49 protein-coding genes and 1 pseudogene are annotated in these 56423 nt (G+C 42.3%); 28 read left to right on the forward strand and 22 right to left on the reverse strand.

Translation table 11 applies throughout. From position 1 onward, the window contains the following. The 3 genes from AC4OGX_RS18780 to AC4OGX_RS18790 all read left to right on the forward strand — a co-directional run. Positions 1-907: O-antigen ligase family protein (locus AC4OGX_RS18780; protein WP_493332244.1), on the forward strand; the 907-nt coding region annotated here is incomplete at its 5' end. After that, positions 876-2306 carry a flippase gene (locus AC4OGX_RS18785; RefSeq protein ID WP_493332246.1) on the forward strand — a complete coding sequence of 477 codons (1431 nt, stop codon included), beginning with the start codon at positions 876-878 and terminating at the stop codon, positions 2304-2306. The genes AC4OGX_RS18780 and AC4OGX_RS18785, both read left to right, overlap by 32 nt. Positions 2307-2346: 40 nt before the next feature. Continuing rightward, positions 2347-3402: a TDP-N-acetylfucosamine:lipid II N-acetylfucosaminyltransferase family protein gene (locus AC4OGX_RS18790; protein ID WP_493332247.1), complete on the forward strand. Its 1056-nt coding sequence runs from the start codon at positions 2347-2349 to the stop codon at positions 3400-3402. 224 nt (positions 3403-3626) lie between these two features. On the opposite strand, the pseudogene AC4OGX_RS18795 reads toward AC4OGX_RS18790, so the two are convergent. From AC4OGX_RS18795 to AC4OGX_RS18860, 14 genes and pseudogenes are all read right to left on the reverse strand, one after another. Continuing rightward, a pseudogene (locus AC4OGX_RS18795) lies at positions 3627-3867 on the reverse strand (transposase); the annotation flags it as partial. Between the two features lie 263 nt (positions 3868-4130). Further along, the gene (locus AC4OGX_RS18800) at positions 4131-4949 is read right to left on the reverse strand and encodes a LicD family protein (RefSeq protein ID WP_493332248.1); all 819 of its coding nucleotides are present in this window, start codon (positions 4947-4949) and stop codon (positions 4131-4133) included. A gap of 4 nt (positions 4950-4953) precedes the next feature. Then, on the reverse strand, positions 4954-6414 hold the full coding sequence (locus AC4OGX_RS18805) for a lipopolysaccharide biosynthesis protein (RefSeq protein WP_493332249.1): 1461 nt from the start codon (positions 6412-6414) through the stop codon (positions 4954-4956). After that, a complete protein-coding gene (locus tag AC4OGX_RS18810; RefSeq protein WP_493332306.1) occupies positions 6411-7436 on the reverse strand; it encodes a PfkB family carbohydrate kinase in 1026 nt (341 codons plus the stop codon). The genes AC4OGX_RS18805 and AC4OGX_RS18810 overlap by 4 nt, the downstream gene beginning before the upstream one ends. Before the next feature lie 134 nt (positions 7437-7570). Next, positions 7571-9148 (reverse strand): aldolase catalytic domain-containing protein, encoded by a 1578-nt coding sequence (locus AC4OGX_RS18815; protein ID WP_493332251.1) that lies wholly within the window; start codon positions 9146-9148, stop codon positions 7571-7573. 23 nt (positions 9149-9171) lie between these two features. Then, on the reverse strand, positions 9172-9834 hold the full coding sequence (locus AC4OGX_RS18820; RefSeq protein ID WP_493332253.1) for an acylneuraminate cytidylyltransferase family protein: 663 nt from the start codon (positions 9832-9834) through the stop codon (positions 9172-9174). Then, positions 9831-10538 carry an acyltransferase gene (locus tag AC4OGX_RS18825; RefSeq protein WP_493332255.1) on the reverse strand — a complete coding sequence of 236 codons (708 nt, stop codon included), beginning with the start codon at positions 10536-10538 and terminating at the stop codon, positions 9831-9833. The genes AC4OGX_RS18820 and AC4OGX_RS18825 overlap by 4 nt, the downstream gene beginning before the upstream one ends. A 3-nt stretch (positions 10539-10541) precedes the next feature. Then, complete coding sequence (locus AC4OGX_RS18830) at positions 10542-11606, reverse strand: polysialyltransferase family glycosyltransferase (protein WP_493332257.1); 1065 nt, start codon at positions 11604-11606, stop codon at positions 10542-10544. Further along, positions 11599-12870 (reverse strand): hypothetical protein, encoded by a 1272-nt coding sequence (locus AC4OGX_RS18835; protein WP_493332258.1) that lies wholly within the window; start codon positions 12868-12870, stop codon positions 11599-11601. Before AC4OGX_RS18835 ends, AC4OGX_RS18830 begins: the two co-directional genes overlap by 8 nt. A gap of 190 nt (positions 12871-13060) precedes the next feature. After that, complete coding sequence (locus AC4OGX_RS18840) at positions 13061-14089, reverse strand: glycosyltransferase (RefSeq protein WP_493332259.1); 1029 nt, start codon at positions 14087-14089, stop codon at positions 13061-13063. A 7-nt stretch (positions 14090-14096) separates the two neighbouring features. Beyond that, positions 14097-15272: a radical SAM protein gene (locus AC4OGX_RS18845; protein ID WP_493332261.1), complete on the reverse strand. Its 1176-nt coding sequence runs from the start codon at positions 15270-15272 to the stop codon at positions 14097-14099. A 387-nt stretch (positions 15273-15659) separates the two neighbouring features. Continuing rightward, complete coding sequence (locus AC4OGX_RS18850; protein ID WP_493332262.1) at positions 15660-16868, reverse strand: glycosyltransferase family 4 protein; 1209 nt, start codon at positions 16866-16868, stop codon at positions 15660-15662. A 13-nt stretch (positions 16869-16881) separates the two neighbouring features. Continuing rightward, positions 16882-17085, reverse strand: a complete 204-nt coding sequence (locus tag AC4OGX_RS18855) for a hypothetical protein (RefSeq protein WP_493332263.1) — start codon at positions 17083-17085, stop codon at positions 16882-16884. A 223-nt stretch (positions 17086-17308) separates the two neighbouring features. Then, positions 17309-18430 (reverse strand): glycosyltransferase family 4 protein, encoded by a 1122-nt coding sequence (locus tag AC4OGX_RS18860; protein WP_493332307.1) that lies wholly within the window; start codon positions 18428-18430, stop codon positions 17309-17311. Positions 18431-19489: 1059 nt separating this feature from the next. On the opposite strand from AC4OGX_RS18860, the gene AC4OGX_RS18865 reads away from it, so the two are divergent. After that, a complete protein-coding gene (locus tag AC4OGX_RS18865; protein ID WP_493332265.1) occupies positions 19490-19762 on the forward strand; it encodes a hypothetical protein in 273 nt (90 codons plus the stop codon). A 245-nt stretch (positions 19763-20007) separates the two neighbouring features. Here AC4OGX_RS18865 and rfbC read toward each other — a convergent pair whose 3' ends face one another. From rfbC to rfbA, 4 genes are all read right to left on the reverse strand, one after another. Then, the gene (gene rfbC / locus AC4OGX_RS18870; protein ID WP_493332268.1) at positions 20008-20616 is read right to left on the reverse strand and encodes a dTDP-4-dehydrorhamnose 3,5-epimerase; all 609 of its coding nucleotides are present in this window, start codon (positions 20614-20616) and stop codon (positions 20008-20010) included. A 9-nt stretch (positions 20617-20625) separates the two neighbouring features. Then, on the reverse strand, positions 20626-21513 hold the full coding sequence (rfbD, locus tag AC4OGX_RS18875; protein WP_493332269.1) for a dTDP-4-dehydrorhamnose reductase: 888 nt from the start codon (positions 21511-21513) through the stop codon (positions 20626-20628). 25 nt (positions 21514-21538) lie between these two features. Further along, positions 21539-22558, reverse strand: coding sequence for a dTDP-glucose 4,6-dehydratase (gene rfbB / locus AC4OGX_RS18880; protein WP_493332270.1), 1020 nt, complete (start codon positions 22556-22558; stop codon positions 21539-21541). A 95-nt stretch (positions 22559-22653) separates the two neighbouring features. Beyond that, positions 22654-23550 carry a glucose-1-phosphate thymidylyltransferase RfbA gene (rfbA, locus tag AC4OGX_RS18885; protein ID WP_493332272.1) on the reverse strand — a complete coding sequence of 299 codons (897 nt, stop codon included), beginning with the start codon at positions 23548-23550 and terminating at the stop codon, positions 22654-22656. A 361-nt stretch (positions 23551-23911) separates the two neighbouring features. Between rfbA and AC4OGX_RS18890 the strand changes: the two genes are divergently transcribed. The 10 genes from AC4OGX_RS18890 (at position 23912) to AC4OGX_RS18935 (ending at position 34345) form a co-directional block, all read left to right on the forward strand. After that, complete coding sequence (locus AC4OGX_RS18890) at positions 23912-24634, forward strand: Crp/Fnr family transcriptional regulator (protein ID WP_493332274.1); 723 nt, start codon at positions 23912-23914, stop codon at positions 24632-24634. 26 nt (positions 24635-24660) lie between these two features. Further along, a complete protein-coding gene (locus tag AC4OGX_RS18895; protein ID WP_493332276.1) occupies positions 24661-26157 on the forward strand; it encodes a YjjI family glycine radical enzyme in 1497 nt (498 codons plus the stop codon). Then, on the forward strand, positions 26154-26990 hold the full coding sequence (locus AC4OGX_RS18900) for a YjjW family glycine radical enzyme activase (RefSeq protein ID WP_493332278.1): 837 nt from the start codon (positions 26154-26156) through the stop codon (positions 26988-26990). Before AC4OGX_RS18895 ends, AC4OGX_RS18900 begins: the two co-directional genes overlap by 4 nt. Positions 26991-27078: 88 nt before the next feature. Continuing rightward, positions 27079-28128: a BMP family lipoprotein gene (locus AC4OGX_RS18905; RefSeq protein ID WP_493332280.1), complete on the forward strand. Its 1050-nt coding sequence runs from the start codon at positions 27079-27081 to the stop codon at positions 28126-28128. 47 nt (positions 28129-28175) lie between these two features. After that, positions 28176-29696: an ABC transporter ATP-binding protein gene (locus AC4OGX_RS18910; RefSeq protein WP_493332308.1), complete on the forward strand. Its 1521-nt coding sequence runs from the start codon at positions 28176-28178 to the stop codon at positions 29694-29696. Beyond that, complete coding sequence (locus AC4OGX_RS18915; RefSeq protein WP_493332282.1) at positions 29671-30459, forward strand: ABC transporter permease; 789 nt, start codon at positions 29671-29673, stop codon at positions 30457-30459. Before AC4OGX_RS18910 ends, AC4OGX_RS18915 begins: the two co-directional genes overlap by 26 nt. Continuing rightward, positions 30456-30788: an ABC transporter permease subunit gene (locus AC4OGX_RS18920; protein WP_493332283.1), complete on the forward strand. Its 333-nt coding sequence runs from the start codon at positions 30456-30458 to the stop codon at positions 30786-30788. The genes AC4OGX_RS18915 and AC4OGX_RS18920 overlap by 4 nt, the downstream gene beginning before the upstream one ends. Continuing rightward, positions 30781-31695, forward strand: coding sequence for an ABC transporter permease (locus AC4OGX_RS18925; RefSeq protein ID WP_493332284.1), 915 nt, complete (start codon positions 30781-30783; stop codon positions 31693-31695). Before AC4OGX_RS18920 ends, AC4OGX_RS18925 begins: the two co-directional genes overlap by 8 nt. Positions 31696-31831: 136 nt before the next feature. Further along, complete coding sequence (locus AC4OGX_RS18930) at positions 31832-33160, forward strand: pyrimidine-nucleoside phosphorylase (protein WP_493332310.1); 1329 nt, start codon at positions 31832-31834, stop codon at positions 33158-33160. Continuing rightward, a complete protein-coding gene (locus AC4OGX_RS18935; RefSeq protein ID WP_493332285.1) occupies positions 33161-34345 on the forward strand; it encodes a phosphopentomutase in 1185 nt (394 codons plus the stop codon). A gap of 123 nt (positions 34346-34468) precedes the next feature. Here AC4OGX_RS18935 and AC4OGX_RS18940 read toward each other — a convergent pair whose 3' ends face one another. From AC4OGX_RS18940 to AC4OGX_RS18955, 4 genes are all read right to left on the reverse strand, one after another. Continuing rightward, positions 34469-35647: a MerR family transcriptional regulator gene (locus AC4OGX_RS18940; protein WP_493332287.1), complete on the reverse strand. Its 1179-nt coding sequence runs from the start codon at positions 35645-35647 to the stop codon at positions 34469-34471. Between the two features lie 117 nt (positions 35648-35764). Then, positions 35765-35914: a hypothetical protein gene (locus AC4OGX_RS18945; RefSeq protein ID WP_493332288.1), complete on the reverse strand. Its 150-nt coding sequence runs from the start codon at positions 35912-35914 to the stop codon at positions 35765-35767. A gap of 213 nt (positions 35915-36127) precedes the next feature. Continuing rightward, positions 36128-38653 carry a hypothetical protein gene (locus AC4OGX_RS18950; RefSeq protein WP_493332289.1) on the reverse strand — a complete coding sequence of 842 codons (2526 nt, stop codon included), beginning with the start codon at positions 38651-38653 and terminating at the stop codon, positions 36128-36130. A 69-nt stretch (positions 38654-38722) separates the two neighbouring features. After that, positions 38723-40834: an efflux RND transporter permease subunit gene (locus tag AC4OGX_RS18955; protein WP_493332291.1), complete on the reverse strand. Its 2112-nt coding sequence runs from the start codon at positions 40832-40834 to the stop codon at positions 38723-38725. 211 nt (positions 40835-41045) lie between these two features. Here AC4OGX_RS18955 and AC4OGX_RS18960 point away from each other — a divergent pair, with 211 nt between their 5' ends. From AC4OGX_RS18960 to AC4OGX_RS19025, 14 genes are all read left to right on the forward strand, one after another. Continuing rightward, entirely contained in the window at positions 41046-41651 is a 606-nt protein-coding gene (locus AC4OGX_RS18960) for a TetR/AcrR family transcriptional regulator (protein ID WP_493332292.1), read from the forward strand. Positions 41652-41954: 303 nt separating this feature from the next. Then, positions 41955-42926: a Gfo/Idh/MocA family protein gene (locus tag AC4OGX_RS18965; protein WP_493332293.1), complete on the forward strand. Its 972-nt coding sequence runs from the start codon at positions 41955-41957 to the stop codon at positions 42924-42926. 203 nt (positions 42927-43129) lie between these two features. Beyond that, entirely contained in the window at positions 43130-43951 is an 822-nt protein-coding gene (locus AC4OGX_RS18970) for a transketolase (protein ID WP_493332295.1), read from the forward strand. Continuing rightward, on the forward strand, positions 43951-44886 hold the full coding sequence (locus AC4OGX_RS18975; RefSeq protein ID WP_493332296.1) for a transketolase family protein: 936 nt from the start codon (positions 43951-43953) through the stop codon (positions 44884-44886). The genes AC4OGX_RS18970 and AC4OGX_RS18975 overlap by 1 nt, the downstream gene beginning before the upstream one ends. Before the next feature lie 29 nt (positions 44887-44915). Next, the gene (locus tag AC4OGX_RS18980) at positions 44916-45779 is read left to right on the forward strand and encodes a phosphogluconate dehydrogenase C-terminal domain-containing protein (RefSeq protein WP_493332297.1); all 864 of its coding nucleotides are present in this window, start codon (positions 44916-44918) and stop codon (positions 45777-45779) included. Between the two features lie 13 nt (positions 45780-45792). Continuing rightward, positions 45793-46773, forward strand: coding sequence for a D-2-hydroxyacid dehydrogenase (locus AC4OGX_RS18985; RefSeq protein ID WP_493332298.1), 981 nt, complete (start codon positions 45793-45795; stop codon positions 46771-46773). A gap of 18 nt (positions 46774-46791) precedes the next feature. After that, positions 46792-49440, forward strand: coding sequence for a family 78 glycoside hydrolase catalytic domain (locus AC4OGX_RS18990; protein ID WP_493332299.1), 2649 nt, complete (start codon positions 46792-46794; stop codon positions 49438-49440). Between the two features lie 85 nt (positions 49441-49525). Continuing rightward, the gene (locus tag AC4OGX_RS18995; RefSeq protein ID WP_493332300.1) at positions 49526-50836 is read left to right on the forward strand and encodes an ABC transporter substrate-binding protein; all 1311 of its coding nucleotides are present in this window, start codon (positions 49526-49528) and stop codon (positions 50834-50836) included. Positions 50837-50899: 63 nt separating this feature from the next. After that, positions 50900-51757 carry a carbohydrate ABC transporter permease gene (locus tag AC4OGX_RS19000; protein WP_493332301.1) on the forward strand — a complete coding sequence of 286 codons (858 nt, stop codon included), beginning with the start codon at positions 50900-50902 and terminating at the stop codon, positions 51755-51757. A gap of 3 nt (positions 51758-51760) precedes the next feature. After that, complete coding sequence (locus AC4OGX_RS19005) at positions 51761-52591, forward strand: carbohydrate ABC transporter permease (RefSeq protein WP_493332302.1); 831 nt, start codon at positions 51761-51763, stop codon at positions 52589-52591. 124 nt (positions 52592-52715) lie between these two features. Next, entirely contained in the window at positions 52716-54497 is a 1782-nt protein-coding gene (locus tag AC4OGX_RS19010) for a sensor histidine kinase (RefSeq protein WP_493332303.1), read from the forward strand. Next, the gene (locus tag AC4OGX_RS19015) at positions 54490-55977 is read left to right on the forward strand and encodes a response regulator transcription factor (protein ID WP_493332305.1); all 1488 of its coding nucleotides are present in this window, start codon (positions 54490-54492) and stop codon (positions 55975-55977) included. Before AC4OGX_RS19010 ends, AC4OGX_RS19015 begins: the two co-directional genes overlap by 8 nt. A gap of 177 nt (positions 55978-56154) precedes the next feature. Then, the gene (gene rpmG / locus AC4OGX_RS19020; protein WP_109732732.1) at positions 56155-56304 is read left to right on the forward strand and encodes a 50S ribosomal protein L33; all 150 of its coding nucleotides are present in this window, start codon (positions 56155-56157) and stop codon (positions 56302-56304) included. A 22-nt stretch (positions 56305-56326) separates the two neighbouring features. Further along, positions 56327-56423: preprotein translocase subunit SecE (locus AC4OGX_RS19025; RefSeq protein ID WP_493332312.1), on the forward strand; the 97-nt coding region annotated here is incomplete at its 3' end.

Raw genomic sequence — 56423 nt, forward strand, 5'->3', positions numbered from 1 at the left:
CCTTTTGGATGAAGGAGGGCTTTTTTGTACAAGTATTTTTTCAATAGTTTTAGATACTCTTATACTTTTAAATTTTTTAACCATACTTCTCTATCCCGATGGTTTATATACTACAGTTAGTAATCAATTGTATAAGAACTGGTTTTTGGGCTTGGCAAATCTACATGTGCAATTAATACTTGCTGCATGTTTTTTTTCAATGGCTTCGTCTATTTTAAAATATGGAAAGTTTAAAATTTCAGTACATAATTTATTTATTTTTTTGTTCGGAATAATATCTGTTCTTTTGACAGGAAAGGCAACACCCTTTATTGTGCTTTCTGTTATTATGATTTATTTTATATTTTCACGTCAACTGGAAATAAGTCGTTTTATGAATGGATATACTGTAATTGTAACAAATTTGGTGTTATTCATTGGCATCGCGGTATTGAATATACAAGAACGTTTTGCCAATCTCATAATATCTGTATTACATAGGGATTTAACCTTTACCGGAAGGACACCATTATGGAATTTAGCTCTTGTGGCAATTAATGATAGACCCAGAATTGGACACGGTATTGAACGCTTATCTATATTTGCTCAAAAGTTTAATTTAAATACATGTCATAATAATTATTTATGGGTCATGTATCGTACAGGGATAATAGGATTTATATTATTACTCATAATTCTATTTAATGTTGCATTAAAACTATCAAAAGAAAAAAATCGTGTTTTTACAACGTTTTGCAGTATAATTTTACTCTGCATTATGCTGATTTGGCAAAGTGAATCAATGAATGGCGTTATTTTCTTTGCCATATATGCAATTATGTACCACTGTGAACGTTTGCAAATAAATTCCAACAGACATATTGCGGAGATAAAAAATGAAAAATATCGCGTCAAATTTCATCTATAATACACTTTATAAAATACTTGTTATTATTCTTCCTCTTATTACCGCTCCCTATGTTACAAGGGTTCTCGGGACAGAATATACAGGGATTTATACATATAATTTTTCAGTAGCAAAGTATTTTGTAATTTTAGGTTATCTTGGTTTTGAAAACTATGGAAATCGCTGTATTGCCAGAGTAAGGGATGACTCTAATAAGGTGGAGAAAACATTTTCTGAAATATATTCTGTACAATTAGTAACCACAATCTGTGCCGGATTACTCTATCTACTTTATGTTTTATTTGTTGCAACATCGTATAAAATCAATGCCGCTATCGAAAGCCTTTATGTAATCTCATCTTTTTTTACGGTAGGATGGTACTTTTTTGGGCTTGAAAGATTTAAACTGACTGCATTACGAAGTATAGCTATACGTCTGCTGAGTTTTGTGGCAATATTTGTTTTTGTAAAATCTCCATCTGATCTTGGTATTTATACGGCAATTTTAGCAGGAAGTGTACTACTCAGCGAAATGATCCTCTGGCTGACAATAAGGAAAGAGTTACATTTCAAACTATCGATATGTACTGGCTTTAAAAAGCATTTTAAAGGAGTCATCATACTTTTTTTCCCAGTACTAATTATTAATATTTATAACACCATGGACAAACTTATGTTGGGGCAGATTTCTACGATGTCTCAATTAGGGCTTTATGAATATTCCGACAAAATTGTAGAAATCCCCTATAGTCTTATAGCATCGCTCGGAGTTGTCATGCTTCCGAGGATGACATACTTACTGAATAATGGTCAGAATAAACAAGGAAAAATCATTCTAGAGAAATCTCTAAAATATATGATGTGTCTTGCATGTGCAATGGCTTTTGGACTTATGGCGATTGCAAAGACATTTGCACCAGTATACTTTGGTAAAGGGTTTACCGCATGTGGCCCACTTGTTATGTTAATGGCACCGATGATTATTGTTCGTGCATTTGCTAATGTCATTAGGACTCAGTACTTAATCCCAACACAAAAAGATAAAGAGTATATTATATCATTAGTTATAGGTATGGTAATTAATTTGGTACTGAATATTTGGTTGATTCCTATATATGGAGCATTGGGGGCTGCAACAGGAACTTTAATAGCAGAGATTTCAGTTGCCGTTACTCAGATAATTTCCTCCAGACAAGATTTAGACCTAAAGCGATATCTTGGTAATTCTATTCCTTTTTTTATAATTGGGATGATTATGTTTGTAATAGTATATATCACAGGAGAAAACATGCCGTGTACGGCGGTTTATTTAGTATTTGAAATTATTTTAGGAATTCTATTGTATAGTATACCTACAATTGTATATTTTTACTTTACAGATAAATCAACATTAAATATTTTTAAAAATAAAAAAAGATGAGGTAATGTAAGATATGATACTACATATTTTCCCGGTAGGGATGTTTACGAAAGATTATATTAGTTTTATCAAAGAAAATTTTGATACTAATGAACATTGTTTTGTAAAACCTTTAAATGCGAATAAGGCAATGGGAGACATTTATCATTTAGATTTATTTGATAGTTATGCTAATTGTGTCAATATATTGTCTTTTGATTTTTTAAGTAAGTTGAAAAAATGTAATGGGATTTTGGTACATGGTATGTTTGGTTTAAAACAGCCTCTGCTCTTTAACATTCTTCCCGGACTTTGTAAAAAAGCCAATTGGCTTATTTGGGGTGGAGATCTATATGGAAGCCAGGAACAGCGTAAAGGATTTAAAAAGAAATTCGGCGAGTTGCTGAAGAGACATGCTGTAAAGAAATTTCAATTCATTACTACACTTAATAAACGTGATTATAAATATGCTAAACAATGGTATCATGTCAAAGGGGAAAATCTACTGGCCACTTACCCTGTTAGTTCGATGCTTGAATTAGAGAAAATAAATTTAATTCCTAAAAGGCCAGATGAACCATTAAAAATAATCATTGGCAATAGTGCTACTAGCACTAATCAGCATGAAGAGGCACTATCTATATTATCAAAATTTAAAGAAGAAAACATAGAAATATATTTACCACTTTCATATGGCTTTGGGGATTTTCATGCTTATGGGGAAAAAATAGTAACATATGCAACAAAGATCTTTGGGGATAAAGTGCGTCCAATCTATAAATGCATAGATGCCGGAGAGTATACCAATCTTCTTCAACATATGGATATCGGTATATACAACAATAATCGTCAACAAGCAATGGGGAATATCCAGCAAATGGTTTGGTTTGGCAAGAAAGTGTATATGCGTACTGACACAAGCATGTGGGAAAATTGTAGGGATGACCGAGAATTCATTTTAAACGATATTAGTATGATACCAAATCAGTCATTTGATGATTTCAAATACTATAATCCTCAAATACAAAAAATAAATATGCAAAATGCTCGTAAGTATCATAGCTTAGAGCGATATTTAAAAGTTTGGGGAAATATCTTTGAAAAAATGTCACAATAAAGAAAGTTATTTAAATTAAATGATGTTGATTTGTAATTAAAACTGAACCAGGATTTACGAAAGAAAATTGATTTCTGCCGTTTTTTTTTGGGCAAAGAGCGAGGCCGCCGCTCCATGACCGATCAATCAGTCATTTTGCAATGCCCCCTGATATTAGCCCTCCAAAGGGCTATCATTACTGCTCGCCCAAAAGGGCGGCATTGCAAGCCTTGTTACTGGTCCGCTTACAAAGCGGTACCTCTTGAATCTTCTTTGGGAGATTCTTCTGCTTGCTCCTTTATGTATTTCTGTACTACTTCATCGGTAATATTACCAATTGTCTCTATGTAATATCCTCTTGCCCAAAATGCTTTAACCCATTTGCTCTGCAATTCTGGATGTCTATCATAAATCATTAATGTACTTACATAATGTGTTTATGATTTCCCTAACATCGTCTTTAATTTTCCCGTATAGTACTTTTTGTTACTGTTCATTCGTCGACTTGATATAGGAAAACCGATGGTGTAGACGCATCTTAGTCGAAACCATCGGTTTTCTTTATCTAAATATCTGGGATATCTGCTCAAATACATTTGTTTCTTCTTGGCGTATCTTAACAAGCATGCTCATGCATTGACAGAGATAATCGAGATTTCCCTGAATTTCCCATCTGCTGATTTTGTGAACGGACAGTTTTCTGAAAGACCGGCACGAGTATAGTTAGTACCGGGTTACTTTTTACTCATTTATAGCTTATCGGCATAGTGCTCTAAATTAAGCGCCTGTATGTTGTGTGTGATTTGATGTTCAATAGAAGGCAAAGTCATATAATCCCCATAAGCAACTGTCAAAAATTCATCATATCTTCGGGGTATTTTATATTGTTCACCTTCAAAGTTGATATCAATGAAATCATCAAATATATCTCGCAAAAAAAACCAATAACTATAGCATGATCCAGCATGAACACAAACTCTTTTTGTTTCGGAATGCTTATTAATTAGCTTGTCAATCCATTTATGCATCGTTTTTTTACTCAATAACAAACCTAAAAGATCCGATGGTAAAAACTTAATTCTTTTTAATCTACTCTCTCCTTTCCAAACCTTGACCCCTGATTTTGACATCAAAGCCTGGGATAAAATAGCTATAAATCCGCCTTCTATTTTTCTTACAAATTCATTATCTGAAATGTAATAATATGGGAAAACATCGACAAAAACTTCATTATGCAAAAGATTAGGGTTACCCTTTTCTTCAATGTATAATGAGTTTTTCAATCTGATTTTTGTAAAAACAAGAGCATTTTCTTTATTTGTTATGTAATTGTCTACAAAAAAGTCATTTTTTAATTCTGTCTGTGCATAGTATAGGAAAGTTTCATAATCTTTTTTTAGCATCCCTATATCCATGTCATCATCCCATGGTATAAATCCCTTATGCCTTACAGCACCTAGCATAGATCCAGCATCTATAAAATATTGGATTCCATGCAGACTGCATATACGAACAATCTCATTCGTTATATATATCTGTGCTTTTCTCAGAAGTTCTCTATCATTCATGTTCTTACCTCTCTGATCTATTTCGAATTTCTGCTAGCTTTGAGAAAACATAACGTCTTTTTTTAATGACCACGATTACAATGACTGTAATTACTGTGTATCGAATTATTTTATTTATATAACTGACCAACATCAAGACCATTATGATAAGCATTCCAACCGAAAGTGCTAACACAAATCGCATATTATAAGTCGGCTCCATATCCTTTTCTCTTGATACTATTCTTCTATACGCAAAATAGTGTGCAAATGAAAAAACTATATAACAAAATAGTGTAGTATATCCCGCAGCTATATAGCCGTACAATCTAATACAAATATAATTTAAAGCAATATTTAGCAATGCTCCTGAACAAGATGCAACCATAATTATTTTTGTCTTTTCAAAATAAAACTCCACGTTTGCAAATAGAGGATATAAAAACATAAAAAATACGGACGCTGCAACTGGTGGCATAATCCAAATTGCTGCATAATACTCTTCTGTCGCAAAGATACTAATTAATTCCGGACCAAAAGCCATCGCACCAATACACCCCATAGCCACTAACAGCAACAAGAAATTTGCATTTTTACTAATGTCACTATAGCGTTTTGCCTTAATATTCTGGTAAGTATATGGTATAAAAGAACTATTTATTGCCCCAGTAATAATAGTCATCATCATAGCCAATGTGTAAGCGATTCCATATATAGCTGCTTCCGAAGCACCACACATTTTATCAATCATGATTCTGTCCGATTGATTTAACAGTGTCATTGATAAATAATGCGGCATAAGCGGAATATTAAACTTTAATGCATACTTCCAAAAGAAGTTATCATAGAACTTCTTCCCTACAATAAAACTTCTAATATAGAAAATCAAACCCAGGATCACCTGTACAAAAACAAAAGATAACACTCTAGCTTCTGCCTTGTAATTAGTAGCCATTACCGAAATAATGCCTAAAAAGGGAGACCCTAAGGCTATTATCATAGTTGTAACTATGAGTGCCTTATATTGATATCTATATCTCTGTTCTGCTGCCCAAAAAAGATACGCGGGCTCTAATAATAATTGAGCAAACATTACCAATACAAACAACGTCGACAATCCTAGCTTTTCATTCCAAAAATCAGGTTGAAAAATATAAATAACAAATAATAATGCTGTCACTGTCGTTGACAATCCTTGTAGAGATGCAACCAATTCGTTCTTTTTCTCAGGATATTTTGTTAGACCATTGTTAAATACTCCTGCCGAGAGATTTAACGTAGCAAAAATAGCCAGAATTTGATACCATGATTGATAGACTGTATAAACGCCGTATTGCTGAGTAGTTAATATTCGTGTAAAAATCGGAGTTGATATCAAAGCAATTCCCTTTTGGATAATATTACATATAGTAAACCATAGAGATGCTTTAGCCGGAGCCGGCATATTCTCATATTTATCCAAAAGCATCTTAAATCCTGCCTTCATCGCTGTACCCTTCCATTACCTCCATTTTTAAGTAATATCTCAACATCAGCAACTGTTGTTCTATTATAATCGCCCTCGATGGTATGCTTCAAGCAACTAGCTGCAACGGCGAACTCAATAGCTTCTTGTTCTCCTTTTCCGGTAATCAGACTATAAACAATTCCTGCAGTAAAGCTATCTCCACCACCAACGCGATCTACAATTTGAATATTGTACTTGGTAGAATAAAATGCCTTATCTTTTTCAATAGAATAAAGCATTGCACTCCACCCATTCACACTAGCATTATAGCTTTCACGTAACGTAATAGCAACATACTTGCATCCGTATTTCTTACAAATTTCTCTTGCAACAAATTCATATCCTGCTTTGTTAAGTTTACCAGCCTCAACACAGTTATTCTTTGGTTTAATATCAAGAACTTTATCTGCATCCTCTTCGTTGGCTATACAAACATCAACATATGGCATAAGAGATGTCATTACCGATCTAGCCTTTTCAGGTGTCCATAATTTTCCTCTATAGTTAAGATCACAAGATATAGTAATATCTTTTTCTTTTGCTGCTTTCAATGCATCTCTTGTAATCTCTACTAATTCATCAGATAAAGCCGGATTGATGCCAGTCCAATGAAACCAATCAATGCCTTCAAAAATATTATCCCAATCAAAATCTTCACGTTTTGCCAAAGCTATCGCAGAATAAGCTCTATCATAGATAACTTTACTTGGTCTTTGCGATGCCCCCTTTTCGAGATAATACAAACCCATGCGGCCATCGCCATAAACGATCTTGCTTGTATCAACTCCAAAATATCTCATGGAATTAACAGCGGCTTTACCAACATCACTATCAGGAAGTTTGGTCAGGAAGGAGGACTCAAGGCCGAATATCGATAAAGATACAGCAACATTGGCCTCTCCACCACAGAATGTAGCATCTAAACAATCTTTTTGAAACAGCTTAGTGTAGCCAGGTGCCGCTAATCTTAATAATATCTCTCCAAATAATAATACTTTCATTTTTCCACCATACCTTACTCTATATAATTTTTCCGCCCCCAATAATACTCTAGTCGTTCTGCTCTTTCTATCCTCCATAATCAGACCACTTTCTTACTATCGCTTTCATGCATTCGACTTTATACTCCATTGAATTACAAACTAATATGTTTTGGACTAGTTAAAAATTCAATTTCAATCTTTTTACTATACTGTTCTAATACTTCAGTCATTCCTATATTCATTGCATCAAGAACTGCATTTCTTGTAATGAATGCCAACTGGCTATCAGCATAGTTCTCTTTGGAATCATGTGAATAGCCATCAAATCCAGCTAGAAATACTTTCTTAACGCCATGTTGCATTAAAAGATTAATCGCCATCAATCCAGCATTATCCTTGACAGCATTAACGCCATTCACTAAGTCACTATATTTAACCTGCAAATATGTGTCACTTGAAGGAATATTAGATGTAACTATGCACTTTGACTTCTTGTCATCAGATAATTCCTTATAACGTCTTAAATTACTAAGGAAAATAAAATCTGTATCCGCAATTGAATATTCAGAGTTCACGCCAATAGTGATAATACTATCATCTTCCATTGCCTCAGTAATCTTCTCAACCTCCTCGATACTGCTCTTACCTGGCGCGATTAAAAGCACTGTTTTTCCATATAACTTCTGCTCAAGTTTTGCAAGATGTTCTTCTTGAACTTTGCCCATAGACATATAAGAGGAATATAGTTCTTCAGCATAGTTTTTATCATAAGAAACCTTTTTAACAGAATCCATCATATCGAAGATTTCGTTCATATCTTCAACCGTAAGAGTTTTCTTATCATCAAGATAGACTGCATAATTCGGGTGAGCGCCATGTGCAGCAGAGAGATAATTCGGTAAAGAATATCCCCAATAGTTTCTCTGATAGAATCCATTTAAAATTTCATCGATAATGGTGAGAAGCGGTTTTAATTCATACTCACCATGGGCATTATCATTAAGGTACTCAACTAATAATTCAGTATTTAAATTGCCAGCACCTCTTCCCATACCATAAATAGACGAATCAATAATCAAATCTCTCTTGGTGTGGAAATCAACCAAGCTCTGTGCGTTTGAATAAGCCAGCTGCATATTGTTGTGGGAATGGAAACCAATCTTTATTGTATCTTTCAAATTGTGGTCAACAATATAAAGGAGGCGGATCAAATCTTTCTTCTTCATCTGTCCAAAACTATCAACAATATAGAATGCATAAGGTTCCAATTCATTGATTTTATGAATCAGGTCAATATACTCTTCGTCGGTATATCTCAAAGAAACCATTCCCTGAATAAATACTTTATAACCTTTATTTTTAACTTTTCTGCAGGTTTCGATTGCGTTCATACGGTCTTTTTTATGAAAAGCAATGCGAATACCATCTAATGCTGTTCCGTCACAATCAGGTAATGTATCAACATCGTACTTGCCATAATCCATAAGAGCAACAAACAGCTTACCCTTACGATTCTTGGGAATAACAGCACTAAACTGTTCCATCTTTGTGAAACGAGTTACATCCGTATTGAATTCATACTGATTAGTCAAAAATCCGCATTCTACGATATCAATATTAGCTTCCATTAATCCTGCAACAATCCGCTTAATGTTGTTGTATTCAAAATGACAGTCGTTACAATATCCACCATCACGCAGAGTACAATCTAATATCTGAATTTTGTTCATTTCCTATATTCTCCTTGCTACCACTAATCTTTTTTATTAAGGAATAAGTGATTAAAAATTGCATCGGCAATCATAAAGTCTTCAGTTTCATCAATATCAACACTTTCAATTTCTCCAACCTCTACAATAAAAGGCTTCTTACCAATTCTTCTGTGCAGTTCAGACATCACTTCTTTTTTATAAATATAAAATCCGCTTGTCTCTTCATACAGTGCAGGAAGATCCTGTGTACGTGGAATATTATCGAGAGCATAATTAAAAGGCATTCCATCCTTCCACAAAAAGTCTTGAAGCTTCTTTGCAGCAAAGGAAGAATCATACTCTCCTGAGTTAACAGCAGCCAATCCTTTTTCAATCGACTCTTTTGTCATAAACGGAGCCGTGGTATGTGTCATAACATAAATATCTGCCGGAACTTCCTGAGTAAAACAAGTCAACACCTCAGTCATACTTGTAGTATCTTGATCTAAAGACTTAGAGCGATTCAGATACTGTACTCCTTCTGGGATAAACTTCTGAATATCAGGATTACTGCAATATACATAAACTTCGTCAATTCCTTCTACTGATAAAAGAGTAGAGAGAATGTAATAGCATAAAGGTTTGCCATTAGTGAAGGACTTAGTGTTCTTCTGTGGTAATCGCTTATTATTTAATTTCATTGGTACTATAGCTATAGTTTTCATTTTGCCGTTTCCTTCCAACTTTTTATCATATCTTCGAATGATTCATATTTTCTATATCCGCTCATATCTATCGAATTAACATTATCATTATCAAGACCACAAAAACGGTGAGTTTTAATATAATTTTTTACAATACTATTATCACTAAACAACGCCTGATATATTATCATGTCATTACTTGTAATGTCAGATTGTTTCCTTTGCTTGTTTTTGTAATAAATCTTTGCGCTTTCTTCAAATCTGGCACGTGATTTGATTAAATATTCCTCTAATGTACAGATTTTCTTAGCTGGGTTTCCAGCATATACCGCATTAGACTCTAATATCCCATGAACAACGCTTCCAGCGCCGATTATAGTATTATCACCTACTACTGCTCCCCCAAGAATAGTTGAATTCATACCTATAAACACGTTCTCGCCGATAACTGTTTCCCTCTGCACTCTTGGTAATTCCCAAAATACATTTCCTAGTACAGAATAGCTATAATCATGCGCTAAGATAGTCACGCCCGCCGTTATCTGAGTATTCTTACCAATCGTTATATACTCCAACGAAGTTTCGTCAATGCAAGTATTTCTTGCATTATATATAGTTACATTATCCCCAATCACTGTACCATTCTTCTTTAGCCATTGAATGTAAGTGTCTCCATCAGTATGATGCTTATAGATTATTCTTTTCAAAAAATGCACAAATGACATAAATCAAATCTCCTCTGAAACTCGCGTTGGAAACAACGAGCACAGCTTCAAAATAACCTCTTTAGTATACTTAATACGTGCATTATCTTCTGGCATTTCACTAACCTTGAAGATCATCTTTGCATTTGAATTAAGCAACAAAAATGTGCTAATCAGAGCTGTTGACGTCATTGTCACCAGAATCTTTTCATCTAAATTCTCCAAATTCATAGCAATCAGTTCCCACGGCACGCTTGAATCGTGACTTGTAACAAAACCAACTTGTGCAAAACGATTTTCTTTATTTCTTGGATGCCGTTTCACAAATATTGCTTCTTGTCCATATTTTACCGCTAACTGATTTACAATTGAAATATCATCCACATCAATCCCATCATTATAGTATGACTCTTCAAAAAAGATTACACGCTGATGATAATCGTCAACAAGGGCATCATACTCAAAAACATAATTCAGTACACGCCTAATTTCATCTATGTACTCTTGTAATGCTGGTATTTTTTTGTAACTTGACTTATCTCCCCATAAAACCAATTCAGGAGTAAAATAGTAAAAGCATGAATACAATTTTAAAGCATGAGGGAAAAATTTATAAAAAATTCTTTTATGAAAACTACTATTACATTTTCTTCGTTGTATTGCTTCCTCATAAATACGGGAATATGATGAGGCCCCTTCCTCATACATTTCAATTTTTAATTTGGGATTATATTTCAACAACCATTGTCCGAATGAATTTGAAAATCCCCCCAACCCTGCGAATAGATATGTATCATAATAATAATTATCTAAAGGTGTATTCTTAAGAATCTTTTTCATTTCCAGATTTCTGAAAAAAGGCACATTATAGATTCCTTTATTCCAGTCAACAGTTTCGTTGTCAATTAGAAATAATTCATTAAAAAACTTTGTCTCTGATAATCTTTGTATTATTCTTATCGAATTAGGCACTGATTTTGACATAACTAATGTAACTGAGTTGTTTTTAAATAACCCAATTCTTAAACAACATGCCACAAACAATTGGTATACAGTACAGCAGTGTATGCAAATTTTTTCATTAGTCACTAATATACCTCCTTAATATACCGCTATTTTCCATTTCGAGAGAGATAGACAAAGGCACGGCTAAATTAATCATTTGTGTAATAAAATACGTTGATGTATTATCTGTTAAATACAAAATAAAACCATAAATTGTTATCAACAAACTGCATTCTGCAACGGTATTACCGAATTTGTGTTTTAGTATTTTCGTTCGTGAAACAAATAAATAATAAACCCACCAAACAAACACAAAGAATCCTAATTCTATATAGTTTACAATAACATCGCTATGCACCGATGCTGCTATACCATAGTTATCAATTCTGAAATGAGACAAGTACAATTCTGACCATAATCGAGAAAAATATGTGTATCCTAGACCCCAAAAGCCCGGATTTATTTCAAAATATTCAGCAGCATATCTATAATAACCAAGCCTATTTTTAGGATCCATACCAAGTTCTAATGTCAGTATTTCAAGCATACCTGTTTTTATTAAATACAAGTAGATTATGGAACCCGCTGAAAATACAACGAAGAACAAAAAAGCTCTATATTGTATATTTTTCCCTCTTCTCATCAAAACAATATACATGGCAATTGCAATGATAAGTGCAAGTATCTCGATTTTTTTTAAACCGAATACTATCATAAAAAATGTAATTATAATTTTAGTTTTATGATTTTTTCTTTTCTTATCCTCGAAGAAAGAATAAAAAAGAAAGAGCATTCCCATTGCAAACGTAAGGTCGTGTACTTCCATATAATAAGAACCAGCCATCTCATTTCCCAGCAAACTACCAAAAAAATACTGAATCACATATGTTGGACCATATACCAAACCAAGAGGTATGATAGATCCTAAAATATACGATGTAACCATTGCCCAAAAACAATAATCAATTACTTTTCTCCCAAACAGATAATATCCACATGAAACAAACCCCCATGCCAAGATTAGATAAAGAACCGTACTAAATAGACGAGTATAATTTCGAAATATTACATCAGTTCTAAAAAACCATATGATAATCGAGTATCCGATAAAAACTAAAAATGGTATTAATACACATTTGACGTTTTTGATTATTGCTACTCGTCTTTCGGTTTTTAACGTATTTGCTTTGCTTTTATAATTTAGATAAAAAACAGCTAGCATATATAAAGACCATATACCTGCTATTAGATATTTTATATTGTTGTTAACATTTATCCCCCAAAAACGCGTTGTGGATACTATTGAACAACTAATAAAAAACATCACTCCTTTTAGGCTGATTTTCAAACCAACACCCCCTTACGTCAAGCTCTCATTTTCAGATACAGGCAGTATCCAACTGGTGACAGAAGTAACACAATTGCTCTTTTCCTCTGCCTAATAATATTTTTGGCGAATCAGATGTATACGCATATGTACATATCCCTATTAAAGGTTAACGTAAACTCAGTAATTCTTACCGCTGTATTCGTATCCTTCATTTTTTTCTCCCCATCATATCAACCATCCACGGCCATTTATAAAAAAGGCTCATAAATAAAAGGCGCTTTTTTATATTTAAGCTGTTCAACCTTATCTCAGAAAAAATTTTTCTATATACAACACTATTTGAAATTTCTAAATACTTAGCTTTCTTATTTTTATACGAAACAGCTCTATTTGCTTCTTGCTTAACACAAACAATGGAATTTATTAAAAAACTATATCTTGCTCGTGTTTTTGCTTTTTCGCCTAAGTTGTACTTATCAATTATCTTATTTTGTTCTTCATAGAACTTGATTGATTTTTCAAATCTATCTTCTCTATAGCTATGGGATAATGAATTTTCGTTCGAAAAATAATAGTAATAATTCCCATTAGAAAAACATACAACATTCGTATGTACAAGTAATTTAGAGGTAAATATGTAATCTTCACTAAGGACTTTTCTTTCAGAACTAAATCGCAGTTTATTGTCTTCAATTACTGATCGTCTAAAAAAGGCACAACAAACGGATCCAACCCCATATTCATCGCCTTTTTTTTCAATTGAAGCACCGAAAGAAAGTGGTAATAATTTTTCGTAAATATCAGTTTTGAAAAAGCAAGACTCTGGATATTTTTGCTGTCCAGTTGTTATTATCCCATTAACATCATAATTGCAACCAAAATAAACTGCATCTGCATCACACGTGGTAATTCTGTCAACTAACTCCTCGTATGCATTAGTTTTTATATAATCGTCTGAATCTATAAAAGATACATATGTTCCAGTGGCAATATCTAACCCACTATTTCTTGCATAACCTAATCCACCATTTTTTTTATGAATAACTTTAATCCGTGAATCCTTTTTCGCCCAATAATCACACTTCACTCCTGATGAATCAATGGAACCATCATCCACCAAAATGATTTCTAAATTCGAATATGTCTGTGACACAATGCTTGTTACACATCGGTCAATGTATTTTTCAACATTATAAACCGGTACAATCACAGATACTAAATTGTTTGTGTACATCATGCAACTCTTACCTCTTTATCTGCTCAGCAATATCAGCGTCAACGATTTCCTCGCCGGTCTTACCAACCAACTGTGCCTTACTTGCTTCGCTCAATCCATTGTTTACTGTTGCACACATATCACATGTGCTACACTTATCTAATTCTTCTTTTGTAACTTTACCATCTCTAAAATCACGTACCACCTTGAGTTCATACATGGAATATGGCTTCTTCATGAACAATGCTTTCAGTTTGTGACATATCACCCAAAAACCAGGTTTCCAGATGTACTTGTGCATAGCAGGACTCACACTACCAATCATCCAGCAGTCTCGGTCACAGCAGCGCACTTTCTTACGGACTGCTTCGGCTTCTGGACTACTCCACAATTCATCCCAATTCTGATTATTTAGGTTGCCCATAACTTCCTTGTCCTTGGTACCGTTGCAAGGCATAACATCACCATAAGGGTCAATAAAGAATGTATCAAAAGACATATCACACGGAAGAAGTCTCTTCTGACCATAGATGTAATTAATAAGACCGTGATTAAAGTATGCACGCATCCATTTCTTAGGGCTGTTACTCTTGAGCAGTTCATTGACTAGATTCTCGAAATTCTGTGCCACCATCGGACGGTCATGAATAATATTCTTAGCTTCAACAAAATAAAAGCTGTTATGTAAAGATGCCGTTGCAAATTCCATACCCATTTCATTAGAAATTTTGTAAAGTGGCACGAGATCAGGAGCATTTTTGTCCTGGACAGTCATACCGAAACCAACGTCCTTCATCCCCATTTCACGTAGCTTCTTCAATGTACTGTATCCGCGTTGGTAACCATTATCCAATCCCCGGATTTCATTATTTGTCTGCTCCAATCCCTCAATAGAAATACGGATACCGATATTCGGAAATTCTTTGCAGAGTGCCACAATACGGTCTGTGAAAAAGCCGTTTGTGGAAATCACGATACGGTCAGATTTCTTGTACAACTCCCGGACAATCTCCGGCAGGTCAGTACGAATAAACGGCTCACCACCGGTAATGTTTGTGAAGTACATCTTTGGCAACTTCTTGATAGTTTCAATTCTAATCTCTTCTTCTGGTTTGGACGGTGCCTTATACCTATTGCACATAGAGCAACGAGCGTTGCAACGGTATGTAACAATCACGGTTCCGTTTAATTTTTTTTCAGGCATTATTTTTATCTCCTCAAATTAATCTATTTGCTTTTTTTATACGATTAAGCAGAATCTCTCACCCCTTGTATATCTTCATCAACTTCTCACAGAACTGGTGTGCAATACATTTGGCTTTCCATAACAGAGAAGGGCAGTTTTCGTACCACTCCGATGGATAAATCCTGAATCCAGCTTTACAAATCAGTTGCTCTAGTTCCTTCCCTGTCTAAAATCCAAAGTTTTTATATTTGAGATTCCATTAATGGTTCTTCCCATGGTCCGGTACTAGTAAAGATAAAGTTTATCTCTAGCAGTTCATTACAGACCTTAGCAGAGTTCCAATTCCTTTCTCGTCAGAAAATCTGCCGAAATAGAGAGTATAATCGTACTTGATTGGTACCGCTATCATGATATCCCCCCATAAATTTGGGATATCTTACCGTAATATTCAGATAGGGTATCACGTTTGATATTCAAGCAGTTTTTTGCAAAGTTCTGTGTCTTTTCACGATCACTCCAAAGTTCTTTAATAACCTCTGCAAGTTCCTTGCAATCCTGGCTCTCAAACAATCTGCCATCTTCCTTATCGACAATAAGTTCTGGTATCCCTCCAATATTTGCACCAATAACAGGCGTTCCACGCTGCTGGCTTTCCATCACGGCAAATGGACAGTTTTCAAACACTTCTGATGGGCAAATAGAAAATCTTGCTTCCCTTATCAGTCGATCCAAATCTTTTCCTTTTTGAAAACCTACATTCTTTACATTTGGAAGACAATTTATCTCAGTTTCTAATGGCCCAGTTCCAGCAAAGACAAATTGGATATCTGGAAGCAGTTTGCATACTTCAGCCAAAGTATGAATTCCCTTCTCAGCAGAAAATCGCCCGAAATAGAGAACATATTCCTGCTTCTCTACTTGTTCATCAGGAATAGAATCGATGAAGTTGTGCATTGCAACTGTTTTCTCTTGGAATAACGGATTCGTATCCATCTTCTTTTTCATGAACTCAGAACAGCATATAATTTTATCTATATATTTATAGACACCTTTCCACTTCCAAAAATACGCCTCCAATGTACCAATCATACTTTTAGCAGTAGAACCATGGATACATTTACCTTTGGTACAGTTCATAAAATGACCACCTAAGCATTTTTCACAATTCTGATGTGTATTTGGATTATGGAGCTGGTGGTTCGGGCAAAGAAGTTGGTAATCATGTGCCGTAAACACAATCTTACAGTCATGCTTTGCTTCCTTGCGCCATTTAACAATTTCCAATATTATGGATGGGGTAAGCTGATAATTAAAATTATTAAGGTGAACCACATCCGGCTGGAAATCATCCAGAACCTTTCTAATCTGTACTCTTGCTTCCTTTGAATAAATTGTCTTAATGGGATAAGTAAGCTTTGCCAGCTTGCCACCACCATGGAAGTCCATGTCAGATGTATACGCATCGACCCGATTCCCTACGCAACGTCCTTCATGCTCCATACCAAAATACTGAACTTCATGTTCCTGACTTTGTAAATATTCACCTAGTTTAAAAATGTATGTCTCTGATCCACCATTGGGATACAGGAACTTATTAACCATTAAGACCTTCATTTGATTTCTCCTCTTATTTCACCTTGATGAACTTTCCTGGGTAGAGGAAGAACTCAAGTACTCTTGTTTTTTTCATTATTTCTGCCGCAATAATTGGTCCTGTAAAATTTATGGTAAGGCCGCCAATGACATGAATCACGCTACTACAAACACCAAGCTTTAAAAACAGTGCTTGAAGCGGAGCTATAAGCAAAGTATGTACCACAAAAATTGGCATCGAATATTTCCCAAGCTATACAAAAACTCCATTCTGTTTACCGTTCATATCTGCTTTTAGTACAAGCAAAGTTTACTGATATGCAAGTGAAAATTCCTAGTAGGAACGAATCTACGCTATTATTAATTCCATGCTTATGAAGCAAGAAACTCAGTGTCAAAAACAGACCTTCAAATGTCAATCCCCATCGTCAACTCAGAGTTCTCTTTTCTACACCCACCTATCATTTTCTATACAACTCAACCGTCTTCCTTACCACATCATCCCAGTTATACTTCTTGCATATAAACTCCGTTGCCCCATTTTTATACTTCTGCACTGTTGTCTCATCATCACAAAGCATCTGTAATTTTTCTTTCAGATCAACCACATTACCCTTTTTAAATGTTACTGCATTTTCTTCCACAACCTCTGTACATTCCAGAATATCTGAAATTATGCAACAATTTCCGTAACTCATTGCCTCCAATAGACTCAGCGGCATTCCCTCTAGGTCACTCGGTAGTGTATAGATGTAAGCATTACTATATAACTCATCCAGCATCTGCCCCTGCACAAAACCTGTAAAAAGAATTCTTTCATCTTCTTTTGCCAGTTCTTTCAATTCTGCTATAAAACTATCTGTATCAGACGCTCCTCCAGCAATAACTAATTTCTTATCTGTTTTAACTTTCTTAAATGCTTGAATCAAATAACGCAAACCCTTCTCTGGTACCAATCTACCCAGAAAAAGAATATAACCATCTTTCCCTAGTCCGAACTTTTCTTTTATTAGCTCCGCTTTTCTTATCACTGGTTGATTTACCCCATTTGGTATAAACACACTGTCGCGTCCATATACCTTTTTAAAGTAATTCTGGACGCCTTCGCTCAATACAATAATCTCATCAGCATATTTAACGGCACATTTTTCGCCCAGCATAATATAGGTACTGGCAAATTTTCCCCACTTTGCCCGCTGGTGGTCCAGCCCATGTATAGTGGCAATGCATCTTTTTCCCCCAAATTTCGGCAGCCACAACATAGTACACGGTCCTTCTGCATGGTAATGAACCACATCATATAAGCCGAACATGGCTCTAATGCTGGCAAAGACAGAGGATGTCATTGCAGCCAAACCTTTCTTATCTATAGTAAAGACCTCTTTAATCTCCACACCTTTATATTCTTTCATTTTTCCGGTAGTGCCTTTTGCCCCACTATCAAACTCCTTACCACTGACATGATGTCCTTTACGGTTAAAACAGACCACAGAATGCCCAAGTTTCACCATCCGTGTAGACAACTCTTCTACCACAATCTCAATACCACCCTCACGGGAAGGCATCCTCTTGTGACCGAGCATTGCAATTCTAAGCGGTTTGTTTTCCTTGTCTGTCAGAGTTTTATTCTTTTTAAGCTGGCTGTAGTTATCATTCTGCTTTTTCATTCTCCAAGCCACCTCCAACGTATTCTCAAGTCCTCTCAGCCCATTTTCCCCTCCCAAAAGTGTCTATATTATCACCACAACACCATCTGTATCAATCAAACTTTCCAGTCCCTGGTAGCACTATCAACACCCTTTCTTACCGATTTTGGGGTGTAGGTGATATTTTTTGGGGAGGTGATCATGATATTTCTATGGCTTTCTGGGTTGCAATTATGCTTATTCCAGGTTGTGAGTGCCCCTGTGACAATGATTTTCCACGTCATTTTCCTCACTAATTTTGTGACATAGTCATTTTGAGTAAACTGTCATGATAATTTATCATTCTTTCTGCAAATCAAACGTATAAGAAAAGGGTGGCTCTAACCGCATATTTCAAGTTATAACCACACTACAAGTTCCAACTATTGTTTTTATAGAAAGCCCTTTTCTATTTGGAATTATTCTTAAGTTCTTGGTAGAACCTGCTTTTTCCATAAACTATGCACTGTGCGAATCTCCAAATAATTGTTATTATTAGCACTTTCCCCCCCTCCCCATATTTTATATTTAACCTAACCCACCAATTAATCCTGCATTAAAAGCGAGGCGCATAGCAGTGGAAAAAACATTTCTAAATATTCCAGATTTTATATGGTCCAACATCACTACGGTGATCAGTACCTTGATCTGTGGATTGATTGTTGCATTTTTTACTTCAACATTTCTTAAAAAGAAGGAAGAACGCACAAGGATTGCGGGGGGGATATCGTAGAAAAGCGTATTAATAGTGAGCAGGATGTGCTTCATTTTCTCGAAAAGGAACTTTTTAAAGAAGAGATTAAGATAAAAAACAGCAGTAAATACGATACTGAAATTTCGGATTTGCTAAAGACGTATGGCTTACCTGAACCTCATAACGGGCATATACAATATGCACGTATATTTCTTTCACAGGATAATTTCAGGGCGTTTTTCCATCAATTTGAGGATAAGATCATGACTCATAAGCTTTGGCTTGATACAAAGGTAAAAACACATCTGATTTTTATGCAGCTGTATTTCGGCGTTTTTAATATCATTCCGCTTATGGTAAAAAGGATTCCATTGCCAAAAGGGCAGGAGTTAACAGAAGAGGAGTTCAAAACAGTTTCGAATAAGGTCCTGTTTTTGCTAGGTATCAGCTGTGGCGGCGAGATCAATGAGTTTATGTCAGAATTGAATGAATTGATTTATCGAAGATGGATCATGGCAAGTATGAAGAGTTCCTAAGGTCATCTGATTCGAAAATGTATCAGGAAATGCAAGACGAGTTTCAGTCATTTAAAAACACAATAGAAAGAGCGGTGCAGGAGAGTGGTGGGAGAGTGGCAAAAGAGTAAGTAGCAAGTAATAACTTCTATAAGAAATAAAACAGGCCATGCTGTAATTACTTCCACAGCATGGCCCGTCTTTCATCTGAATCTCTTGACAGACTCATTTCTTTTAACCTACGAAACTTTCATATTCCAAACAACCTAGAACTTAAACGTCCCCCGGATCCCTTCCCATCCCTGATCCTTCTCGCTCAAGTTCAACTTCGTCCCATCCTCCAGCTGATAGCCTTTAGCTGAAGCATTTCCCTGGTATTCCCCAACGACCTGAGGCCACTTTACCCCGATCTCCGGGTCATTCCAAGCCAATCCGCCTTCATCGCCCGGATGATAGAAGTCCGTGCACTTATAGCAGAACTCAGCAATATCAGAGAGTACAAGGAAGCCATGCGCAAAGCCTTCCGGGATGTAGAACTGCTTCTTATTTTCTTCGGTCAGTTCCACTCCGAACCATTTCCCATAAGTCTCAGACTCACTTCTCAGATCTACGGCAACATCAAACACATGCCCTTTAATGACCCGAACAAGCTTCCCCTGTGGGAATTCCTTCTGGAAATGGAGCCCGCGCAGCACACCCTTGGTGGAGCAGGACTGGTTATCCTGCACAAACTGCATCGTAAGCCCCGCCTCTTCCATATCCTTCTGGTTATATGTTTCCATAAAATATCCTCTGGAATCACCGTGGACAGCCGGCTCGATAATGCAGAGTCCTTCGATGCCGCCAACGTTTTTCTCAACCTTAATCTGTCCCATCGTTACCTCCTAGAAATCAATTTCTTTTAAATATCTGTCAAGTGCATCCTGCCATGTAGGAAGCAGTGTAAATCCGTTCTCGGTCAGCTTACTTTTATCCAGTCTGCTGTTGAATGGACGTTTTGCTTTAGAAGCGCCGTATTCCTCAGTAGTGACCGGAATCACATGAAGACGATCCGTAGAATATTCCGGGCGTCCCATGTCAGCAGCCTGGCGGAAGATCTCCACCGTAAAATCATACCAGCTGATATACCCGCCCTCGTTTGTAGCGTGGTAATATCCATATTTTTCTGTTTCGATCATATCTACAAGCAGCTTTGCCAGATCATAAGTATAGGTAGGAGTACCGATCTGGTCGCTCACAACCTTGATCGTATCGTGAGTCTTTCCAAGATTCAGCATGGTCTTGATGAAATTCTTGCCGTTCTTTCCAAATACCCATGCGATACGCACGATAAAATATTTTTCCAGATGATCTGCCACAGCCAGCTCCCCGGCAAGCTTTGTCTCGCCATACACGCTGAGCGGTTTATAATCCTTACAGTCTGGCTGCCAGGGCTCTTCACCCTGTCCGTCAAACACATAATCTGTAGAAAGATACAGCATTTTGCAGTCCAGCTCCTTGCAGACCTTTGCGATATTTTCTGTTCCAACAGCATTAACCAGACGAACCTTTTCACGGTTTTCGTCATCCTCGGCAGCATCTACTGCAGTCCAGGCAGCACAGTGGATGACCGCATCCGGTGCAGTCTCGCAAAGGACTTTATTTACAGAGACAGCGTCCGTGATATCCATTTCCTCAATATCAACTCCGACAGCCTCATGCCCGCGTTTTGCCAGTTCATTCATACAGTCATATCCAAGCTGTCCTTTTACACCCGTTACTAATACTTTCATATACTCACTCCATTTCTAAAAGAGGCTAGCGGTTTCCATACATTTTTTCATAGTAATTCTGGTATTCGCCGGAAATGATGTTTTCCCACCATTCCTTATTCTCCAGATACCATTTGATCGTTTTCTTAATACCATCCGCAAACTTCGTTTCCGGCAGCCAGCCCAGCTCATTGTGGATCTTGGTCGGGTCGATCGCGTAACGCATATCGTGCCCCTTTCTGTCTGTCACATAAGTGATCAGGCTTTCCGGTTTGCCCAGTTCCTTACAGATGATCTTCACAATATCGATATTTTTCATCTCGTTATGTCCGCCGATGTTGTAGACCTCTCCAACACGTCCTTTGTGGATGATCAGATCAATGGCTTTACAGTGGTCCTCAACATACAGCCAGTCGCGGACGTTTTCCCCTTTGCCGTAAACCGGGAGCGGCTTATCATTCAGAGCATTGGCGATCATCAGCGGGATCAGTTTCTCCGGGAAATGATATGGGCCATAGTTGTTGGAGCAGCGGCTGATCGTCACAGGCAGACCATAAGTACGGTGGTAAGCCATAACAAGCAGGTCAGCACCTGCCTTGGATGAGCTGTACGGAGAACTGGTGTGGATCGGAGTCTCTTCTGTAAAGAATAAGTCCGGCCGGTCCAGAGGAAGATCTCCGTAGACCTCATCGGTAGATACCTGGTGGTAACGGGTGATCCCGTACTTTCTGCAGGCATCCATCAGCACAGCGGTTCCTTTAATATTGGTATCTAAGAATACCTCCGGGTCCTCGATGGAACGGTCTACGTGGCTTTCTGCCGCGAAATTGACTACGATGTCCGGGTGCTCTTCCTCAAATAATCTGTAAACAGCCTCACGGTCTGTAATGCTTTCCTTTACAAAACGAAAATTCGGATTGTCCATGACCGGTGCGAGAGTAGTCAGGTTTCCCGCATATGTCAGGCAGTCCAGACAGATGATCCGGTAATCCGGGTATTTGTCTAACATATGAAAAATAAAGTTGCTTCCGATAAATCCGGCACCGCCGGTTACGATAATGTTCATAGATCTAATCTCCTTAATGTATATTCTTTCCTGTTCTCATTTCATGATACAAATATTTCTGCTTCCATCACAAAATGGTTCTTCTTAAAAGCTTCCTAGTGCAGGACATCCAGATACTTTCCGTCCAGAACATCCTTCAAGTACTGTCCATACTGGTTTTTCTTGAGCACTTCATATACCTTTAATACATCTTCCTTTGTGATCCAGCCGTTCAGATAAGCGATCTCCTCCAGGCAGGCGATCTTACGGTGCTGATGGGATTCTACGGTCTTCACGAAATTCGTAGCTTCCACAAGGCTCTCATGTGTACCGGTATCCAGCCAGGTGAATCCTTGTCCGAGCAGCTCTACATTCAGGTGGCCTTTTTCCAGATAAATGCGGTTCAGATCGGTGATCTCCAACTCCCCGCGGGCGCTTGGCTCTAAGTTTCTGGCGTAATCTACTACCTTGTTGTCGTAGAAATATAACCCTGTGACACAGTAGTTGCTCTTTGGCTGTGCAGGCTTTTCTTCTATAGAAATAGCTTTTCCTTCCTCGTTGAATTCCACGATACCAAAACGCTCAGGATCATCGACATAATATCCAAAGACTGTCGCGCCTCTGCCTGATTCTGCATTTTGTACAGCGGCTTTCAGACGTTTGGTAAGACCGTGGCCTGCGAAAATATTATCGCCCAGTACCATGGCTACCGTATCATTGCCGATGAATTCCTCTCCGATAATAAATGCCTGTGCAAGACCGTCCGGACTCGGCTGAACTGCATAAGTAAGCTCCACACCGAATTGATGGCCGTCACCTAATAATTCCTTGAAACGCGGAGTATCCTGTGGTGTTGAGATAATTAAAATGTCGCGGATGCCTGCATTCATCAGAACGGACATCGGATAATAGATCATTGGTTTATCATAGATCGGCAGTAATTGTTTGGATGTTACCATTGTCAGAGGATAAAGGCGTGTGCCGGAACCTCCTGCTAAAATAATTCCCTTCATGTAAACTCTCCTTTGTTCATTGTGTACTGCATTTCTCGTCTGTACCTTGTGCAGCACAAGTTGCTTAGGCCATAACTGCATTATAAAAGATTACCTTAGGTCACCTTCAAGCCTTTTTATGAAAATTTTAGAAAGATTAGTTTTTTTTACAGCTATAGCTTTCTTCTGTCTTATATAGTTTGTACAAAATTCATGAAGGATATCTGTATATAATGCCTAAAATTGAGGGATTTGTCCGAAAACGGACATGTGTCCTTTTTTAAAATTGGAGAAATGTATATAATAACATTATCAAAAGAAAGAAAAACGAAATTTTAGAAAACAAACGAAAGAAAACGAAGATAAGAATGGAGCGATGGTTATGAGTCAGACGATCAAAGAGCAGATCAGGGAGACTCCCGGTGCTACTTTAAAATATGTAGAAGAGCTGTTTGGCGAGGAGATGGACAGGATCCTGAACCTGGCCCGGCTGATGAAGGTAAAAGAAGGAAAACGATTTATTACCCAGAACGACGAGATCAAGGCCATTTATATTTTGATCGCGGGAAAAGTAAATGTATTAGAGGAGTACCGGACAGGCGATGTGTATATTTTCCAGGAAAATACAGTGCCCAGTATATTTGGGGAGATGGAAATTATCGCAGATATGGAGGTGTTTCTGGCTTCCCTGCTTGCCAAGACAGACTGCCTGATGGTGGTAGTCCCCAAAAGTGTCTACCTGGATTTTATCAGGCGGCATCCACAGATCTTGTACCAGAGAGCACAGTTCAACCTAAAAGACCTATTGACGAGCGGACAGGATAACCGACTCTACCTGCAGCTTAAGAGTGAGGACCGAATGAAATTATATCTGATCAAAAAATACAAAAGAAAGGATTCGGAAGAACACTGCGTCATCACTAAGACGAAGCAGGAGATCGCCGATGAGATCGGATATTCGCAGAAAACAGTTCTGCGCGCCTTAAAAGAGCTTGATAAAGAGGGGTACCTGTCCGTATCGGGCCATAAGATATTGATCAAAGAAGAGCAGTATCGGAAAATGGTCGACAGTATTGAGCAGATCACATGTGATTCCTATAAATAATAAAATGAAAGAAAGAAGGAGTGATTATGAGTCAGATATTGGATATTGTAACATCAAGATCTATGACTTACGAACAAAAGCTGGTGTCACTGGCACATGCGGCAGAGGATACACTGGATGTATTGGAGATGCCGGAAAGAACAAAATACTTTTTGGAGAAGGGGGCGATCAATGACTTATTTGAGGGGCATGCGCCATACCGGCCAAGATATGTGATGCCGGATTATGGAAAGTATGTCAAAAACGGAAGTGAGTTTTTAGGGGTAGAACCTCCAAAGGATCTGGATGAACTGCTTACCAGCCTGCAGATCATTTACCATCACGTACCGTCTATCACAAGCTTCCCGGTATACCTGGGAGACTTGGACAAGTTGATCGAGCCGTTTATCTCTGAGCTGAGTGATGAGGAGGTAAAGCATAAACTGCGGCTGTTCTTAAACTTCCTGGACCGCACGATTACGGACAGCTTCTGTCACGCGAATCTGGGACCGGAAGAGACGAGGGCGGGCAGACTGATCCTGGAATTGGAAAAAGAATTGTCCAACGCGGTACCGAACTTCACACTGAAATATGACCCGGAACTGACCAGCGATTCCTTTGCGGAGCAGGCACTCTATACCAGCCTTTTCTGTGCAAATCCGGCGATCTGCAATCACAGGGTACATAAGGCTACTTATCCCGGAGAATATGGGATCTCAAGCTGCTACAATATCCTTCCGGTGGGGGGAGGTTCCTATACGCTGACCAGGATCACACTCTCGGAGTTAGCGCCTCTTGCAAAGGATGTCACAGATTTTCTGGATAACCTTCTTCCGGAATGCCTGGCAGCAATGGGAGCGTATATGAATGAGAGGGTACGTTTCCTGGTAGAAGAATCCGGATTTTTTGAAAGCTCTTTTCTCTCCCGTGAGGGATTGATCGATCCGGACAGATTCGTAGGAATGTTTGGCGTAACCGGAATGGCAGAATGTATCAACACGCTTTTAAAGTCACAGGGAAAACGCTATGGACATGACAAAGAGGCTGATGATCTGGCAGAACAGATCATGAAGCAGATATCGGCCTTCGCAGCAGAGTTCCCGGCAAGATACTCCAAGGTTGCAGGAGGACATTTTATGCTGCACGCCCAGGTCGGACTGGAAAGTGATCTGGGGATCACCTCAGGGGTTCGCATCCCGGTGGGAGATGAGCCGGATAGTTTTTATGACCATCTGCGGCACAGCGCAAGATTCCACCGTGAGATCACGACAGGCTGCGGGGACATTTTTTCCATGGAGACTACGGCAAGGAACAATCCGGCGGCAATGCTGGATGTGGTAAAGGGGGCATTCAAGGAAGGGGTCAAGTACATGAGCTTCTATGAGAAGAACAGCGACCTGGTAAGGATCACCGGATTTTTAGTGAAAAGATCTGAGATGGAAAAATACAGGAAAGGGGATACCGTGCTTCAGAATACAACCCAGCTTGGAGCACCGAATTACGACCACAACCGTCTCGCAGAAAGAAAAGTGAGGATGGTATGAAAAAAGCACCGGTAAATAAGATCATCCCGTTCAGCGTGGTGGATGGGATCGGGAACAGGACGTCCATTTTCCTGCAGGGCTGCAACATTCATTGCGGCTACTGCCATAACCCGGAGACACAGAATCTGTGTATTAGCTGCGGCCGGTGTGTAGAAGGATGTCCTGCGGGAGCACTGAGAATGGAAGCAGGAGAGGTCTGCTGGGATGCAGAAAAATGTGTCCAGTGTGACCGCTGCATTACAGTATGTCCTCACTTTGCATCCCCAAAGATCCGTTACATGGATGCAGCAGAGGTTTTTAAGCTGGTGGAGAAAGGGATTCCCTTTATTCGCGGCATCACAGTTTCCGGCGGGGAGTGTATGCTGTATCCCGAATTTCTGACAGAACTGTTTCAAACTGCTAAAGGTCATGGACTGACCTGCCTTGCAGACAGCAATGGAATGGTGGACTTTTCTAAGTATCCAAAACTGCTTGAGGTATGTGACGGTGTTATGCTGGATGTGAAGTCCTGGCAGGAGGAAGTGCATCAAAGACTGACGGGAAGCACGAATGAGACTGTGAAGAAAAATCTAAAGCTGCTGGCAGAGCTTGGAAAACTGGAAGAGCTGCGCATCGTCTGCCTGCCGGGCCAGGTCGATGCCGGAGCGGCGGTTGAAGGGATCTGTAAGACGATCCCGGGATATGTAAAGGAAGTTAAATTAAAGCTGATCATGTTCCGAAATTTTGGTGTGAAGGGGGCATTTGCCGAACTGGAATCTCCTTCGATGGCATATATGGAAGAATTGAAGAAACATGCACAGGCAGCAGGCTTTCGAAAAATAATGATTACCTAAAAAGAAATTGAGAAAAAGGAAATAATAAAAAGTAAATAAGAAAAAGAGGAAGAAAGGATGGTCCCCCGGGACCAGGAAGGAAAAAACAATGAAAAAGATGGCATTACTTATGACACTCGTGATGGCAGTTTCTTTAGCAGGCTGCGGCGGTAACAGTAAGAAGACAGAGGGTAAGGACACAGATGGAAAAGGAGCAAAGACGGAGTTTTCGGCATCTATGGTATGTGATACAGGCGGAATCAATGACCAGAGCTTTAACCAGTCCTCCTGGGAAGGACTGCAGGAATTTGCGGAAAGTGAAGGTGCAAAGGTCAATTATCTGGAATCTACACAGGCATCTGACTTTGCAACAAACTTTGACAAGCTTTCCGATGAAGACCTGAACCTTATCTGGGGAATCGGATACAATGTTGCAGATGCTTTGAAAAACTCAGCCGAGATGAACCCGGATAAAACCTATGCGATCGTGGATTATGATTTTGGGGAGGAGACCCCGGATAATGTGGTTTGCACTACCTTCAATGTGCAGGATTCCTCTTTCTTAGTAGGATACATCGCAGGGCTTATGACAGAAACCGATCATATCGGTTACATCGGGGGAATGAAGAGCCCGACTATGGATCTGTTCGAGTATGGATACCGCGCAGGTGCCGGCTATGCAGCGAAGGAATTGAACAAAGAGATCACAGTGGACGTACAGTATGCGGAAAGCTTTACGGACTCTGCAAAAGGAAAAGCAATGGCAAAATCCATGTACAGTTCAGGCTGTGACATTCTGTTCCATGCAGCCGGAGGAGTCGGAGTCGGCGCGATCGAGGAAGCAGCAGAAGAGGGAAAATGGATCATCGGAGTGGATCGTGACCAGTCCTACCTTGCACCGGAAAATATTTTGACTTCTGCGCTTAAGGTTACAGGTGTCGCAACAAAAGAGATCTCCAAGAAGATAAAAGACGGGGAAGATATTGCAGGGCAGTCCTTTGCCTATGGATTAAAGGAAGGCGCTGTCGGTATCCCGAGTGAGAATCCAAACCTGGCAGACGGTGTTTATGATAAGACAATGGAAGTACAGAAGCTGATTGAAGCAGGAGAGATCACACCTCCATCCACAGAGGAAGAATTCAACCAGTTTGGAAAATAGTAGAGGGGGAAATACCTTTGAATAACGGGAAAGAATACGCGGTACAAATGCATGGGATCACCAAACGGTTCGGCTCATTTACGGCTCTGGACGGCATGGACCTGGATGTGAAAAAGGGAAGCATTCATTCCATTCTCGGTGAGAACGGAGCAGGGAAGAGTACGCTGATGAATGTGTTATATGGCTTATACCAGCCGGAAGAGGGCGAGATATTCATTGATGGTGAGGAAGTCCGCATGAAGAGTCCCAATGTTGCCTTGGAGCATGGGATCGGCATGGTACATCAGCATTTTAAACTGGTGGGCTGTTTTACGGTGACACAGAATATTGTACTGGGCCTGGAGCCGGTCCGCGGTATGGGCGTATTAGATATGAAGGAAGCAAGGAAGCGGGTCATCGATATCACACAGAAATATGGACTGGATGTGGACCCGGATGCGCTGGTGGATAATATTTCGGTTGGAATGCAGCAGCGCGTGGAAATCTTAAAAGCGCTGTACCGGGAGGCTTCGATCCTGATCCTGGACGAGCCGACAGCCGTGCTGACTCCGCAGGAGATCGACGAACTCATCCATATCATGCACAAGCTGGCCGACAGTGGAAAGACGATCATTGTGATCACACATAAGCTGAAAGAGATCAAAAAGTCAGCAGAGTACTGTACCATCATCCGAAAAGGGACGTATGTCAAGACGGTGGATGTTTCTAAAGTAACGGAAGAGGAACTGGCGGCAGACATGGTGGGGCATGCGGTCAAGCTGAAGGTGGAGAAAGAAAAGGCCGTACCGGGAGACGTGGTATTTGAGATCGACCGCCTGACTGTGAAAAACGAGAAGGGACTGGATGCAGTGAAAGACCTGTCCCTTCAGGTAAGAAGCCATGAGATCGTAGGGATTGCCGGGATTGACGGAAACGGGCAGAAGGAGCTGGTGGAGGCAATTGCAGGCCTGGTGAAGGCCCAGAGCGGACGGATCGTGATCGAGGGCAGAGAAGTACAGAATACCTCTCCGAAAAATGTGATCGACCACAGGATCAGTATTATCCATGAGGACCGCCACAAGAAAGGCCTGGTATTAGATTTCGAAGTCTCTGAAAATGCGGTTTTGGAGACCTATAATAGTAAGAAGTTTTCAAAAAAAGGATTCTTAAACAGGACGGCGATCTCAGAATTTACCAGAGAATTGATCCGGGATTACGATGTACGTCCAAGTGACTGTGAGCACAGCAAGGCCGTGGGCCTGTCCGGCGGAAATCAGCAGAAGATCATTATAGGCCGGGAGATCGCCAATGATCCGTCCCTGTTGATCGCAGTGCAGCCCACCAGGGGGCTGGATGTGGGTGCCATTGAATATGTGCACAAGATGCTGGTGCGGGAGCGGGATAAAGGGAAAGCGATCCTTTTGATCTCACTGGAATTGGATGAGGTAATGAGCGTGGCAGATACGATCGCGGTGATCTATGACGGCAGTATCGTAAAAACCTTCCGTCAGGGAGACGCAGATGAACAGACGCTGGGATTGTATATGGCAGGAGGAAGTGCAAATGGAACGATTATCGAAGATATGTAAAAAGCAGATCACGGTCACAGTACTTGCGGTCCTGTGCGGATTCTTAGTGGCGGCGTTGATCCTGGCCTGTACAGGCTACAGCCCGGCGGACGCATTTGCTATCTTGGGAGAAGGGATTTTCTCAAAGCCAAAGTATATCGTCAATGTGATCGTGAAGGCGACTCCCATCATATTGACTGGCCTGAGCGTTGTATTCGCATTTAAAGTGGGACTGTTCAATATTGGGGCGGAAGGTGAATATATTGTCGGGACGATCGTGGCAGTGATCATTGGGATCACCTGTGATTTCCCGCCTGTGATCCAGTTTCTCCTGATCCTGGCCGGAGGAATGCTGGCCGGTGCACTGTATGGGGCTGTGATCGGATTTCTGAAAGCAAAGTTCGGGATCCATGAGGTGATCACCGGAATCATGCTGAACTGGATCGCATTTTATGCGGCTAATTATGTGGTCACACTGGAGCGTTTTCATCAGCCGGACTCCTCCAGCACCTATGAGATCAATGAATCCGGGATGGATCTGATCTACAGATTTAAAATGTCAGAGAGCGGGCGGGAAGCAGTTAAAAATTCACCGCTGCTTTTGGAGACAGTAGGAAAAACAGATCTGAACATCGGGATTGTGATTGCGGTGGCCGCGGCAGTGCTGGTCTGGGTTATTTTAAGGAAGACGACGAAGGGATTTGCTCTTAGGACCGTGGGCTTTAACAAAGAGGCAGCCCAGTGCGCAGGGATCAATGTGAAGAAAAAGTCATTCATGCTATGATGATTTCCGGGGCACTGGCAGGACTTTCCGGGGCATTGATGATTACGGGCGTTTCTCACAAGATCATGACCCTTGCGGCAACCGAAAATTACGGGTTTAACGGGCTGTCCGTGGCCATGCTGGCAGGAAACTCACCGATCGGTGCGATCTTTGCCGGATTACTATTCGCAGGGCTGTTTTATGGGGGCGGCTCCATCCAGTCTTCCATCGGCGCCCCTTCGGAGATCATCAACATTATGGTCGGCACGATCGTATTTTTTGTGGCAATTGCGGGGCTGTTCCCAATGATCGTGGAAAAGCTTGGAAGGAAGGTGGCAAAGCGTGGGTAATAATATACTGTTATTGTTAAGCATTACAGTGATGTATGCGACCCCTTTGATATTCGGAGCCATGGGCGGCCTTGTCAGTGAGAAAAGCGGCGTGACAAATATCGGGATCGAGGGGATGATGAGTCTGGGTGCCTCCACGGCAGTGTGTGTGACGTATGCGACAGGGCACCCGTGGGCAGGCTTTTTAGCGGCAGGTGCGGCGGCAGGGGTGCTTGCACTTCTGCATGCAGCAGCCTCCGTTTCTTTACGGGCGGACCAGACTGTATCCGGCATTGCGATCAACCTGATCGGGCCGGGGATCTCATTGTTTATGACCAGGCAGATGTTTGGCGTGACCAATACCCCTGCCGTTCCCGCCAAGCTGCCTAAGATTTTCGGAAATAAAGCAGGTGAAGGCGCACTTAGTTATTTTAACTTTGATATCACGGTCATCCTTGCGCTGGTGCTTACTGTTTTGGCCTGGTTTATTTTCTACAAGACCAAGTGGGGGCTTCGGGTCCGTGCAGTAGGGGAGCATCCGCAGGTGGCAGACACCCTGGGGATCAGTGTTTATAAGATCCGCTATATCTGTGTCATCCTGTCTGGGATCCTCTCCGGATTCGGCGGTGCAGCTATGACGCTGGCTATCATCTCCAACTTTACACCGACAGCCATCAGCGGTCATGGATTTATCGCTCTGGCTGCAGTGATCTTTGGAAAATGGAAACCTTTTGGAGTCTATGGGGCATGTATGCTGTTCGGTCTCGCACAGGCACTGGCGATCCTATTGGGAGGAGCAGACCTGATACCGTCACAGATCCTGGCGATGCTGCCGTATATACTGACCATTGCGGTACTGGTCTTATTTGTAAGAAATGTATCTGCACCGAAAGCCAGCGGTGTACCATTTGAAAAAGGACAGAGATAAGGAAGATATGAGATCATAGAGGGCGGCTTTGAAGCAGAACCGGCAGTAAGGTGAAACAGCGAGAGCAGTTTTGTTTACAAGGCCGCGCAGCATCAATAGATGGAAAGCAGGAACGAGAGGAAGGAAGATTTACATGATAAGAATGTATGACTGTATAATGAAGAAAAAGAAGGGGGAGAAGTTAAGCAATCACGAGATCAGAGAGATGATCTCCGGTTATGTTAAGGGTGAGATCCCGGATTATCAGATGTCCGCCATGCTGATGGCAGTCTGTTTCCGGGGGATGGACAAAGAAGAGATCACGGAACTGACGATGGCCATGGCACAGTCCGGGGATATGGTGGATTTATCTTCCATCCCGGGCGTAAAGGTCGATAAGCACAGTACCGGAGGAGTCGGGGATAAGACCACACTGATACTGGGACCCATCGTTGCCGCTTGCGGTGTGAAGGTGGCAAAAATGTCAGGCAGAGGCTTAGGCCATACCGGAGGCACCATCGACAAATTGGAATCCATCCCGGGATTTCGTACCTCCCTGGATCAGAAGGAATTCTTCTCTATCATAGATCAGGTAGGATTCAGTGTGGCAGGACAGACGGGAAACCTGGCTCCGGCGGACAAGAAGCTGTATGCGCTGCGTGATGTCACGGGAACCGTAGACAGTATCCCCTTGATCGCGGCGTCTATCATGAGCAAAAAGCTGGCATCAGGCAGTGACTGCATCCTGCTGGATGTGAAGGCCGGCAGCGGGGCATTTATGAAGACCGTTGAGGAGGCTGTGGAGCTTGCCAAGTGTATGGTCTCGATTGGAGAACAGTGTAACAGAAGGACCATTGCTATGATCACGGATATGGATATCCCGCTTGGATGTGCCATCGGGAATTCTATGGAAGTGGCAGAAGCCGTGGAGACACTCCGGGGAGAGGGACCAAAGGATCTATATGAAGTCTGTATCGAACTTGCCGGAAATATGCTGTATCTCGCAGGAAAAGGGACACTCAGTGAATGCTGTAAAATGGCAGAAGAGGCGGTGTTAGACGGCCGTGCACTGTCCAAATTGAAAGAGATGGTGGAAGCCCAAAGTGGAAATGTACTTGTGATAGAAGATCCGGCAAATTTTGAAAAGGCACCGTATTCTTATGAGGTGAAGGCTTCACAGGACGGATATGTGGCACACATGGATACCGAAAAATGTGGGATCGCATCCGTTGCCCTGGGGGCAGGAAGAGCAACAAAGGAGAGCAGTATCGATTATTCTGCCGGGATCATGCTTCATAAAAAGACAGGCGATCCTATAAAACAAGGCGAGGTACTGGCAACACTTTACGCCTCCTCAGAAGCGCTGTTCAAGGAAGCGGCAGAACTTTTGACAGAAGCCTGTCAGATAGAGGAAGTCTGTCCTAAAAAAGAGCCGCTGATCTACGCGAAGGTGACGGATGAGGGCGTTGAATGGAGGCAGCAGTAAGTGAAAAGAGTGTTTTTGATCGTATTGGACAGCTTTGGGATCGGATATGAACCGGATGCGGATCAGTTTGGTGATGTTGGAGCAAATACGCTGCGCAGTGTCAGCATGTCAAAAGATTTCTGTATCCCTAATATGGAGCGAATGGGACTGCTGCGGATTCAGGGTGCAGAAGTGAACAGCGGGACAGAAGCATACGCGGGAGAACCGGCAGCGGCTTATGGAAGACTGCGGGAGAGATCCGCCGGGAAAGATACCACAGTTGGACATTGGGAGATAGCAGGACTGATATCAGACAATCCGTTCCCCGTCTACCCGAATGGATTCCCGGAGGAGATCATCCGGGCTTTGGAAGAAAAAACGGGAAGAAAGGTCTTATGCAACCGTCCCGCTTCCGGTACAGAGGTGATCCGGGAATACGGAGAAGAACAGATGGAAACAGGGGGGCTGATCGTATATACGTCCGCGGACAGTGTATTCCAGATAGCGGCCCACGAAGGGATCGTACCCCTGGAGGAGCTTTACCGTGACTGCCAGATTGCCAGAGCGCTCCTTACGGGGCGTCATGGAGTGGCACGTGTGATCGCACGGCCGTTTGAGGGAGAGCCGGGGGATTTCAGGAGGACTGCGAACCGGCATGATTTTTCCCTGGAGCCGCCGGCCGATACCATGCTGGATTATCTGAAACGGGAAGGCCTGGATACGATCGGAGTCGGAAAGATCTCCGATATTTTCGCCGGAAAGGGGATATCCAGAAGGATACCGACAAGGAGCAATACAGATGGCATGGAGCAGACCCTAAAGATACAGAAGGAAGATTTCGGGGGGCTTTGTTTTGTGAATCTTGTAGATTTTGACATGGTATACGGGCATAGAAATGATGTGGATGGATATGCGGAAGCATTGTCGGAATTTGATGCATGGCTTTCTGATTTCGAAAAAGGCATGAGGGAAGAGGATGTACTGCTGATTACAGCAGATCACGGATGTGATCCGGGCTTTCCGGGAACAGATCACACCCGGGAGTATATCCCGCTCCTGGCATATGGGAGACCAGTCAGAAAAGGTGTGGATCTGGGATCCAGAGAGACATTTGCAGATATCGCAAAGACAGTGCTGGATTATCTTGGAATCCCGAATTCATTAGATGGAGAGTCCATGGCAGCCGATATGCTGTCCATCGGATAAGAATAAAAAAGTGTGCAGTTTAAGGAAGAAAGACTGTTTTTGGTGGATAGACATAAAAACGGGCTCTTCTTTAAACCGCACACTTTGTTCTTTCTATTGGTAATAGAGATCGATCTAAATCCGCTAGGAGCAGATGAACACTCCCGCCTCCTTGGTAATATGGAATCCGCCTGCCGTTTTTTTCTTCACATAGGAACGGAATTCTTTATAGTGCTCCAGAATGTATTGATTCTGGTTGCCGTGGCAGGAGAGGATATAAGAGATCAGTGGTTCCGGCTCCGGGATCAGGAGGGAATCCTCATAGAGTTTCCAAGTCACTTTCTTAAAATAGGGGGACAGGATCTCGGTACCGTTCTCCCGTCCAAATTTATTATAAAGTTTATCCGCTGACAGAACGATCCGTTCATCGAATTCTTCTACCAGGTGACTGACTTCTTCCATATGGTGCCGGCTGTAGGCACTGCATAAGAAATATCCGCCGGGTTTGAGAACTCTCTGTACTTCCTGGCACACGCGGTCGATATCTTCGCAGTAGAAGAGGACATGGTTGGCGATGACCAGATCTACACTGTGATCTTCATAAGGAATCTGGGAACAGTCAAAAACCCGGCAGGAAAAGCGGGAGTCATCCGGTCCCACTGCCCGCCGTGCGTCACGCAGCATACCTTCTGAAATGTCAGAAAGTGTGATATGCACCTGTGCGGGAATCAGTGCCAGATTTTCCTTCCAGAGCGTACCGTCTCCGCAGCCGATTTCAAGAATTTCCATACCATTCTCGATTCTGCTCTGTTCATAGATCCATGGGAACCATCCCTGGGGATTCTGGGAATACAGACTGTGGAGATTGATCCGTGCGGAAATATTGGAGGCATTCTGATATTGATTTTTCAGACTGTTTTCCATGCCTGTCAGATGGATCAGGTTCAGCATCTGGCTCCAGTCTATATGGCGCTCCTTCTGGATGGCGGCGGCGGTATCCTGGATCGCCTTTTCTACCAGCTGCATCTGTTCGATGCGGTCCCGGACCAGTTTGAGCTGGATATTCAGCGAGTTCAGCATAAAGTGGTAATCTGAATCGTCGATCGTCATCTCCCGGATATCATCCAGGGAAAACCCCAGATATTTCAGCAGAAGGATCTGCTGAAGCCGCGCAAAGTCTTCATCTGTGTAAAACCGCGCCCCGGCTTCAGTGACATAGGAGGGCTTCAAAATATCCTGTTTATCATAATAGCGGATCGTGCGCAGGGTCACATGCGCCATACGCGCGAATTCGCCGGAAGAATAGTATCCTGCTTTTTTCATGGCTCATTTCCTTCTTTCTTAGATAAGGATATTATAAAGGGAAAAGCCGGAAGTGGCAATGGACAATATGCAAGGATTCCACATCTGTATGTTCTGGATCGGCGGTCTGTATTTCCATCAGTAATTCCTATAATGCCGCAGAAATGCTTCCTGCATCTGATCGTCGATCTGTCGGTCATATGGTGTAGAGCAGTGTAAAATGGCAAATAAGACAAAGGTGATCAGGCAGAACAAGGCAATGCCGGTCAAAAAGATAAAATAAATCATAAAGCCCCTCCTTATGATATTTGGGTATTCTATATTATATGCAGAGAAAGAGGTAAAAATCCGGGGAGATATATTTTTCTTGGAGTTTAGAGAATGTGTAAATCAAAGAAAGAAGGCGAAAATGAATAGTATGGGATGAAGAAAGTAATGTGCCCCGGCTGCTTCATACAGCCGGGGCGCATTGTCTTAACATAGATTTTGCAAAACCGTACCTTATTTATTGGTAACAAATATGAACTTTACTTCCCCATCCATTTCATCGGAGATTCCTGAGAAGTTCTTATAATTCTTGGAGGCATCCACCATCGTATTCAGCTTATCCAGCATTCCTTCGATATCTCCGTCAAATGCACTGACGAGCTTCTGAATTCCTTCCTCGTTGAACCGGATCATACCGTCATTCAGTGTCTTTGCACCGTCATCCAGCTGTTTGACTCCGTCGATCAGGGCATCGGAGCCGGTCTGTAATGTCTGGATCCCGTCTGCCAGTGTTCCGGCTCCGGTGTTTAACTCACCGGCACCTGAGGATAACCGGGAGGCACCGTCAGATACATTCTTAGCACCCTTGTCAGCGTCTGCCATCTTCTCATTCAGCGTGGCGGCCCCGGAGTTTACACTGGAAGCGCCTGTGGAAAGCTGGTTCAATCCATCTGTAAGACCGTTCTTGCCGTCGATTCCGCTAAGAAGCTGTGAAGTTCCGGCTTTCAGCTGGGAGACTCCTGCATTTACCAGGGCGCCAAGTCCCTCCTTACCGTTCACACCCTCGTTGAGAGAACCGATGCCGGCCCTGATGCTGGGGACACCGTTTGCAGGATCACCGCTATTGAGTGCTGCATCGAGTGACTGGGCACCGAGACGGATACTTGGCACACCGGTAGAGGCGTCGCCGTCATTCAGGGCTGAACTGATGGCCTGGGACGCACTTCGGATACTCGGTGTTTGGGTGGAAGGATCGCCTGTATTCATCGCCGCATCTAAACGGGCTGCCCCGGCAGCTAAATCACCGGAAGCAAGGGAATCATATAGTGCAGAAGCTCCATCTGCAATGGTCTGTGCCATGCCGGCAGGAGTCTGTACATCAGCCGCAGCCTCTGCATTCTGGGCAGATATTCCATTGCGCTGTTCCTGTTCCCAGGAGAGTGAGTCGATTACAGAATTTAATGTACCAAGGGTTTCCTCGGAGACATTGGCATTCTCATCGCTGGCCAAAGAATCCCGTAAAGCCTGCAGCTGGGCTATCTCATCGTAACTGTCCGTGGTGTCGGCGCTGTATGTGACAGCACTGTTTCCCGACAGAGCAGCACTCAGTGCACCGGCAGCGTCACTTAATTGTTTTGCAGATGCAGCAGCACTCTGAACACCTGCATCCAGCGCAGCAGCACCGTCAGCCGCCTGCTGTATTCCGCTGTTTAATGCGGCAGCGCCGTCAGCTGTCTTCTGGATCCCGGCATCTAAAGCAGCAGCACCGTCAGCGGCCTGTGTAATTCCGGCATTTAAGTCGGAAACACCCTGGCACAGGACAGGAAGCTTTTCACCCAGAGATTTTTGCATTTCCAGGACTCCGGCATCCAAAGTCTTCACCCCTGGCAGCAGTTCGCCAGAGACTTTCTTGGAAACCAGGCCCAGGCCGGCATTTAACTTTTGTGTACCAGAGCTTAAGATTCCCGCTCCTTCTGCCAGTTGTCCGGTTCCGTCTGCCAAAAGGGAGCTGCCGTCTGCCAGATCCCTGCTTCCATCCAGCAGTGTACCGGTTCCGGTCTTCAAGGTCTTACTTCCGTCAGCCAGCTGTCCGATCCCGTCCTTAAGCGTTTTGGAGGAGGATAATAAGGTATCCAGCCCTTTCCTAAGCTCTCCGGATCCGTCAACCAGCTGATCTGCGCTGTCCTGCAGTTTTTTCATAGAGCTCTTTAAGTCGGACAGGTCATCCAGTTTATCTGTCTCCAGCTCGTTGAATATTTCATTCGTAGCAATGGTGATTCCCTCGACAGTCTCATAATCTGTTACATCAGCTTCCATTTCGAAATAGTCCGGGATATTCAGGTCCTTAACACCAAGAGTTGATTTCATTTCCGGCAGCCCCATTCCCAGTACCATATCGCGGTCTCCGTCAGAAACCAGTTTGCCGTTTGTAACCTTTACATTTGTGAACTTATCGGTATCCAGGATCAGACCTGTGACCATCAAAAATGGTGTATATTCTTTCCCGGATTTTGCTGTCGCATTTTCATACTGATAACGCATAACAAGATGGCCGCTCTTCCCGTCCAGCTGGTCTGCGCTGATATCTTTTCCGTCCAGCTTATAGGTGATCTTTACTCCTACGGGGAGTGTTTGATCCGTTGTTCCCTGATAACAGATGTCCTTGCTGTCTCCGCTCCAGGTAAGAGTGCTGCTGTTCTGGGAAAATGCTTCGTCACCCTTGACATTCTCGATATTCTCCAGGGTGGATACATCCTTGATCCTGCTGATGTCAGTTACATTTTTCAACTGGTCAGACACGGTGACAGAAGTAACGGTACCGCTTCCATCTATTTTGGCATAGACAGTCTCGTCCTTAAGAGTCTTTACATCAGAAGAGGACTTCTTGTCGGACTTTGTATCAGTCTTATCAGCAGATGACTCAGTTTTTACATGATTCTCCTTTGCATATACTACGGTAGAAGCAGAAGATAATGTTCCGGCGACCATAGTCATTGCGAGTACAATTGCAACCAGTGTTTTATATTCTCTGTTTTTCATTTCAATAAACCTCCTGTGAAATCAATCCTCTATTTGCAGATAAAATAAAGCAGTTATATAACGGTAAGCTTAAGCATTCGCGCAGGCCTCATCCGTCTCATCATCTTTTTTCTTAATGCAGACACGCATATCCTTTGTTGTTACACAGATGACCTTGTCAAATACCATCAGCATAGACGGCAGAATGAAGATGACTGTGAACATACTGACGATCGCGCCTCGTGCCATCAGGGTACAGAGTGCGGAAATCATATCGATATCGGAGTAAAGACCGACACCAAAGGTCGCCGCAAAGAATCCCAGTGCAGAGACGATGACGGAGCTGACAGAGGCAGAAAGTGCGATCCGTATGGATTCCTTTTTTGACTTTCCTTTACAGCGTTCCTTTTTATATCTGGTCGTCATCAGGATCGCATAATCCACGGTTGCTCCCAGCTGGATGGTTCCGATGACAATGGATGCGATAAACGGCATCTTGGTTCCCGTGAAGTAAGGGATTCCCAGGTTGATGAAGATTGCAAACTCAATGACGGATACAAGAATGACCGGCAGTGAGATGGATTTAAATACAATCGCTATAATAATGAAGATCGCGATAATGGAAATCGCACTTACTACCTTGAAATCCTTGTCTGTAATGGTGATCAGGTCCTTAGTACATGGTGCCTCCCCGATCAGCATGGCAGAAGGATCGTATTTCTTAATGATGTTATTAAGCGTAGTACACTGTTTGTTGACCTCATTGGTGGCAACCTTATACTCCGACTGTACCAGGATCAGCTGCCAGTCTCCCTCCTTGAGTGTCTCTGTCAATTCAGAAGGGATCACATCCCGCGGGACTGCAGAGCCTAACAGGCTGTCAAGCCCAAGTGCGAATTTCACTCCCTTCACGTCAGACATGTCATTTAGCATGGCTTTTGCATCTTTAGGCGGCAGATCCGCGTTTGCAAGTACCATATGCGTGGCGTTCATGTCAAATTCATCAGCCAGCTTTTCATTGGCTTTGATGCTTTCCAGATATTTTGGAAGTGTGGCATCCAGGTTATAGTAGACCTCTGCTTTGCTGTAGCCCCATAGAGCAGGGACGAGCAGTACGATAAATACCAGTACGAAAGCTTTAAAATGTTTGGTAATGAACTTTGCCGGCCGTTCCATGCTTGGTATGAGAGAGCGGTGTGTTGTCTTCTGGATCAGCTTATCAAAGATCAGGATAAAGGATGGCAGGATCGTAATACAGCTGATCACACCGAATATCACTCCCTTAGCCATCACGATCCCCAAGTCTTTTCCAAGTGTAAAGCTCATGAAGCACAGTGCGATGAATCCGGCAACTGTGGTAACAGAGCTTCCGACAACGGAGGAAAATGTATTAGAGATCGCATGTGCCATTGCCCGTTCTTTATCTCCCGGAAATCTCTGCTGGTTCTCCTGATAGCTGTGCCACAGGAAAATAGAGTAGTCCATCGTAACACCCAGCTGCAGTACTGCACTCAGCGCTTTTGTTATATAGGAGATCTCTCCCAGGAAGTAGTTGCTTCCCATATTATATAGGATCGCCATTCCGATACTCAGCATGAAGAATACGGGAAGGATCCAGCAGTCCATAAATACGGAGAGCACGATACAGCTGAGAATGACTGCGATCAATACATAGATCGGTGTCTCCTTCTCGGACAGCATCTTGATATCGGTCACGACGGCAGACATGCTGCTTAAGTAACATTGCTTATTGGTCACACTGCGGATCTCAGTGATTGCATCCATGGTACTGTCTGCCGAAGTCGTGTCATCGAAGAAGATCGCCATCAAGGTCGCATCGTCTGTCTTAAACACATCCTTCAACTTATCGGGAAGAACATCGATGGGCATGGAAAGGTCTGCGATAGAGTCGTACCAGATGACATCTGCAACTCCGTCAACATTTTCGATCTTTTCCTTGACAGCAGCAACGTCTTTGTTGTTCATCCCCTCGACAACCTCCATTGCAAAGGCGCCCTTGCCGAAATCCTTCATCAGGATATCCTGCCCCTTCATCGTATCAATATGATCGGGCAGATAATAAAGTATGTCGTAATTCACTCTGGTCTTAAGAAATCCCAAAGCCGATGGTATCAGAAGTAAAATGCCGAGTATCAGGATCACGACCCGATACTTCACTATTTTCTTACCTGCTTTAACCATGTGTAATGCCTCCCTTTTCCATTTTTGTTATTGAAGCCGTAATAATGTAAAAATCACGTCTTTTAATATTTATGACCTTTAGTCAGTTTTAAGACTAAATGTAATATACAGCAAAAATGACCATAAGTCAATAATTTTTGAGAAAAAAGTTGACTTTGGGTCATTTTGAAATTATAATAAAGAAAATTAAGTCGAGAGAGTGAGGAAAACGATGGGAAAAGTTGATGATAATAAGCAGCAGAAATTAGAGTCACTGTTCAAAAGTGCATATGACTTGTTCCTGACGCAGGGAATTTCCAAGACATCAATCCATGACATCGTACAAAAAGCAGGAGTAGCGAAGGGAACCTTCTATCTATATTTCAAGGATAAGTATGAGATACGGGACAGGCTCATAGCCAAGACCGCAGGTCGGCTGTTCATGTCAGCCCATGATGCATTGGAGAAAGCACAGATTCCTGAGTTTGAGGACAAGATCATCTTTATCGTGGATTATGTGCTGGATGAGATGGGGAAGAACAAGCAGATACTTAAGTTTATCTCCAAGAACTTAAGCTGGGGGATCTTCCGCCAGGCGATCACGAAGAATGAGGCGGATGCAGACGTAGATGTGATGGGATATTTCTATAGATTAGTCAAGGATAATCCGGATGTAAAATTAAAGGCACCGGAGACAATGCTGTTTTTGATCATAGAGCTGGCAAGCTCCACTTCATACAGCACTATTTTGGAAAATGATCCGATCAGCTACGAGGAACTAAAGCCTTACCTGAACGAAAGTATTCGGGCAATCATTAGAAATCATGTAGTCACATAGGAATAGAGGCATAATATAACGAGATGCCCGACAATGGACCAGGGACGTAAGCCCAAAAGGCTTACGTCCCTGATTTCTAACTGATCAAGAATTCCCGGATGGATCGGCTATTTATAGTCCGCGAATACAATATATAGGATGATGTCTTCCTTCTATAACATTATTTTATCAAAACGGATGACAGCAGTGACACCGCCGTCAACGGGCTCTTTTCATTTACAAATAGGATACTGGCCGTTATAATAATTGGAAAGACAATGCAGAATGTTTTTGATATTCTAACAGACTAATCGGAGGTGCAAAATGGAAAACAAACGTGTAAAATGGGGTGTCCTTGGAACGGCCGGTATCGCATGGGAGCAGACCATACCGGGGATGAAAAAGGCATATAACTGTGAATTATACGCCATTGCAGGCAGAAACCCGGAAAAAGTGAAGAAATTCCAGGAGGAATTTGGTTTTGAGAAAGCCTATGATTCCTACGAGGCCCTTCTTGAAGACGAGCAGGTGGAGGCAGTATATATTCCCCTTCCGAACCAGCTTCATAAGGAATGGGCAGTGAAGGCAGCAAGAAAGAAGAAACATATCCTGTGCGAAAAGCCTCTGGCACCGACTGCGGCAGAAGTGAAGGAATTGGTGCAGATATGTGAACAGGAGGGGGGACTTTTGATGGAAGCCTTTGCCTATCTGCACAGTGATGCGACAAAGGAGATCCTGGACAAGGTACATAATAAGGTGATAGGCGAGCCCTTATTCATGGAGTCCTGCTTTTTTACTCCGAGCTATGGACAGGAGAATATACGGATGCGTAAAGAGACCTTTGGCGGGGGAACGTATGATCTCGGATGCTATAATATTAGTCTGATTTTAAGTGTATTTAAGGAAATGCCGTGCCAGGTCAGGGCAGCAGGCGGATTTATGGAGAATGGTGTGGATGATTTTTCATCGGCATATCTGGTGTTCCCGTCCGGTGCAAAGGCCAGTGCAAGACAGGGGCTGTGTTCCCCGCAGCGGGCAGACCGGTATTTTATATATGGTACAGACGGCACGCTTGAGGCGCCGATCCGGTTCAACCAAGAGGGGGAATGCACTTATTATATCCACAAAGATGGAAACACGGAGACCTTCTCTTTATCTGTGAAGAGCAATTATCAATTGGAAACAGAACAGTTTGGGCGCTGCATCATGGAGGGGGAGAAGCCCTGGGTGTCAAATGAGTTTTCGATTCAGACTGCTGAGACGTTGGATCAGGTGCTTAAAGAGATCGGGTATTAGAGATACATGCAGAATCAAAAGAAGTTCAGTGAAATGAGGATGTCCTCTCACTGGACTTCTTTTGTTTTGTAAAAAATATTTATAATTGGATAATCCATGTTTTTGCTTTGATATTCTATCCAAACGAAAACATATATATGATATCGTAAGTGTATCGAAAGGAACATAAGGACATATTCAAGGCTTCATCAAGGAGGGTAATTATGAATGCAGAGGAACTTAGAGAGATCGCGGACCGTTTGAGAATGACGGCAGTCGATATGGTATACAGGGGAAAAGACGGTCATCCCGGACCAGCGCTGTCTATTGCAGACATTGTAGCGGTTCTGTATTTTGATAAAATGAAAATCGATCCTAATGATCCTGATTGGGAGGAGAGAGACAGATTCATACTTTCAAAGGGACATGCCTGTCCGATCTATTATGCAGCACTTTCGGAAAAGGGGTACTTTGGTGATAAAATAGAGGACTTCCATTTAAGGGAATTAGGAAGCAGATTTCAGGGACATCCAGTCATGAATAAGACGAAAGGTGTTGATATGACATCAGGGTCTTTGGGAAATGGGATTTCAATAGGCAGCGGCATGGCGCTGGCCGGAAAGTATAGAAAGAAAGACTACGATGTGTATGTGATTACCGGGGACGGAGAATTGCAGGAGGGAGTTTGCTGGGAAGGAATCAATACAGCGGCAGCTCACAAATTGGATAACCTGATAGTTTTTGTTGATAAAAATGGCTGGCAGAGCGGCGGCACAGTGGAGGGGACAATTGGTTCCAATAACATCAAGGAAAGATTTGAAGCATTTCAATGGCATGCCCAGGAGATAGACGGTCACAGCATCGAGGAAATTCAGCAGGCAGTCGAGAAAGCAAAAGCGGCAAAGGGCAGGCCAAGTGTTATCGTCTGTGATTGTATCAAGGGCAGAGGAGTTTCTTTTATGGAAAACAACAATGCGTGGCATAAAGGGGTTCCGACAGAGGAGGAATATAAAATTGCGGCAGAAGCTTTGGGAGGTGTGAAATAATGGCAGAGTTTAAAGGAACAAGGGAAGCATTTGCACAGGCAGTCATGGAACTTGCCAAACAGGACGACAGGGTCATGTTTGTTTCACCAGACTCTTTAAAAGCAATGCGTGCGGTAAAATTTGCAGAGTGCTTTCCGGATGAATATGTAGAAGTCGGAATATCGGAGCAAAATGCAGTTGATGTGGCAGCAGGCCTTGCGGCTTCCGGTCTGGTTCCGTTTGTAGCAACATATGGTGGATTCCTGACAATGAGAGCATGTGAGCAGATGAGGACCTTTGTTGCATATCCTAATTTGAATGTCAAGTTTGTTGGAATTAACTCCGGTCTTTTAGGTGGAGAGCGCGAAGGAGTGACCCATCAGTTTTATGAAGATATAGGGATTCTTTCTAATATCCCTAACTTTACAATCTTAACGCCGGCGGATGGGAATCAGGCATATCATGCAGTGAAGATGGCTTACGAGATCAGCGGACCGGTCTATGTGAGAGCTGGAAGCGGAAGGGAGAAGGATGTATATCCTGAAAGTGCTCCGTTTAGCAGAGAGGGAATCACGGTTTTAAAAAGGTATGGAAATGATGCATTACTTCTATCAAACGGATTTGTTTTAGACAGGGTTCTTGAGGCTGCCGAGGTACTAAAGGAGCAGGGGATTTTTGTCACAGTGGGGGATGTCAATATCCTTTATGGAAAGAATCCGGAGGCTGTCATCAGGAAAATCTCAGCGAGTGAAAGGATTGTCACGGTTGAGGACCATAATATCAACGGAGGCATGGGTTCATACATCAGTAAACTTTCTGTGGAGAATGCTCCGAAAAGAATTGTGAGGCTGGGGTTGAATACATTCGGAGAATCTGGGCCTGCCAAGGAGCTTGCAGACGCTTATGGGTTATCTGTAGATAATATTGTAGAAACAGTAAAATATATGGAGAAATAAAATAAAGGCGGAAGAAAGGAATAAGAAAGATGGGGAAAATAGTAGTAAGTGTGATAGGTGCAGGGGGAAAGATGGGAACAAGAACAAGCAATAACCTGGCTCAAAAGCCGGAAAATTTTGAATTGCTGATGGTGGAAGCTTCCCCGGAGGGAATCCTGAGTATCAAAGAAAGAGGCTTTGAGCCAGTCAGTGCTGAGGAAGCACTGGAAAAATCAGATGTTGTTGTCTTTGCAGTGCCTGATACCTTGATCGGGAAGCTGTCAAAAGTCTATGTACCGCAACTGAAACCGGGCAGCGGGTTTATCATCTTGGATCCGGCTGCAGCAGTAGCAAAGGAACTGACACTGCGTGAGGACTGTACCTTTGCTGTGGCACATCCCTGTCATCCATCCTATTTCTTAGATCAGGATACATATGAAGCACGTCAGGACCGGTTCGGCGGACTGGGAGGAAAGCAGGATATTGTTATGTCAAAGATTCTGGGAGATGACGAGCGCTTCGTACAGTGCATAGAGGTTGCAAAACAGATGTATGCCCCGGTGGAGCATGCCTATGTGATGACATCAGAACAGATAGCGTTTTTGGAGCCGACTTTAGTTGAACTGCTGGGAGCAACCTGTCTGTATGCTATGGCTGAGACTGTAGATGAGGCAGAGAAGAGAGGCATTAAAAGAGAAGCGGCAGTATCTTTCCTGACAGGCCATATTTATAATCTGTCTGCGAATTTCCTGGGCTATATTCCAGGTAATCCTCCGGTTTCAGATGCGTGTAAGGTGGCAATCGGCCTGGGGAACAGATTAGTCATGAGAGAAGATTGGAAACAGATTTGGGAGAATGAGGTCCTTGATAAAGTGATCGCAACAATGCTGCATCCGGAAGACCCGCAGATCTGACAGGAGGGGAAGAATGAAAATTGTAGTATTAGATGGATATACATTGAATCCAGGAGATTTGAGCTGGGCACCTCTGGAGAAGCTTGGAGAATGTACAGTTTATGACAGAACTCCTTTGAATGATACCCATGAAATCATTCGAAGGATCGGGGATGCTGATATTGTTTTTACGAATAAAACACCGTTGTCTGCCGAGGTTTTTGAAGCATGTCCGGGTATTTGCTATGTGGGAGTACTGGCAACCGGTTATAACGTAGTGGATATTGAGGAGGCAGGGAGAAGGGAAATACCAGTCGTTAATATACCATCCTATGGGTCAGCGGCAGTGGGGCAGTTTGCAATTGCACTATTATTGGAAATCTGTCATCATATCGGACATCATAATCAAGCAGTGCAGGAAGGAAGATGGGAACAGAACCCAGACTGGTGTTTCTGGGATTATCCACTGATTGAGCTGGATCATAAGACAATGGGAATCATAGGATACGGCCGGATCGGCCAGATGACAGGCCGGATTGCACAGGCGCTGGGGATGGAGGTACTGGCATGTGATTCGTTTCAAGATCCCGGGCTGGAAAATGAACACTGCCGTTATGCCGAACTGGAGGAAGTGTTGGAAAAGTCCGATGTAATAGCACTGCACTGTCCCTTATTTCCTGAGACAGAAGGTTTGATCAACCGGGAATCTATCCGGAGGATGAAGGATGGAGTTATCATCCTGAACAACTCCAGAGGCCCGTTGATTGTGGAAAAAGATCTTGCGGAAGCTCTTGTCTGTGGAAAAGTAGCAGCAGCCGGACTGGACGTTGTTTCAAGTGAACCGATAAAGGCAGATAATCCACTCCTAAAAGCCCCGAATTGTATTATAACGCCCCATATTTCCTGGGCACCGCGGGAAGCCAGAGAACGGCTGCTTCACATAGCTGCAGAGAATCTTCAGAGTTATATGGATGGGAAGCCTGTGAATGTCGTAAACCTGCAGACAGCTTCCTAGAAAAGCGGAGGAGAAAACTTGATTGAGATAACAGAAGTTCTGATTAACTATCAGAATGCTCCCACCGGGATTGAACGCATAGAACAGATCGGCTGGAAACTCTGCTCAGACAGGAGAGGAGTAAAACAGGAGGCCTACCAGATACAAATAGCAGGAGAGTCAGGATATGGGGAAATTTTGTTCGATACCAAGAGGAAAGAAAGCGGAGAGTCTGCTCATATTTCCCTGGAGGGGAAAGAGATACATCTGGAATCTTCCCAACGATACTATATCCGTGTTCGTGTATGGACGAAGGATCAAGAATGCAGTGAATGGAAAGAAAGCAGCTTTGTAACCGGGATTCTGAACCGGGATGAATGGAAGGCGAAATTCATTACAGCAGAGGATGTGTATAAAAGTGCAGAAAGCCGTGCCTATTATTTTCGAAGAGAATTCCAGATCTATAAAGAAATCAAAGAAGCATTTGTGCATGCAACAGCACTTGGACTTTACCATTTTTATATCAACGGAAAGAAGATCGGGGAGGATGAGTTCACTCCAGGCTGGACCTCTTATCATAAACATCTTTTATATCAGACATATGAAATTACAGAATATCTAAAAGCCGGAATTAATACGGCAGCTTCGATGGCAGGCGCAGGATGGTATAAAGGGGATGTGGGATCTTTAAGAGTGCGGAACCACTATGGAAAAAGAACCTCTTTCATGTGTCAGATAGAAGTCCTATATTATGACGGCAGCAGAGACAGATTTTGGACAGACTCAAATTGGAAAAGCAGCCAAAGTCCAGTCCTTTTTTCCGAAATATATGATGGAGAACTTTACGATGCCAGGCTGGAATGTAGAGGCTGGAATCAGAGCGGTTTTGATGACCGGCAGTGGAATGAGGTCTCAATCATTGAGGTTCCCAATGAGATTCTTACAGTACAGGGGAGCTGCCGTGTGGGAAATAGAGCAGAGATGTCTGCAAAGAGGATTTTCTGTACTCCGCAGGGCGATACGGTAATTGATTTTGGGCAGAATCTGACAGGATGGATTTCATTCAGGATTCAAGGAAAACGGGGCGATAAGATAGAACTGAATTGTTTTGAAACGCTGGATGCAGAAGGGAATGTCTATCTGGAGAATTTGCGGACAGCAAAACAGACAGTTACTTATATATGCAGCGGAGAGGAGACAGGATGGTTCCATCCTCATTTTTCCTTCCAGGGATTTCAGTATGCTAAGGTTGCTTCCTATCCGGGAAAACCGGTGATCGAAGATTTTACAGCATGTGTACTTTATTCAGACATGAAAGAAACCGGAAAGTTTACCTGCTCCAACCCGGATCTGAACCAGCTCTACCATAACATTGTTTGGGGAATGAACGGAAACTTTCTGGACGTCCCCACAGACTGTCCGCAGAGAGATGAGAGACTGGGCTGGACAGGAGATGCACAGATTTTCTGCAGGACGGCCACATATCTGAAGGATACCTACACGTTTTACAGTAAGTGGCTGCGTGACCTTGAGGCGGATCAGACTTACGAAGGAGGGGTGCCCCATGTAGTACCTGATATCTGGACAGGAAAGCCGGTACAGGGAAAGATTTTTGAGAAAGGGACACATTCTGCGGCAGCATGGGCAGATGCAGCGGTCATCATTCCGTGGACTCTCTATCTGATGTATGGGGATACTGCTGTGATACGGCGTCAGTATCAAAGTATGAAGGCCTGGATTGAGTTCATGAGGAAGCATTCCGATCATAATATCTGGAACTATAAATTACAGTTTGGCGATTGGGTCGCATTGGATGCAGAGGAGGGCAGTTATTATGGAGCGACTCCGAATGATCTGACCTGTACGGCCTATTATGCATATTCTACGAAGCTATTCTCAAAAATGGCAGGTGTGATCGGGGAGAAAGGAGATGAAAAAAAATACACCCGACTTTATGAGGAGATAAAGGACACCTATCAGAAAACATTTCTGGATCAGGAGGGCAGACTCATGGTCAGGACTCAGACTGCTCATATTATTTCTCTTTATTTCGGCCTGCTTCCGGCAGAAGCTATAGGCAGGGCAGCAGAGGATTTGGCAGCACTTTTAAAAAAGGAGAAAGGGCATTTAGTTACTGGATTTGTAGGAACACCATATTTCTGCCATGCATTAAGTCAAAATGGATATACAAAAGAAGCGTATGAGCTGCTTCTAAAGGAAGATTTTCCTTCCTGGCTGTATCAGGTCAAACAGGGGGCAACTACGATATGGGAGCACTGGGATGGAAAACGCCCGGATGGTACGATGTGGAGTCCGGCGATGAATTCATTTAACCACTATGCATATGGTGCCGTGGGAGAGTGGCTGTACAGAGCCATGGCAGGGCTAGAGGCTTCAGAAGAAGACCCGGGATTTCATACGATCATCATCCGGCCGCATATTGGAGGCGCGCTTACACATGTGAGCGCTTCCTATGACAGTATATATGGCAAAATCTGTTCCGGCTGGCAGGTCCGTGGAAACTGCGTCACCCTAAAGGTGGAGATACCGTGTAATACAAACGGGGTCATCTGTATCCGTGATGTAAAAGTATTGAAACACACTGATGGACTTGTGTTTGAAAAGGAAGATGAGATATATCGGGCAGAAGCAGGATCGGGTATTTACCAGATCATATATGTGATTTGATGGTTTATTTAAAATGGTTATATTTACCAGTCTTATTAAAAAAGGTACATGTTAGTATGATATTAACACTCAGGAGGAAAATGGTATGAAAAAAAGAGTAGTAGCAGTATTCATGAGCGCAGTATTTGCAACAGGTTTGATAGCGGGATGTTCAGGCTCAGGAGGTACGAACGGAGAGGAGACGAAAGGGAAAGACAAGGATATTACAGAACTGTCTCTTTTGGTGGACACGGCAAATGCATCGACGGCTGGATTCGAGGCAGTAGCTAAGCTTGCAGAGGAAAAGCTGGGAATCAGGGTGAATGTTGAGACAAGACCGGGAGGAACAGAAGGCGACAATATAGTAAAGACAAGACTGGCCTCCGGGGATATGGCTGACTTATGTGTCTATAACTCCGGCTCCCTATTAAATGCAATCAATCCTAAAGAATATTTTATTGATATATCAGGAGAGGAATTTGCGGACCGTTTGGATGATTCATACAAAGAAGCCGTCTCAGTAGGGGACGGGGTCTACGGAGTTCCATATCAGTCCTCACAGGCAGAGGCGGTTATGTACAGCAAATCGATGTATGAAAAGTATAAGCTGGATGTTCCGAAAACGTGGGATGAATTTATGGCAAACTGTGATGTACTCAAAGAGGCTGGTGAGACAGCTATACTGGGAACCTTCGGTGATGCTTGGACCGCACAGATTCCGTTTTTAGGAGACGCTTATAATTTAATAACGAACGCACCGGACTTCGCAGAAAAGTTTGATGCAGGGGAAGCAAAATGGGCGACAACACCGGAGGCATTGAGAAGCTTTGAGAAATTAGCAGATACTACACCATACTATAACGAAGATTACCTGGCAACGACATACGATGATGGGTGCGACATGATGGCAAATGGAGAGGCAGGACATTGGTTCATTCTTTCTAAGGCGCTGACAAATATCTATGATCTTTACGGAGATAAGGTCAATGATATCGGCATTTTCGGAGTTCCGGGAGATGATGCAGCTAATAATGGGATCACCCTCTGGTATCCGGTAGCGATCTATGGTAATAAAAACAGTGAAAAACAAGAGGCTATTTTAGATTTCATGGAATTCTATATCTCTGATGAAGCACTTGATGCATATACAGAAGCGGCACTTCCGGCAGGTCCATATTGTGTGAAAGGTTATGACCTCCCATCAGAATCCTATGATGCAGTGGCGCAGGATATCCAGTCTTATCTTGATTCAGGAAAGACTGCGCCGGCATTGGAATACATCAGCCAGGTGAAGGGCGCAGACTGTCCAACAATCTGCCAGGAATTAGGATCAGGACAGACAACGGCAAAGGAAGCAGCCGAGAAATATGATAAAGACTGTGAGAAGCAGGCAACACAACTGGGGCTTAAATGGTAGAAAAATGCGGGGGTGCGCTTCATAGCATGCCCCCAGGTATTTTATGAAATACGGAGGGTGGATATGAACAGGAAAAAAATATATTCTAATTGGTTTATGGTGCCGGCTATGGCTGTATTTACAATATTCTTCCTTCTGCCAATGGTAATATCGCTGTTCTTCAGCCTGACGGTATGGGATTTTCATAGTTTTACGTTCTGTGGACTCGATAATTTTAAAACGTTTTTTTCAGATTCATCACTTTACAGTTCCATTAAAAATACCATGATCTATGCGGTTCTTACTTGCGTTCTGAAATTGGTCCTTGCATTCTTCCTTGCAGTGTTTTTGACAAGCAGGATCAAGACGAAGAATTTTCTGCGTTCAGTTGTATTTTTTCCGAATCTGATCAGTACAGTTGCGGTAGGAATTACCTTCTGCGCGCTGATGCATCCATCCAAAGGTTTGATCAATCGTGTGATAGAGCTGTTTGGAGGGAATGGGATGGACTGGCTGGGGAACACCCACACAGCACTGTATGCTGTCATTCTGACAGATGTATGGAAAGGCGTAGGTGTGGCGACTGTGATTTTCATAGCAGGCATGCAGTCTATTGATAAGACCTTCTATGAGGCGGCGTCCATTGACGGAGCCGGGGCTTGGCAGAGTCTGAGGGCAATCACAGTTCCCCTTTCCCGTCCGGCGATGAATTCGGTCATTATCCTATCCTTTATTGGGGGGCTCAGGACATTTGAACTGATCTGGGCGATGACCGGAGGGGGCCCTGGATATGCGACAGAGGTGATGGCATCTACCGTATATAAGCAGTATGCAGCTGGATATTATGGGTTATCCACGGCAGGGAATGTTATCATGTTTATCCTGATCGCGGTACTGGCGTTTCCGCTGCAAAAGTTTCTGCTGAGCAAGGAGGTGGACTGATTTATGAAAAAGAGAAAAAGACTTTACATATTAGGAGATGCAGCCGGACTTCTGGCAGCAGCAGTTTTCTTTATCGTACCGTTTGCTTTTATGCTGATCAATGCATTGAAGGAGCGCAGAGAAGCAAATCTACTGAATATTAGTCTGCCGGAGAACGCACATATTGAGAATTTTCTGCAGGTATTCCAGGCAAACAATTACCAGATCATCACGGCATTTAAAAACAGCGGGATGCTGGTCATTGGTTCGGTCCTTATCCTGATCATTGTTGGTTCCATGGGTGGATATGTTATTCAGAGACGAAAAGACAGGACAATGGGAGTATGTAATGCTTTGATTATGACCGGCTTGATGGTTCCGGCGGCCATTCTTCCCACAATTTGGGTATTGCAGCGGATTCATTTATATAAAACATTAACAGGCATGATTCTTATAGAAGCAGCATTGCATATTCCGTTTACAGTGATGCTTTACCGGGGGTTCATGAGCTCTATTCCGGTAGAACTGGAAGAAGCAGGGTATATCGATGGATGTTCAGGCTGGAAGATATTTACGAAGATCATTTTTCCATTGTTAAAGCCGGTGACATCTACGGTAATCATCCTGAATGCAGTCACTATATTCAATGATTTTACCAATCCACTGTATTTTCTTCCGGGAGCAGAAAATGCAACAGTTCAGCTGACGCTTTATAATTTTATGGGCCAGTATGCAAGTTCCTATAATCTTCTGTTTGCAGATGTGATCTTGATTACGGTTCCGATGCTGATACTATTCATCTTCTTTAATAAGCGGATTGTAGATGGGATGGTAGCGGGGGCAGTAAAAGGTTAGTATCAAAAGACGGTGTGAGCCGTCTTTTAGTTGTATCAAAAAATCTGTTTGGGCATTTGACATCGGATTAAGCCTGCCTGTGTTATAATATTTCTGTGGTGGATAAAAGGGAAGGGTCTAAAAAATGAAATTTCAAAAGAAGATCATTGTTGTGTACATGCTCTTTTCTGTTGTAGTGACCGTAATCTTCGGAAGCGTGTACTATGTTTTAAATGTACGGCAGTATAAGGAGAGAGAGTATACGAATATCAGTACAGTTTCTAAAGTGAAGCTTCAGCAGATGGAGAGCCTGCTTTCAGGGATGGAAGGTGTTATTACCTATTTTTTGTCTGATGTCGATATCCTGGATGCCCTTCAGGAATTTGCTGTTTTAGATGCTGATACCTATGAAGAAATGTATTTCCATGATGCATCTGCAGCAATCCGGACAAAACTGTCCACATATTATTTAATGGATGAGTATTACCGTGCAATTGTGTTCAATGAAAATAAAAATGTGATATCTAATACAAATTATACAGGTATGTCTCCTGCTATTAATGCGACGTATAAAAACTATCCATGGAAAGAAAAGGTAAGTAATAAAGGCGGAAAAGACGTTATAATCGGGCTTCATGAAGATGACTGGGGAAGTAAGAAGAAACCATATGTAATTTCTGTTGTGAAGGAAATCCAGGGGATGCAGATGGGGTATGTCGAAATCCAGCAGAGTAAAGAAAAGCTAGATCAGATGTTTGCTGATAAGGAAGAAAATGTTACCTATCTGTTTATAACTAAAGAGGGAGAGCTCCTATACTCTGCAGATGAAAGTATAGCGGTTGACAGGTATCTGGAACAGATGGAAGGAGATATCCAGGGGATAAAGGAAATTAAAAATGAAGATGGGAAAAAGGTATTGTGTTTAAAGCAGGAGTCGGAAAGTCAGGATATAGTATTGCTTACAATTGCGAATGTAAACATTGGAGAGAGCGCGGCAAAAGCATCGCTTCCTGTCAGCATTCTACTCTTAGTTGGCCTTCTGGGATTATCCCTTGGCTATGTGTATCTTACATCCCGGCAGTTGACAAGACCGATCAGACAGCTGCAGAGATTCATGGAAACAACACATTTGGATAATATAGAAGCGGAGATTCCTGAGAAAATCTCGAATGACGAAATTGAGTCTCTATATGTGGCATACAAAGAGGTGTTAGACCGTTTGAATGAGTCTATGCTGAAAGAAAAGAGAATGTCACTCTTGCAGCTTCAGGCCCAATTCGATCTGCTGCAGGCGCAGGTTAATCCTCATTTCATATATAATGTTTTGAATGTGATATCAAACAGAGGTGTCTTATCAGACGATGAAGTTATCTGTGATATCTGTAAAGAGCTTGCCGAAATGCTGCGTTACGCAACCAATACAAAGGATAAATATGCTGCTGTGAAGAATGAGATTGAATATATGGAGTCGTATTTGAAATTGTTAAAGTATCGGTATGACTATAAGTTAAGATATGAGATTGATGTGGATCCAGGTATCAGTGACAGAATGCTTCCTAAAATCGTGCTGCAGCAGATCGTGGAAAATGCAGCGGTTCATGGATACAGACAAAGTGCTGATGTGATAGAGGTAACAGTGACAGGATATCGTGGAGAACACGAATGGTTTATTAGAGTACATGATAACGGCAGCGGTATATCTAAGGAGCGGCTGCAGGAAATCATGGATTCTGTCGAATCAGTCAGGAATAAACTGACATATGACCGCAGTAATGTAGAACTTGAGATAGGCGGGATGGGATTGGTGAACATATATGCAAGACTTTACATGCTATATAAGGAATCATTGATCTTCAGAATTGAGTCGGCAGAATCAGGCGGGACGGATGTGATCATTGGTGTGAAGGAGTGTGGAACGGATGTATAAAATATTAGTAGTAGATGATGAGCCAATAGGTTTGAACCATGTCTGTATGATATTAGAGAAAAAATGTCCTCAGTTTGAAATTGCCTGGACAGCACAGAATGGGGCGGAGGCCTTGGAGCTGATCCGTAAAGACCAGCCAGATATATTGATCACGGATATCCGGATGCCGATCATGGATGGGATTGCATTGGTATCTCAGGTAAAGAAAGAGTTCCCTGAAATCCTGTCTGTAATCGTCAGTGGTTACTCGGAGTTTGAGTATGCCAAAAGTGCACTGCGCTCCGGTGTGTGTGATTATCTGCTCAAACCTCTGGTTCCGTCGGACATGATGGCCTTGATGGAAAGGATGGAGGTCCGGCTGAACAGCTTTTACCATGAGAAAAGGACACAGATACTGCGGTCCCTATGCCACAAGGAAGAGGTGGATGATAAGGTGAAATTGAAGCGGTATTTTTCATCAGAAGTATACTACGCTGTCATCTTCCGATGGAATGGACTGCCAAGTCGATTCATAAAGAAGCATGGTGTCGAGATTTTCTCCATGGAAGAGGAAAAGATATATCTTTACGGCCGGGATGAGATGGAGGCATTATATCTGATTCCTCAGGAAGTCCTGTTTCAGTGTACATTCCCAGAGTTTGCAGAAAAATTGTTCCGCCGGGAACAAAAGCAAAAACGAGGGTCCTATGTGACAGGCGTGTTCTGTGAAAATGGAATTTTGATCAGCCAACTGCCGGATCTTGCAGAAAAACTTTACAGGAAGCTGGACGAATCACTTATCACAGGAAAAAATCAGCTGATTGGGCTTAGCACTAATATTCCGGCTGTGCACGTAAGCGAGGAAGAAAAACATACATTGGATCATGTGGAACACCTGATTCGCTGCAGAGATTACGAGAGGATTTCAGAAGAACTCAACAATGTCTTTGCTGTGTGGAAAGAGGAGGCCAGAAGTCAGTTATATATGGAGTCAGAAATCAAATACATCCTGCGCCTTCTCCAAAATGTCCGCCCATTAGAAATAAAGTCTGCGGAAATAGAGTATATGTTAGATGATGCGTTTTATTATGCGGCAGACATGAGCGAATTGGGAAACAGCCTCGTCCTTTTGATAAAGCAGTGTATTCCTAATATAAAAAAGGAAAGTATTGATGATAAGGAGCAATTATTCCGTTTCATTTTAGCTTATTTAGATACACATATCAGGGAACCACTGACTCTGGGGGAAATCTGCCGGAAATTTGGCGTGTCACAGACCTCTTTGAGCAGGATGTTCCGAATATATAAAGAGACTTCTTTTACAAACTATCTGACAGAAATACGGATAGATCAGGCAAAACGTATGATGCAGCAGGAACCATCTGCATTTGTGAAGGATATCGCGGGACGTGTCGGATATTCTGATCAGTTTTATTTTAGCCGTATCTTTAGATCCGTCACAGGAGTATGCCCGAAGGAGTTTATGGAAAGGGCAATGTGATTAGTCATGACTGCTCTTACAAAAAAGGAATATAAGAAAAAGGCTTGACTTCCACGCTCCGCCTATGGTACAATGCTCTAGCGAATGGAAGTAGGTCTTTTTTTTATGCCTAAAATTAGATGGCTTCGCAACCATCATGTAACACGTAGTGAATAAGAAAAAAGCGAGGTGGAAGTTGTGCGCACAAGAATCACATTGGAATGTACAGAATGCAAACATCGTAACTACAACATGACAAAGGATAAGAAAACACATCCTGAGCGCATGGAGACTAAGAAGTACTGTAAGTTCTGTAAATCACACACACTGCACAAAGAGACGAAATAGTCGTTGGAAGGAAGTGGATGTCATGGGTGAGAAAACAGCCAAAACTCAGAAGAAGAGCTGGTTCAAAGGGCTTCAGGCAGAGTTTAAGAAAGTCATTTGGCCAGACAAGAAAACACTTG

The organism is Faecalicatena sp., from assembly GCF_058819085.1.

Excerpts from the sequence above, each read along its gene's own strand:
- AC4OGX_RS18800 (WP_493332248.1), bottom strand. The coding sequence starts at position 4,949 with ATGAATGATAGAGAACTTCTGAGAAAAGCACAGATATATATAACGAAT.
- AC4OGX_RS19015 (WP_493332305.1), top strand. The coding sequence starts at position 54,490 with ATGTATAAAATATTAGTAGTAGATGATGAGCCAATAGGTTTGAACCAT.
- AC4OGX_RS18805 (WP_493332249.1), bottom strand. The coding sequence starts at position 6,414 with ATGAAGGCAGGATTTAAGATGCTTTTGGATAAATATGAGAATATGCCG.
- AC4OGX_RS19000 (WP_493332301.1), top strand. The coding sequence starts at position 50,900 with ATGAACAGGAAAAAAATATATTCTAATTGGTTTATGGTGCCGGCTATG.
- AC4OGX_RS18980 (WP_493332297.1), top strand. The coding sequence starts at position 44,916 with ATGGGGAAAATAGTAGTAAGTGTGATAGGTGCAGGGGGAAAGATGGGA.
- AC4OGX_RS18820 (WP_493332253.1), bottom strand. The coding sequence starts at position 9,834 with ATGAAAACTATAGCTATAGTACCAATGAAATTAAATAATAAGCGATTA.
- AC4OGX_RS18810 (WP_493332306.1), bottom strand. The coding sequence starts at position 7,436 with ATGAAAGTATTATTATTTGGAGAGATATTATTAAGATTAGCGGCACCT.
- AC4OGX_RS18855 (WP_493332263.1), bottom strand. The coding sequence starts at position 17,085 with ATGCCAATTTTTGTGGTACATACTTTGCTTATAGCTCCGCTTCAAGCA.
- AC4OGX_RS18975 (WP_493332296.1), top strand. The coding sequence starts at position 43,951 with ATGGCAGAGTTTAAAGGAACAAGGGAAGCATTTGCACAGGCAGTCATG.
- AC4OGX_RS18985 (WP_493332298.1), top strand. The coding sequence starts at position 45,793 with ATGAAAATTGTAGTATTAGATGGATATACATTGAATCCAGGAGATTTG.
- AC4OGX_RS18865 (WP_493332265.1), top strand. The coding sequence starts at position 19,490 with ATGACTCATAAGCTTTGGCTTGATACAAAGGTAAAAACACATCTGATT.
- rfbB (WP_493332270.1), bottom strand. The coding sequence starts at position 22,558 with ATGAACATTATCGTAACCGGCGGTGCCGGATTTATCGGAAGCAACTTT.
- AC4OGX_RS18995 (WP_493332300.1), top strand. The coding sequence starts at position 49,526 with ATGAAAAAAAGAGTAGTAGCAGTATTCATGAGCGCAGTATTTGCAACA.
- AC4OGX_RS18895 (WP_493332276.1), top strand. The coding sequence starts at position 24,661 with ATGAGTCAGATATTGGATATTGTAACATCAAGATCTATGACTTACGAA.
- AC4OGX_RS18950 (WP_493332289.1), bottom strand. The coding sequence starts at position 38,653 with ATGAAAAACAGAGAATATAAAACACTGGTTGCAATTGTACTCGCAATG.
- AC4OGX_RS18940 (WP_493332287.1), bottom strand. The coding sequence starts at position 35,647 with ATGAAAAAAGCAGGATACTATTCTTCCGGCGAATTCGCGCGTATGGCG.
- AC4OGX_RS18785 (WP_493332246.1), top strand. The coding sequence starts at position 876 with ATGAAAAATATCGCGTCAAATTTCATCTATAATACACTTTATAAAATA.
- rfbA (WP_493332272.1), bottom strand. The coding sequence starts at position 23,550 with ATGAAGGGAATTATTTTAGCAGGAGGTTCCGGCACACGCCTTTATCCT.
- AC4OGX_RS19010 (WP_493332303.1), top strand. The coding sequence starts at position 52,716 with ATGAAATTTCAAAAGAAGATCATTGTTGTGTACATGCTCTTTTCTGTT.
- AC4OGX_RS18825 (WP_493332255.1), bottom strand. The coding sequence starts at position 10,538 with ATGTCATTTGTGCATTTTTTGAAAAGAATAATCTATAAGCATCATACT.
- AC4OGX_RS18850 (WP_493332262.1), bottom strand. The coding sequence starts at position 16,868 with ATGAAGGTCTTAATGGTTAATAAGTTCCTGTATCCCAATGGTGGATCA.
- AC4OGX_RS18840 (WP_493332259.1), bottom strand. The coding sequence starts at position 14,089 with ATGATGTACACAAACAATTTAGTATCTGTGATTGTACCGGTTTATAAT.
- AC4OGX_RS18970 (WP_493332295.1), top strand. The coding sequence starts at position 43,130 with ATGAATGCAGAGGAACTTAGAGAGATCGCGGACCGTTTGAGAATGACG.
- AC4OGX_RS18915 (WP_493332282.1), top strand. The coding sequence starts at position 29,671 with ATGGAACGATTATCGAAGATATGTAAAAAGCAGATCACGGTCACAGTA.
- AC4OGX_RS18960 (WP_493332292.1), top strand. The coding sequence starts at position 41,046 with ATGGGAAAAGTTGATGATAATAAGCAGCAGAAATTAGAGTCACTGTTC.
- rfbC (WP_493332268.1), bottom strand. The coding sequence starts at position 20,616 with ATGGGACAGATTAAGGTTGAGAAAAACGTTGGCGGCATCGAAGGACTC.
- AC4OGX_RS18890 (WP_493332274.1), top strand. The coding sequence starts at position 23,912 with ATGAGTCAGACGATCAAAGAGCAGATCAGGGAGACTCCCGGTGCTACT.
- AC4OGX_RS18920 (WP_493332283.1), top strand. The coding sequence starts at position 30,456 with ATGATGATTTCCGGGGCACTGGCAGGACTTTCCGGGGCATTGATGATT.
- AC4OGX_RS19005 (WP_493332302.1), top strand. The coding sequence starts at position 51,761 with ATGAAAAAGAGAAAAAGACTTTACATATTAGGAGATGCAGCCGGACTT.
- AC4OGX_RS18900 (WP_493332278.1), top strand. The coding sequence starts at position 26,154 with ATGAAAAAAGCACCGGTAAATAAGATCATCCCGTTCAGCGTGGTGGAT.
- AC4OGX_RS18815 (WP_493332251.1), bottom strand. The coding sequence starts at position 9,148 with ATGAACAAAATTCAGATATTAGATTGTACTCTGCGTGATGGTGGATAT.
- AC4OGX_RS18860 (WP_493332307.1), bottom strand. The coding sequence starts at position 18,430 with ATGCTCGGTCACAAGAGGATGCCTTCCCGTGAGGGTGGTATTGAGATT.
- rfbD (WP_493332269.1), bottom strand. The coding sequence starts at position 21,513 with ATGAAAGTATTAGTAACGGGTGTAAAAGGACAGCTTGGATATGACTGT.
- AC4OGX_RS18965 (WP_493332293.1), top strand. The coding sequence starts at position 41,955 with ATGGAAAACAAACGTGTAAAATGGGGTGTCCTTGGAACGGCCGGTATC.
- AC4OGX_RS18845 (WP_493332261.1), bottom strand. The coding sequence starts at position 15,272 with ATGCCTGAAAAAAAATTAAACGGAACCGTGATTGTTACATACCGTTGC.
- AC4OGX_RS18945 (WP_493332288.1), bottom strand. The coding sequence starts at position 35,914 with ATGATTTATTTTATCTTTTTGACCGGCATTGCCTTGTTCTGCCTGATC.
- AC4OGX_RS18790 (WP_493332247.1), top strand. The coding sequence starts at position 2,347 with ATGTTTACGAAAGATTATATTAGTTTTATCAAAGAAAATTTTGATACT.
- AC4OGX_RS18955 (WP_493332291.1), bottom strand. The coding sequence starts at position 40,834 with ATGGTTAAAGCAGGTAAGAAAATAGTGAAGTATCGGGTCGTGATCCTG.
- AC4OGX_RS18905 (WP_493332280.1), top strand. The coding sequence starts at position 27,079 with ATGAAAAAGATGGCATTACTTATGACACTCGTGATGGCAGTTTCTTTA.
- AC4OGX_RS18910 (WP_493332308.1), top strand. The coding sequence starts at position 28,176 with ATGCATGGGATCACCAAACGGTTCGGCTCATTTACGGCTCTGGACGGC.